The organism is Anaeroglomus insulsum (genome assembly GCF_050689095.1).
GTDB classification, from domain to species: Bacteria; Planctomycetota; Phycisphaerae; order Sedimentisphaerales; family Anaerohalosphaeraceae; genus Anaeroglomus; species Anaeroglomus insulsum.
In genome coordinates this window covers 230,685-288,355 of record NZ_JBOGCL010000003.1, presented here as the reverse complement: position 1 = coordinate 288,355, position 57,671 = coordinate 230,685, and the positions used below count along the sequence as shown (strand labels likewise).

The 57,671-nt window shown below is 51.2% G+C and carries 55 protein-coding genes and 1 CRISPR repeat array (2 of these 56 cut by a window edge); of the genes, 22 read left to right on the top strand and 33 right to left on the bottom strand.

Annotation, left to right across the window (positions count from 1 at the left end; all coding sequences use genetic code 11):
• The 15 genes from ACQ9LF_RS04820 to ACQ9LF_RS04750 form a co-directional block, all read right to left on the bottom strand.
• On the bottom strand, window positions 1-770 hold the 5' portion of the coding sequence (locus ACQ9LF_RS04820; protein WP_462488241.1) for a choice-of-anchor Q domain-containing protein. It extends 130 nt beyond the left edge of the window; the window shows 770 of its 900 coding nt (coding positions 1-770); its start codon is at window positions 768-770; its stop codon lies off the left edge, out of view.
• Between the two features lie 53 nt (window positions 771-823).
• The gene (locus ACQ9LF_RS04815) at window positions 824-1,441 is read right to left on the bottom strand and encodes a PEP-CTERM sorting domain-containing protein (RefSeq protein ID WP_462488240.1); all 618 of its coding nucleotides are present in this window, start codon (window positions 1,439-1,441) and stop codon (window positions 824-826) included.
• 98 nt (window positions 1,442-1,539) lie between these two features.
• Window positions 1,540-4,248 carry a right-handed parallel beta-helix repeat-containing protein gene (locus tag ACQ9LF_RS04810; RefSeq protein ID WP_462488239.1) on the bottom strand — a complete coding sequence of 903 codons (2,709 nt, stop codon included), beginning with the start codon at window positions 4,246-4,248 and terminating at the stop codon, window positions 1,540-1,542.
• 1,228 nt (window positions 4,249-5,476) lie between these two features.
• Window positions 5,477-6,751 carry a TIGR02710 family CRISPR-associated CARF protein gene (locus ACQ9LF_RS04805; protein ID WP_462488238.1) on the bottom strand — a complete coding sequence of 425 codons (1,275 nt, stop codon included), beginning with the start codon at window positions 6,749-6,751 and terminating at the stop codon, window positions 5,477-5,479.
• A 229-nt stretch (window positions 6,752-6,980) separates the two neighbouring features.
• Window positions 6,981-7,172 carry a hypothetical protein gene (locus ACQ9LF_RS04800; RefSeq protein ID WP_462488237.1) on the bottom strand — a complete coding sequence of 64 codons (192 nt, stop codon included), beginning with the start codon at window positions 7,170-7,172 and terminating at the stop codon, window positions 6,981-6,983.
• Window positions 7,173-7,258: 86 nt separating this feature from the next.
• Window positions 7,259-8,788: direct repeats of the CRISPR family, unit length 36 nt; unit sequence TTTTCAATCCCTTATTCATCAGGGGAAGATTTCAAC.
• Window positions 8,789-8,963: 175 nt separating this feature from the next.
• A complete protein-coding gene (gene cas2 / locus ACQ9LF_RS04795) occupies window positions 8,964-9,239 on the bottom strand; it encodes a CRISPR-associated endonuclease Cas2 (RefSeq protein WP_462488236.1) in 276 nt (91 codons plus the stop codon).
• A gap of 4 nt (window positions 9,240-9,243) precedes the next feature.
• On the bottom strand, window positions 9,244-10,251 hold the full coding sequence (gene cas1, locus ACQ9LF_RS04790; RefSeq protein ID WP_462488235.1) for a CRISPR-associated endonuclease Cas1: 1,008 nt from the start codon (window positions 10,249-10,251) through the stop codon (window positions 9,244-9,246).
• 139 nt (window positions 10,252-10,390) lie between these two features.
• On the bottom strand, window positions 10,391-11,527 hold the full coding sequence (csm5, locus tag ACQ9LF_RS04785) for a type III-A CRISPR-associated RAMP protein Csm5 (RefSeq protein ID WP_462488234.1): 1,137 nt from the start codon (window positions 11,525-11,527) through the stop codon (window positions 10,391-10,393).
• Window positions 11,524-12,498, bottom strand: coding sequence for a type III-A CRISPR-associated RAMP protein Csm4 (gene csm4 / locus ACQ9LF_RS04780; RefSeq protein ID WP_462488233.1), 975 nt, complete (start codon window positions 12,496-12,498; stop codon window positions 11,524-11,526). Before csm4 ends, csm5 begins: the two co-directional genes overlap by 4 nt.
• On the bottom strand, window positions 12,495-13,190 hold the full coding sequence (gene csm3 / locus ACQ9LF_RS04775; RefSeq protein ID WP_462488232.1) for a type III-A CRISPR-associated RAMP protein Csm3: 696 nt from the start codon (window positions 13,188-13,190) through the stop codon (window positions 12,495-12,497). The genes csm4 and csm3 overlap by 4 nt, the downstream gene beginning before the upstream one ends.
• A complete protein-coding gene (gene csm2 / locus ACQ9LF_RS04770) occupies window positions 13,190-13,657 on the bottom strand; it encodes a type III-A CRISPR-associated protein Csm2 (protein WP_462488231.1) in 468 nt (155 codons plus the stop codon). Before csm2 ends, csm3 begins: the two co-directional genes overlap by 1 nt.
• 20 nt (window positions 13,658-13,677) lie before the next feature.
• Complete coding sequence (gene cas10 / locus ACQ9LF_RS04765) at window positions 13,678-16,041, bottom strand: type III-A CRISPR-associated protein Cas10/Csm1 (RefSeq protein WP_462488230.1); 2,364 nt, start codon at window positions 16,039-16,041, stop codon at window positions 13,678-13,680.
• A gap of 8 nt (window positions 16,042-16,049) precedes the next feature.
• On the bottom strand, window positions 16,050-17,078 hold the full coding sequence (gene cas6, locus ACQ9LF_RS04760; protein ID WP_462488229.1) for a CRISPR system precrRNA processing endoribonuclease RAMP protein Cas6: 1,029 nt from the start codon (window positions 17,076-17,078) through the stop codon (window positions 16,050-16,052).
• Between the two features lie 818 nt (window positions 17,079-17,896).
• Window positions 17,897-19,294 (bottom strand): hypothetical protein, encoded by a 1,398-nt coding sequence (locus ACQ9LF_RS04755; protein ID WP_462488228.1) that lies wholly within the window; start codon window positions 19,292-19,294, stop codon window positions 17,897-17,899.
• 45 nt (window positions 19,295-19,339) lie between these two features.
• Window positions 19,340-19,534: a hypothetical protein gene (locus tag ACQ9LF_RS04750; RefSeq protein WP_462488227.1), complete on the bottom strand. Its 195-nt coding sequence runs from the start codon at window positions 19,532-19,534 to the stop codon at window positions 19,340-19,342.
• An 870-nt stretch (window positions 19,535-20,404) separates the two neighbouring features.
• Between ACQ9LF_RS04750 and murC the strand changes: the two genes are divergently transcribed.
• From murC to ACQ9LF_RS04730, 4 genes are all read left to right on the top strand, one after another.
• Window positions 20,405-21,799, top strand: coding sequence for a UDP-N-acetylmuramate--L-alanine ligase (murC, locus tag ACQ9LF_RS04745; RefSeq protein WP_462488226.1), 1,395 nt, complete (start codon window positions 20,405-20,407; stop codon window positions 21,797-21,799).
• Entirely contained in the window at window positions 21,765-22,643 is an 879-nt protein-coding gene (gene murB, locus ACQ9LF_RS04740; RefSeq protein WP_462488225.1) for a UDP-N-acetylmuramate dehydrogenase, read from the top strand. The genes murC and murB overlap by 35 nt, the downstream gene beginning before the upstream one ends.
• Before the next feature lie 211 nt (window positions 22,644-22,854).
• A complete protein-coding gene (locus ACQ9LF_RS04735) occupies window positions 22,855-23,805 on the top strand; it encodes a D-alanine--D-alanine ligase (protein ID WP_462488224.1) in 951 nt (316 codons plus the stop codon).
• An 8-nt stretch (window positions 23,806-23,813) separates the two neighbouring features.
• Window positions 23,814-24,812, top strand: coding sequence for a cell division protein FtsQ/DivIB (locus tag ACQ9LF_RS04730; protein ID WP_462488223.1), 999 nt, complete (start codon window positions 23,814-23,816; stop codon window positions 24,810-24,812).
• A gap of 47 nt (window positions 24,813-24,859) precedes the next feature.
• On the opposite strand, the gene ACQ9LF_RS04725 is transcribed toward ACQ9LF_RS04730, so the two are convergent.
• The 4 genes from ACQ9LF_RS04725 to ilvD form a co-directional block, all read right to left on the bottom strand.
• A complete protein-coding gene (locus tag ACQ9LF_RS04725; RefSeq protein WP_462488222.1) occupies window positions 24,860-25,309 on the bottom strand; it encodes a YkgJ family cysteine cluster protein in 450 nt (149 codons plus the stop codon).
• 5 nt (window positions 25,310-25,314) lie between these two features.
• Window positions 25,315-25,749 (bottom strand): YkgJ family cysteine cluster protein, encoded by a 435-nt coding sequence (locus tag ACQ9LF_RS04720; RefSeq protein WP_462488221.1) that lies wholly within the window; start codon window positions 25,747-25,749, stop codon window positions 25,315-25,317.
• A 91-nt stretch (window positions 25,750-25,840) separates the two neighbouring features.
• Window positions 25,841-26,227: a hypothetical protein gene (locus ACQ9LF_RS04715; RefSeq protein WP_462488220.1), complete on the bottom strand. Its 387-nt coding sequence runs from the start codon at window positions 26,225-26,227 to the stop codon at window positions 25,841-25,843.
• A gap of 133 nt (window positions 26,228-26,360) precedes the next feature.
• Window positions 26,361-28,028, bottom strand: coding sequence for a dihydroxy-acid dehydratase (ilvD, locus tag ACQ9LF_RS04710; RefSeq protein ID WP_462488219.1), 1,668 nt, complete (start codon window positions 28,026-28,028; stop codon window positions 26,361-26,363).
• A 340-nt stretch (window positions 28,029-28,368) separates the two neighbouring features.
• Between ilvD and ACQ9LF_RS04705 the strand changes: the two genes are divergently transcribed.
• The 16 genes from ACQ9LF_RS04705 (at window position 28,369) to recO (ending at window position 43,597) form a co-directional block, all read left to right on the top strand.
• The gene (locus ACQ9LF_RS04705; RefSeq protein WP_462488218.1) at window positions 28,369-29,316 is read left to right on the top strand and encodes a hypothetical protein; all 948 of its coding nucleotides are present in this window, start codon (window positions 28,369-28,371) and stop codon (window positions 29,314-29,316) included.
• Between the two features lie 30 nt (window positions 29,317-29,346).
• Window positions 29,347-30,357, top strand: a complete 1,011-nt coding sequence (locus ACQ9LF_RS04700; RefSeq protein WP_462488217.1) for a hypothetical protein — start codon at window positions 29,347-29,349, stop codon at window positions 30,355-30,357.
• A gap of 15 nt (window positions 30,358-30,372) precedes the next feature.
• A complete protein-coding gene (locus tag ACQ9LF_RS04695; RefSeq protein ID WP_462488216.1) occupies window positions 30,373-30,885 on the top strand; it encodes an HIT family protein in 513 nt (170 codons plus the stop codon).
• Window position 30,886: 1 nt separating this feature from the next.
• On the top strand, window positions 30,887-31,966 hold the full coding sequence (locus ACQ9LF_RS04690) for a deoxyguanosinetriphosphate triphosphohydrolase (protein ID WP_462488215.1): 1,080 nt from the start codon (window positions 30,887-30,889) through the stop codon (window positions 31,964-31,966).
• An 8-nt stretch (window positions 31,967-31,974) separates the two neighbouring features.
• Window positions 31,975-32,730, top strand: a complete 756-nt coding sequence (locus ACQ9LF_RS04685) for a hypothetical protein (protein WP_462488214.1) — start codon at window positions 31,975-31,977, stop codon at window positions 32,728-32,730.
• Window positions 32,730-34,058 carry a phosphatidylglycerophosphatase A gene (locus tag ACQ9LF_RS04680; RefSeq protein WP_462488213.1) on the top strand — a complete coding sequence of 443 codons (1,329 nt, stop codon included), beginning with the start codon at window positions 32,730-32,732 and terminating at the stop codon, window positions 34,056-34,058. The genes ACQ9LF_RS04685 and ACQ9LF_RS04680 overlap by 1 nt, the downstream gene beginning before the upstream one ends.
• Before the next feature lie 137 nt (window positions 34,059-34,195).
• The gene (locus ACQ9LF_RS04675; protein ID WP_462488212.1) at window positions 34,196-34,948 is read left to right on the top strand and encodes a hypothetical protein; all 753 of its coding nucleotides are present in this window, start codon (window positions 34,196-34,198) and stop codon (window positions 34,946-34,948) included.
• Window positions 34,949-34,973: 25 nt separating this feature from the next.
• Window positions 34,974-35,432, top strand: a complete 459-nt coding sequence (locus tag ACQ9LF_RS04670; RefSeq protein WP_462488211.1) for a hypothetical protein — start codon at window positions 34,974-34,976, stop codon at window positions 35,430-35,432.
• Between the two features lie 182 nt (window positions 35,433-35,614).
• Window positions 35,615-36,889 (top strand): adenylosuccinate synthase, encoded by a 1,275-nt coding sequence (locus ACQ9LF_RS04665; RefSeq protein WP_462488210.1) that lies wholly within the window; start codon window positions 35,615-35,617, stop codon window positions 36,887-36,889.
• 5 nt (window positions 36,890-36,894) lie between these two features.
• Window positions 36,895-37,671 (top strand): isoprenyl transferase, encoded by a 777-nt coding sequence (locus tag ACQ9LF_RS04660; protein WP_462488209.1) that lies wholly within the window; start codon window positions 36,895-36,897, stop codon window positions 37,669-37,671.
• 45 nt (window positions 37,672-37,716) lie between these two features.
• Window positions 37,717-38,553 (top strand): phosphatidate cytidylyltransferase, encoded by an 837-nt coding sequence (locus tag ACQ9LF_RS04655; RefSeq protein ID WP_462488208.1) that lies wholly within the window; start codon window positions 37,717-37,719, stop codon window positions 38,551-38,553.
• 9 nt (window positions 38,554-38,562) lie between these two features.
• Window positions 38,563-39,507 carry a PhoH family protein gene (locus ACQ9LF_RS04650; protein ID WP_462488207.1) on the top strand — a complete coding sequence of 315 codons (945 nt, stop codon included), beginning with the start codon at window positions 38,563-38,565 and terminating at the stop codon, window positions 39,505-39,507.
• Window positions 39,508-39,518: 11 nt separating this feature from the next.
• Window positions 39,519-41,111: an HD family phosphohydrolase gene (locus tag ACQ9LF_RS04645; protein ID WP_462488206.1), complete on the top strand. Its 1,593-nt coding sequence runs from the start codon at window positions 39,519-39,521 to the stop codon at window positions 41,109-41,111.
• Window positions 41,108-41,581 (top strand): rRNA maturation RNase YbeY, encoded by a 474-nt coding sequence (gene ybeY, locus ACQ9LF_RS04640; RefSeq protein WP_462488205.1) that lies wholly within the window; start codon window positions 41,108-41,110, stop codon window positions 41,579-41,581. Before ACQ9LF_RS04645 ends, ybeY begins: the two co-directional genes overlap by 4 nt.
• 6 nt (window positions 41,582-41,587) lie before the next feature.
• The gene (locus ACQ9LF_RS04635; protein WP_462488204.1) at window positions 41,588-42,847 is read left to right on the top strand and encodes a hemolysin family protein; all 1,260 of its coding nucleotides are present in this window, start codon (window positions 41,588-41,590) and stop codon (window positions 42,845-42,847) included.
• Window positions 42,848-42,859: 12 nt separating this feature from the next.
• Window positions 42,860-43,597, top strand: a complete 738-nt coding sequence (gene recO / locus ACQ9LF_RS04630; RefSeq protein WP_462488203.1) for a DNA repair protein RecO — start codon at window positions 42,860-42,862, stop codon at window positions 43,595-43,597.
• Between the two features lie 2 nt (window positions 43,598-43,599).
• On the opposite strand, the gene ruvB is transcribed toward recO, so the two are convergent.
• The 8 genes from ruvB to hisC are packed head-to-tail and all read right to left on the bottom strand — an operon-like array spanning window position 43,600 to window position 49,741.
• Window positions 43,600-44,652: a Holliday junction branch migration DNA helicase RuvB gene (ruvB, locus tag ACQ9LF_RS04625; RefSeq protein WP_462488202.1), complete on the bottom strand. Its 1,053-nt coding sequence runs from the start codon at window positions 44,650-44,652 to the stop codon at window positions 43,600-43,602.
• Between the two features lie 32 nt (window positions 44,653-44,684).
• Window positions 44,685-45,314, bottom strand: a complete 630-nt coding sequence (gene ruvA, locus ACQ9LF_RS04620) for a Holliday junction branch migration protein RuvA (protein WP_462488201.1) — start codon at window positions 45,312-45,314, stop codon at window positions 44,685-44,687.
• Entirely contained in the window at window positions 45,311-45,790 is a 480-nt protein-coding gene (locus ACQ9LF_RS04615) for a crossover junction endodeoxyribonuclease RuvC (RefSeq protein ID WP_462488200.1), read from the bottom strand. Before ACQ9LF_RS04615 ends, ruvA begins: the two co-directional genes overlap by 4 nt.
• A 36-nt stretch (window positions 45,791-45,826) precedes the next feature.
• Window positions 45,827-47,308 carry a cysteine--tRNA ligase gene (gene cysS, locus ACQ9LF_RS04610; RefSeq protein ID WP_462488199.1) on the bottom strand — a complete coding sequence of 494 codons (1,482 nt, stop codon included), beginning with the start codon at window positions 47,306-47,308 and terminating at the stop codon, window positions 45,827-45,829.
• A gap of 44 nt (window positions 47,309-47,352) precedes the next feature.
• Entirely contained in the window at window positions 47,353-47,853 is a 501-nt protein-coding gene (gene ispF, locus ACQ9LF_RS04605; protein WP_462488198.1) for a 2-C-methyl-D-erythritol 2,4-cyclodiphosphate synthase, read from the bottom strand.
• A complete protein-coding gene (hisB, locus tag ACQ9LF_RS04600; protein ID WP_462488197.1) occupies window positions 47,850-48,431 on the bottom strand; it encodes an imidazoleglycerol-phosphate dehydratase HisB in 582 nt (193 codons plus the stop codon). The genes ispF and hisB overlap by 4 nt, the downstream gene beginning before the upstream one ends.
• Window positions 48,432-48,490: 59 nt before the next feature.
• Entirely contained in the window at window positions 48,491-48,670 is a 180-nt protein-coding gene (locus ACQ9LF_RS04595) for a hypothetical protein (RefSeq protein ID WP_462488196.1), read from the bottom strand.
• A 27-nt stretch (window positions 48,671-48,697) separates the two neighbouring features.
• On the bottom strand, window positions 48,698-49,741 hold the full coding sequence (gene hisC, locus ACQ9LF_RS04590; RefSeq protein WP_462488195.1) for a histidinol-phosphate transaminase: 1,044 nt from the start codon (window positions 49,739-49,741) through the stop codon (window positions 48,698-48,700).
• 284 nt (window positions 49,742-50,025) lie between these two features.
• Between hisC and ACQ9LF_RS04585 the strand changes: the two genes are divergently transcribed.
• Window positions 50,026-50,814, top strand: a complete 789-nt coding sequence (locus ACQ9LF_RS04585) for a tetratricopeptide repeat protein (protein ID WP_462488194.1) — start codon at window positions 50,026-50,028, stop codon at window positions 50,812-50,814.
• Between the two features lie 34 nt (window positions 50,815-50,848).
• Here ACQ9LF_RS04585 and accD read toward each other — a convergent pair whose 3' ends face one another.
• The 4 genes from accD to gap all read right to left on the bottom strand — a co-directional run bounded on the left by accD (window position 50,849) and on the right by gap (window position 54,902).
• The gene (accD, locus tag ACQ9LF_RS04580; protein WP_462488193.1) at window positions 50,849-51,694 is read right to left on the bottom strand and encodes an acetyl-CoA carboxylase, carboxyltransferase subunit beta; all 846 of its coding nucleotides are present in this window, start codon (window positions 51,692-51,694) and stop codon (window positions 50,849-50,851) included.
• Window positions 51,695-51,711: 17 nt separating this feature from the next.
• Window positions 51,712-52,395 carry a ribulose-phosphate 3-epimerase gene (gene rpe / locus ACQ9LF_RS04575; RefSeq protein ID WP_462488192.1) on the bottom strand — a complete coding sequence of 228 codons (684 nt, stop codon included), beginning with the start codon at window positions 52,393-52,395 and terminating at the stop codon, window positions 51,712-51,714.
• A 152-nt stretch (window positions 52,396-52,547) separates the two neighbouring features.
• A complete protein-coding gene (locus ACQ9LF_RS04570) occupies window positions 52,548-53,786 on the bottom strand; it encodes a phosphoglycerate kinase (protein WP_462488191.1) in 1,239 nt (412 codons plus the stop codon).
• 75 nt (window positions 53,787-53,861) lie between these two features.
• Window positions 53,862-54,902, bottom strand: a complete 1,041-nt coding sequence (gap, locus tag ACQ9LF_RS04565) for a type I glyceraldehyde-3-phosphate dehydrogenase (protein WP_462488190.1) — start codon at window positions 54,900-54,902, stop codon at window positions 53,862-53,864.
• A 683-nt stretch (window positions 54,903-55,585) separates the two neighbouring features.
• On the opposite strand from gap, the gene ACQ9LF_RS04560 reads away from it, so the two are divergent.
• A complete protein-coding gene (locus ACQ9LF_RS04560) occupies window positions 55,586-55,996 on the top strand; it encodes an Hsp20/alpha crystallin family protein (RefSeq protein WP_462488189.1) in 411 nt (136 codons plus the stop codon).
• A gap of 180 nt (window positions 55,997-56,176) precedes the next feature.
• On the opposite strand, the gene ACQ9LF_RS04555 is transcribed toward ACQ9LF_RS04560, so the two are convergent.
• Window positions 56,177-57,364 carry a multidrug effflux MFS transporter gene (locus ACQ9LF_RS04555; RefSeq protein ID WP_462488188.1) on the bottom strand — a complete coding sequence of 396 codons (1,188 nt, stop codon included), beginning with the start codon at window positions 57,362-57,364 and terminating at the stop codon, window positions 56,177-56,179.
• A protein-coding gene (locus ACQ9LF_RS04550; protein ID WP_462488187.1) for a bile acid:sodium symporter family protein crosses the window boundary here: on the bottom strand, window positions 57,361-57,671 show its final stretch. 643 nt of this gene lie beyond the right edge of the window; 311 of the gene's 954 nt are visible here — the last part of the coding sequence; its start codon lies beyond the right edge, outside the window — the gene reads right to left on this strand; its stop codon occupies window positions 57,361-57,363. The genes ACQ9LF_RS04555 and ACQ9LF_RS04550 overlap by 4 nt, the downstream gene beginning before the upstream one ends.

Genomic DNA, 57,671 nt, shown 5'->3' with positions numbered 1-57,671 from the left:
AGAGATGCAATCTGTTCACGCTCCGCCACAGGGTCAAATTCTTCAACAGAAGATTCTTCTTCTGGGGACTGAGTCGCACTTAACGCAGAGATTGTCCCTGCCGATGATACAGATTTCGTTTCATACAATTCAGAAGACACTTGAGATTCCAAGGAGGCAGATAACATCATCATACTCTGCTGATTTGCAAGCTGCTCCTGATATTCCCGAATATCCGTTCGCCAGCAGGCCACCCACAGCCACGGTGCATCTTCCACCAATACCATCAGGTCGGCAACGTCAATGGAGTAAATACTATCGCCGGCAGTCGATAGATTGTACCGATATGCCGAGGAATACCAGTGTTCACACCGACTCGGGTCGATATAACCGGGGCTATTCGGGTCGGTCACATAATCATGGTTGGGATTGTTGGGGTCGACGATAGCCGGGTCGTTGGGGTCGTGGGCCAGCCAGTTTTGAGAAAAGCCGTTAAATTCATACATGTTGACCAGCCCATCAGCATTCCAGTCATACGCATTATACACATCACTGCAATCGGGGTCGATTTCATCGGCTCCCATATCCACATAATTGCCCATCAGACGGGTTTGGCCATCAAGGTCATTCTGGTTTGCACACGATGTTGCCGGGTCGCCCCTGTCAATACACGGCGACGTAGGGAGCAAATGATAAATCGCCACATTGGGATCGCCATCATAAGCAAACTGCGGATTGCAGCTGATATTTCCGTTACTGTCCGGTGTTATATTGTTTATCTGCTGTTCCATGACGGATTGTACAAATAGGGCTTTCGGAGAACCGAAAGCCCCTTGAGATGATTTTAGCTTCTACGACGCAATAACAAACCACCGAGACCCAACAGAAGCATAGTTGCGGGTTCTGGAGTGATGACATTAATGTTAGTCCAAGTGAGATCATAAGTACTGTCGTTAATGAATTCTATCGCGAAAGAAGAGCCATCCATCCACTTGCCCTGAATACCAAGCAGAGGATCGTTGTTTAACCACGACCAACCGGGCTGACAATAGAGGTCTATGTGTGGATCAGCACCGGTCTTTTCCGTAAACTGCATACTTTTAATAAGATTGATGCTTCCACCATGAAGCTCTGCCGTAGCACTGCTGCCAATCGTAATCAATTCGGTTAAACCACCTGTATAAAGCAGATGGCTGGTATTATAAAGTTTAATATCATAAACTCCTCCAACAAGCATTCCTAGCGGAGTTGAGGTTGATTGTATAATTAAGCGGCCATTATCCCGAATAGAAATTTCTAAAGCTCCTCCTCCATCGACAACAAGTGGAGGATTATAAGACCTCCAAGTAATATACCCTTGATATCCATCATCTGCCGTAAGAAATCCATCACTGATACCACCAAATGCTATCGAAAAACTAAAGGCAAAAAACAACAATGCTGCTGTTCTTTTCATCTTCATCACTGTCTCCATCTTAAGTTATTATAGGCCGTGTACAGGAATAGTAAAACCTGTACACGGCAATAATTATACACTTTTTATGTCGTCAAGTCAAGCATTTATTCTATCTGGACAGATTCTGTCTGTAAATCGTACAGACTCTGATAAACTGCTTTCATGAATTCCTGCCAGTCTTCCGCATTGATTCCCTGCTGTATATCTGGTTCTTCAAGCCAGATTTGCTCCAGGAACCTGATGCTGTCCTTCAAGTCCAAAACTTGCTGCTCAATCGAAACTGGAACCGGGGTGGTGGCTGTTGAATCAAGTACAAGGGAAGATTCCTGTGAAGAAACAGCAAACGATTGACTATCCATCAGCGTCTGCTCTGTGATGCTGGTTGTCAGAACTTCTTCACCACCAAAGGTCATCTGCTGCATTTGCAGTTCTTCCAAGTCGAGCCAGCAGGCCTTCCATAACCAGGAAGCATCTTCCAAAAAGGCTGTCAAATCTGCTAAATCAATCAAATACTGGCTGCTTCCGGTTGGCTCAAAATTGTACTTGTACTTCCACTCATACCAGCCCTCTGAAAGGTTTGGATCAGCCAAATTCGGGTCTGCCAGCCATACCGGATCATTGGGATCGTGCCCAAGCCATGCCCTTGAGAGGCCGCTGAACTCAACCATGTTGACCAGCCCGTCTGCATTCAAGTCATAGCTGTTTGATGTATCCTCACACTCGATTTCATAGGCACCCCGGTCAACTGCAGTCCCCAAAACTCTGTCTCTGTTGTCCATATCAACCTGGGAGTAATTTTCCTGAAGGGTAAGCCCTGAATCATGGCACGGGCTGTCAGCCATAATTCTGACATTATTGGGGTCAAAATAGGCAAACTTTGGATCTAAGCTGAGGTTATTATTGACGGAGTTGCAGTCTTCAATACAACTATAAGATGCCGTCTGATCTGCTGAAAAACCTGCAAGTGCAGGGCCGCCGTTATGGTAGACGATACAGTTTTTTATTTCTGGCAATGTGCTTCCCATCAAACCAACGCCCATAGTCTTATTGTGGGCAACGGTAACATTCTGAAGATGCGGCGTGCTGGTCGGATTAAAAAGCATAATGCCTGCTCGTCCTTCATTCGATAGGTCGCTTTCTGTGACAACCGAATTGATTACAAAAGGTGTTGAATCTTGGCAGGCAATCCCGTTTTGCATGTTCTGCCTGATCCAGCAATTTTCCACAGTAAGCGTATAACCTGAGCCGATGTGGCGGATTCCGTCAGATTTATTGTTTCGTATAGTACACCATTCAAGGGTCACATTGCCTTCTTCTACATACACGCCATAGGCTTCATTTTTTTCAACGATGCAGTTTTCTAAGGCAAAGTCAGCGCCTGAACCGTAAATTCCATAGCCATCAATTGAGGCCTCTGAGACCGTTAAGCCATTCAGAAGCGTATTACTGCCCATAGATACGACGTTGTCGTTGCGATGCGTATCATCAATTTTGCCAGAAAGGGTAGTTTGATACCTCTTAGGATTTCGCAAGCTGAAATCGCATCCGCCCGTCGGGAATCCGCCGTAAAGAGAGATATTTGGAGGCAGGACAAAGCTGTCATTTTCATTATCGCCGGGGGAATAAGTCCCTTGGGCGCAGTAGATGGATTGTACCTCGCCGCAGACGGCAGACCGTGCATACTCCAACGCATCCTGAAGTCTGGTGAACGCATTTTGCCAGTCCAGACCGTTATTGGCGCCATTGACGGCGTTTTTGTCCACATACAACACCTCCGGCATATCCCGCCAGCAGCAGACAGGGGTATCCTTTATGGCCCTGGCTACCATGCGGTTTTCAGGATAAACAATATTCGGGTCATTGGGGTCATTGACCATAACAGTCCCCCACAATTCGGCCACATTATGCAGATAACCGCCTGGTGCAGCGTTGTAATTGACGGTTACGACCAGTTCCACGCAGGATGAATCATTGGGATCGATGTCGTCCAAATCCCAGCGATAGTAATGTTCTTCCGGATTGTAATTGTCGTCGATGATCAGCGGGTCAATACTCAGAATACTATTGTAATCAACACCTTCAGGCAGCCAGTCAATAATGAAAGGGTTATCAATTGTTCTGCCGAATGGATTGTCAAAACAAATGTGATATGTTATTGCCTGCTCCGGACTTGCGCATTGATCATCCGCAAGGTTATCGTCTTTGGTAAACTGAATTGCAGTTCCTACAGAAATATTGTCAACAATCCAATAATTACCGCTGTCATGGATAGTCACGTAGCTGATAAAATTCCCGGACGGGGCATCTACCCGAAGCGTTCCAGGACCATTCGCATTGGCTTCTTCGATTCGACGGTTTGCCGGTCCGGTGTCGGTGTCCAATACGTTACCGCTTGTGTCATAAGCGGTAAGAGTCAGTTGAGTTGCACAACAGTAACCCAACTCAACAAACACCACATCCGTATCGCCAAAAGTAATCTTGCCGCCGTCGCCCGGTGTGCCCGTCCAAGCGGCCACATAATCGTATATCCAATAATTCGAAGAACCCCAGGATTGTCCAGATGGCCACGAGGACGCATTATAGTTGCCGGTTGTTACATCACTGACCAGCCAATCGTTTCCACTGGTAAGAGCCTGAAAGTGAACACGAGGATAAAATGATCCGATCGGCGTGCCATCCCGTCCGAGGAATTCCTCAAAAGTCATGGTCATAACATTCGCCATCGTATGATGGCTGGACAATAAAATCAACATCAATGAAATGAAAAACACACAAGAATTGACGCCTTTCACCACCGCTCGTTGAGTCTCCATAGTTTTCTCCTTATCCTGATCTACCTGTCTTGACGGAAGTCAAACACGATATTCGACCCCGAATCAAAAGATTGTTATACGATTTATTTCATGCGGCAGGAAAAAAGATATAGGGGATACTGCCGCACGTAATCAACCGAGGCTTGGCCAGCCCGCAAAGAATACGAGAGCAGCACCCCCTGTATCTTTTATGCATACAAGGGGGCGCCGTCCTACGTAACGCTTCTTTGCGGAAATTTGGCCAATTTCGGTTGAAGCGTCCTATCGTAAAACGACAAGAACTATTCAATTTTGATTAACATTTTATTCAAACTCACCCTCCTCTGGCAAGAAAATAATCTCTCTGCTTCCGACGCAATAATCAAACCAGAATCCACTCTTATCATGCAGCCATTTCTCAGCCTCATAATGTTGACAAAAAAATTATCATTTTTTTGAAAAATCTGAATATATTTCCTCAAATCAAGCTGTGCGTATAATTAATCTGGATAATATTTGGAAGCAATAGGATAAATTAAAGTGACAATCATGTCCCATTATCTGGACACCGCAGGTCGAGAGTACTCTACTCTCGAAACCGGTATACTACGCGCAATAACTGCAATGGCACGCAATCGGGTGCAATAATTGCAACGATTTTTGTATTTCCCTTGTATTATTAAGTGAATTATAGCTCATTATATAGCAATAGGTTACGGATTTTTGACCCCTTTTGTGAAGGGGCAAAACGGAATTGCTCGACACGCTGGGGGTCACAGGTTCAAGTCCTGTACCGCCCACTGGTTTTTTGTCCGGTTTTCACAAGGCTTCGAAATGCCTTGCAACCCCTGGCAATCACAAGGTTTTACGTCCGATTCGTCAAGATTGGTTTTTACTTCATTTCGGCCCCCTTCCGGTCGCAGACGGTCCCTGATTATGTCCCTTGTTCCCTCGGTTTGGTCTTGTTTCTAAAACGTATTCCAGACCATTATGTTTTAAGTTTTTTTCCTCAAACACGGAGGTTTGAGCTACTATTGTAGGGCAAGCCTCTGTGCTTGCTGCTTCCAGCCTCGCCGCAAGCGCATCCATTTTTATTTAATCGGAATGCCTCCGGCATAGATATTACCTCAAGCTCAGAGGCCAAAGCGATACATCCAGCCCGCCACAGGCGGGCTTCTGTCTGCCTGCCGCGATGGGCCCTTGCCCTGCGTTTCTCTTCAACCTTGATGGATTGGTACGTGACTGTGATTTACAGGGTTATAAAAGTTCCATTTGCCTTCATCTGTTCATACTCCTGAGGGGGGATATATTGGGCCAACAGCTCCTGGTAGGTATTCAGAAGGCCCTTGACCGTCGGCTCTTCAATGGGTACTGTGCCGTGAGCCAGCCAGGAGTTGTTTCGGGCCTCCAGCCAGTTTTTCAGGGGACCGCTGCATTTATTGTCTTTTGGCGGATTGTTCGGATCGTAGGGACAATTCCAATAAAGCCTTATCAAGTGCAGTCCCACCTCATCCTTGAGCTCGGCTAACAATTCGATGGCTTCCTTAAGCCCCAACTTCACACAGCCGCCGGACTGTTTGGGTTTGACGGCAAGTCGTTCCAGCGTCATCGCTGAAATCCCCATTTTTTTCAGCTCTTCTAGTTTTATTTTAGACGTATTCAGACCCCGTTTGTTCAGATAGACCTGAGCCAGGTATTCATAGGCTCGATACATTCGTGACAGGGCATCATCCAGACGTCCCTGGATAAACCGTCTTTGAGCATTGAGCAGCAATTCGACCAATCGCGGGGTGCCCCATTCTTCCTGGAGCAGCCTCTGAAGAAACTCGGTCTGATGGGCCAGGCGGGATAAGTCAACTCCGACCAGGTTTTCGTAGGGATTGGCGGCTTTATTGAGGACATGTGCGGCCTGTTCCCACCGGAACCGTTCCCACAAATCATAGGCCTGGCTGATCATCCAGATGGTTTTGGCCTGCTGTTTGAGCGGACCATCCGGCAGGACGCGGCGCAAGGTGTCGGTCAGCTCCATCGCGGCGACAAAATCCAGCTTGTTGAACAGCAGCCGTGCCCGTTCAAGCTGCCGTTCGGCATAGACGCAGATCGGATAAAAGGCCTCCAGTCCCGTCGATTCCACGACGCGTCCGGTTTCGTCCCGGGGACCGGTGATATAGCTGACCTGTCCTGCCTCCACGGCAACCGCTGCGGCAAACAGCGCAGCCGACATCGCCTTGGTGCCGCTGGTAAAATCGACAATCAGATCCTGCGGGGCAAAGGCCCGGAGCCGCTGCAGATAGCTGTGGTATAAGCTCTGCACATTATTCTCATCTTGAGCGACGACCGAGTCCCAGCTCAGATCCATGGTGCGCAGGGAATCTTCCAGCTGAGGCAGTGTTTCCCTGGCGGTCTTTTCCGAGCAGAGGAAAACCACGCGTTGGGGCTTATGCCGTTGTATCGAAAACAACAGTGCGTTGGCGATGTCCTGCCGATCGCGGCCGGTCCCGACAGTCATAATCAGAATACACATATCCAGTCCTTTCCAAAAAAGAGAATAACAGGGTCCATTGCTTGGGTTACTCATTGCAGCCTGTCCAGGGGCAATCACCTATACGCCACCGAAGACCTTTGCAGTTGTGCCCACCCCACACACATCAGACGTCCAATCTAAAACCCCCTTACTCATCAGGGCAAGGCTGCAACGTGCCACAACCTCATTCCATGTGGCAGGAGGGTATTTTACTAATGGTTTTATATTATTACACCGTCCTTGCATCGTCGCCGGTTAATGACAACCACAAAGGCGACTCCATCAATGCCTGCTGCAAAACCGACGGTATCCGTACCCATGCCAATACGTCAGATTCGATTTCATTTAAGTATCGCTCACAGAGTGTTTTTCCTGTTTTGGCCTTATACAAGGCCATAATTGCTTGTCTTAATTCGTTCATAATTTCACCTTGTTTGTAATGTTGTCGGTTTCTGTTTTGATGCATCCCGGATCCACGATCAGATAGCCCAGCATCATCCGCCCACCGTTTCAATCCCTTATTCATCAGGGGAAGGTTTCAACCGGAGCACCGGCTGTCGTCGATGCTCTCAACGGCATAATAACTGTTTCAATCCCTTATTCATCAGGGGAAGGTTTCAACTGAAAAGCTGAACGACGAAAACGGCGGGGCGCAGAATTGTTTCAATCCCTTATTCATCAGGGGAAGGTTTCAACAAAGATATTGTTCCTTGGGTGCCAGCAAAGAAACATCTGTTTCAATCCCTTATTCATCAGGGGAAGATTTCAACTAAGCTAAGCATTACAAAGGATTTATGCTTGGCAACTTTTCAATCCCTTATTCATCAGGGGAAGATTTCAACATAATAACAATTAGACAAGTAAGAAAGGGGAAGACGATTTTTCAATCCCTTATTCATCAGGGGAAGATTTCAACGTCGAGCCTAAAAACGCAGGAAGATTTCCGGAATACCATTTTCAATCCCTTATTCATCAGGGGAAGATTTCAACCAAACGAACTCTTTCAAGGAAAGGAATAAACATGTCAAATTTTCAATCCCTTATTCATCAGGGGAAGATTTCAACTTAAAAACGGCTTTTGGTATCGACGGAGACCCTCTGGAGATTTTTTCAATCCCTTATTCATCAGGGGAAGATTTCAACTGAACGCAGGAACACCGGCGCAAACAAAGGCCATAAATTTTCAATCCCTTATTCATCAGGGGAAGATTTCAACGGCTATATCAGGCCATCCGCAAGAACCGTGCAGTCTTAGGTTTTCAATCCCTTATTCATCAGGGGAAGATTTCAACTCTTGAGGGGCACCTGAAAACGCAAATCGACGAACAGAATTTTCAATCCCTTATTCATCAGGGGAAGATTTCAACCTATCAAGGAAGTCTTTGGTGGGACTATCAAGGAAGTCTTTTTTCAATCCCTTATTCATCAGGGGAAGATTTCAACGAAAAAAAATGTTGCTGACGCTGAAACAAATCAAAAATTTTCAATCCCTTATTCATCAGGGGAAGATTTCAACCCGCCCATTTATACGTTCCATCCCACGCGGACTCCATTTTTCAATCCCTTATTCATCAGGGGAAGATTTCAACAGGAATTATTCCTCGTGTTACTATGGAAGATGCGGGTTTTCAATCCCTTATTCATCAGGGGAAGATTTCAACGGAAGAAGGCGGTAGGTGCGTTTACTGCGGACAGTACTTTTTCAATCCCTTATTCATCAGGGGAAGATTTCAACCAGGCAAACTACACAGGCAGGGAGGCTCTTCTAATCAGTTTTCAATCCCTTATTCATCAGGGGAAGATTTCAACGGGGCTACGTAATATTCAGCAGGATTGTGCCGAGATCGGTGTTTTCAATCCCTTATTCATCAGGGGAAGATTTCAACATTGATAAGATTCAATCGATTGTCAAGCAATTTGTTGAGTTTTCAATCCCTTATTCATCAGGGGAAGATTTCAACTATACCCGCCAAAAAATGATTTTTCTGCTCCTCTCGACGATTTTCAATCCCTTATTCATCAGGGGAAGATTTCAACCGCAGCTTATGTAACTACTTTAATTCGGACAGGTTAAAAAGTCAAGCGTCATAGAGGCCTTAAAATACTTATTTGGAAGCATTATGGTCTGGGCGAAACGCCGGCCTAAAATGCGTTATCTTCTGTGCCGCCAAAGGGTTACATTTTTGTTGTTAAGCCGGCCCCCAAAAACGGCTCATACAATAAAAAATGTTTCCTGATTGGTTAGCTTGGCATCCCCAAATAATTGTGTCTGGTCCAGACATCGCTGGCATATATGGTAGATGCGGATGGAGTCCTCATCAGGATCGATGATTTTCCGGAGTCTGTCGACCATTTCTGTCAACAATTCATTGTCCAAATCCGCCTCAAAGACGCTGTATTGTACACGGTATCCATAGTCCAAAAGAATTTTGGAAATTTTTAATCTTCGCCGGTCATCTGTACAGTCATATCCGATAACTATGAACATGGGGTTACCTCACTGACAGTCTGTAGTGGACATAAGGAGTCTTGTTCATGATGGCAGTCTCCAGTTTTTCTGCCTGCTGAAAGATCAATTCCCGTGCATTGGTAAACGTCTGCCTGTCGGCCAGACGCTGGGGGGCATCGAGAAAGCGTTCCCATTCTGCCAGAAGCCGCTTTTTAGGGTCTTCTTTTAATAGAACTGCATATTGGGGTCCGTTCCCGAAATCCTCGGCTTTGAGGATCTTTTTATTGAACATCAGCATGACAAATCGGTCCGCCAGGGGCTGGCGAAACTGTTCGACAAAATCCAGGGCCAGAGCCGGAGCATTGCGATTTGGAGCATGCATCAGCCCGCAGAAGACATCCAAACGTGTAATTTGCAGAGCTGAAGAGCACAGTTCGGTCAAGAGGACATACACAAACGACAAGACCGCATTGACCGGATCGGTAGGCGGTCGTCGGATACGTCCGGAAAAATGCATCTGCAGAGAGCTGAAAATCCGCACCAGGGCCGCGACATAATCCCGCGAGCAAATACCTTCGATCCCGCGAACGGATTCGATGGTTTGACAGGTATTCAGCTGGCTGCGATAGGTCTGGATTTGAGCGGCCAGACGATCCAGCTCCGGATCCGGATGATTATAGGCATAGCGTTTAATAATACTGATACAGCAGACGGCACGGGCATCGACCAGATCTTTGCAGAACTCCAGACTATAGGCCGGGTCGCGAGCGAGGGCGTATTGATTTTGCCGAAGTTCAACATGGGGGGTATCCGGCGGGCACAGCACGCCGCGAAGACGCCCGGTGTGTGTGGTCAAAACCAAAGGAATACGCCGATCCAGCAGCAATGCCAGTGCACTTTCGGTAATCTGAATCCGCCCGAGAAAAACCAGCCGGGTCAGCCGATGCAGGGGAATAGACATGATCTCCTGTTGGTCTTTGGACACGACCAGACGACGCCCCTGACGGCTGACCTTGGCACCCTGTTCTCTGAGATATAACGTTCCCATCATAAGCCTCCCGTTCCCTGTGCGCATAGCCTCTATAACGGCAAAACAAAGACGGCAGATAACTCATCCCACCTGTCCGAAAACCCTATGAACTTGTCAAAGAACGATAGCCTTTTCGCCCCACTACGGCCTCTGGGCAAGGCTATTTGAGCTCCTCGAGCCGGACTTTGGCCCAGCCCAGGGGGCCAAATAAAGAGCTCTCATTTCTCAAAAGGCTTCGTGTCGTTCCCCAGGGCAAAGGGGTTTTGTTTTTGCCTTTTCGTGTTTTGGGATTTCTAAGCGGCTTGCCGTTTTCGAGGGTTACATCTACTGTAACCGACTCACAATGGCTGAATCGACCCAGCCGGATTGGAAATTCCAAGGGGCCATATTTTTCCTGCTGCAGCCGTTCAGAGGCTTTTTCCATATCTTCAAAGTATAAAACCATATCAGGCCGGTATTTATAAAAGTCGCGATGCTCATCAGCCATTCTTTTCTGATAAAACCTCCTGCACGCCTCAGCAATAACTTCGGCCGAAAGCGGCATAGAGACAGCATTGCGGATATGCAATCCTGAATAAAGGGTGAATACGCCATGCCCTTTTATATTTGTTGAGCCATCCAATATTGAGTAGGTCATTTCATAAAACTGCTGTATGCTTTGTGTCTTTTTATGGGGATTGTAGACCATTATTTCTTCAATTTTGGTGGCATCGTAGGGTAAGGTTATGTCTTCTATCGATATCGCCCGGAATGGATCTCGTTTTGCATCACCATTGTATCCCAAGGATTCACCCTCCCAATTGGGTTTAGATTCATCCGGAAGCTGGCGGCTTTTTTCATATGTTGTCTTTACTTTTGCAGAGACAATCGCTGTGCGGATGGCCCCCTTGATGGACGAGCCGGGGATAACAGGCTGCCATTTTTTTGTATTTCGATAAAACAGATTGACAATCAATTGATTTTCTTGGCTGTCCAGTTTATTTTGATAAATATTCCATATATTCTGACAGACCGGCAGGGTATGAAGACTGAATCGTTTAAGATCCGTATTGTCACGAATAAACTTCCGCAGATAACGCACCGTATCCTTCCCTTTGTTGACGGCATCGTAGAACCGCATCTTCTGCTGCTGATTTAATCCTGAAACCATCCCGGGCAAGTCGATGATATGGAGTTCAGGTTCGCCATTTGTGTCTTGAGTGATTACATACTCAAACGGCGACAGTTCGTCGCCAGTACCGATATGAATAGGCGATAGCGCCTGAATCGTCATTTTGTATTTTTTTGCGTAATTCATGCTGCCTCCACAGAGTCCCGGCTCAGCCGAATAGGTAGTGCTAAAGATAATCCATAATGTACAACCTGTTTTAGTGTATCATGTACATCGTGAATCATCCTGCCATAGAATGGTCTGGGAATATCCGTCAAAAGAACTGACCCGGCCTGAAGCATCATAATGGTCTTTTTAAACGGAAATTCTGAAATCGCCCAATGGCCTCCCAGTCTGCCGGTTTTGGCTTTAATAGACCAGAAGCCTTTGACCGGATCAGATTGTGCCGGAGCGCACGGCCCCAGCAGCATAACGGCATTGGGATGTTTCACATCCGGCAGACTAACTGGTTCTACTCGTTCTACTTTGATTGCTCCACGTCCGATACTTTTATCCCTGCCATATCCCCATGCCAATGCCTCTTCAAGAATACCTTTCAAATCGCCGGCATTGTACTCATCGGATGCAATATAGAGATCATAGAGAGAACCATATTGTGCCGTAAAGATATCCTCAGTAAAGAAAACTCCACCCTGGACCGTACCACCACCTAAACGACTGACAAAATTATGGGGTGAAAGTGAGATTTTCATCTCTCTTTTTCGCGGATCATCATCTGAGAGGTCGGATTCTTGCTGTTGCTGGCATCGCAGGCTCTCCATAAGCGATTTACCGTTCAAATCCTGCAAGCAGTTCGCCAAGCGGTCACTGTCAATGTAGCGGATTTTCCTGAGGCCTTTTTCATCTACGGAAACATTAGTTGTCTGCTCCGTGGCCCGATAAGTCGGCAGTATCGGTACAGGCAGGCGACCCGCTGGAAACGGATCAGATAAAAGCAAAGGCGGTTTGTCTGAATCCATCCGGGAAAGAAATTCGCCCAATTTCTCATCACCTTCACCATACGCCTTCGACCAGCAGATATGACCAAAGAGGGTATCTGCCGCCAGTGGTGTTCCCAGCGGGGACAAGAGTGTAAGTTGAGCTTTGTACTGTTTCATCGTGTGGATTTCTCCCGAATTAATGGCAGCTTTATTTCATTTTCATTTTCATCTTTAAGCTCAATGAATTGAATTCGGCCATTGCCTCTGGAGCCCCCTCCACCCAGATAGTCATCCTGGACAAGAGCAAGCCCTAACAGAACGACCTGGCTGAAGTTTTCCTCATCTTTTACACCGCCGTCTCCCATATCGAGAATCTTGAAACTGATGTTCAGATCAAAAGTCACATCAGGGACGACACGCTCAATAGGACGTGGAGTTGCTTTGGCCGTGATGCGATTGATTGTATTTTCACTTTTATCTTCGATAATAGGATATCCTTTTTTGAACTTCTGCGAAAACATTTCAGATAAAGGGCAATCCCTTATAATCAAGCGTGTAGGACCGATTTCGGTCTTTTCACTCGCCGAAATACCGAATACCCGGCAAATCGGGCAATCTAAAGCCGTTATTGTATCGTTGCAATGGTGAACGTTTTCTTTTAAATCTACTTTGTCTTTATACCATTCGAGCAATGAACGCATCTTGCCTTTAAGAGAAGAACCTGGAATATAGGGCTCCTTAGTGGCAGGATTACGGATAATGGGGTTGTCCATCCCGCCGATTTCCATGGCGGCGTCTCCACCGCCGATATGCAGCCCTGTTTTGACCAATACTTTACCGGTAATCTTTTTTGTTTTTATCAGTTTCATTAGCTCACCAATCCTTTCCCATACATAAATCCGACGACAGCTTCGAAATGTTTGGCCGCCGCTTTGAATGTGAGTACTTCATTTTCTTTAACTTGGTCGATTAAGCCGACAAAAAAATTTGCAAATTGGAGAGGTATTTTATTTCGATCATAAGCATAATAAGCCAGACTTTTGAGCATCTTTATCATAGGATACAGTTTTGCGTAATCATCATCTGTAATCAATTGATTGCTATAGTCTTTCACTGCTCCGTAAAATCTCCTTAATTGGGCAGAACTGATTTTATTTCCAGAACTAAGATCTTCGATGACTTTCTCAGCGACATCTGTAACAAGTCTGGGATTAATATTCCCGCCGACTACAAAAGGTACACCCTCGTATTTTCTTGGATTGATTGGATTCTGCTGGCGGCTGCCGCCACGGCTATGTTGGCCACCAGTTTTCTGGTTTTGAGAATATTGTGCCATATTGACTCCTTTAACTAATTCTATTTACGGTTTTTATACAATGCATAAATCGTAGAGACTTTCATCCGTGGCATCACTTCATCGCTGGTCATTTCAACTAATTTGTTCCTGATTACCGAAGTGGTTTTATCCTTTTCTACATTTCGAGCAAGGTCATAACGAAGCTGGGATTTCCATGCAATGTCTTCTATGGGTATTTTGTGATTTTTCTTGTCTGAAACTCGTCGGAACATGTGATAATATTTCAGAAGACGGTAATTCAGACTGCCAGTGATTATTCCAGACGAAACCCACTCAGCTAAAATGGTACCGTTATGAAGAGCTTTTTCGTAATCTGGCCAGGGCAATGTAAGTCCGAATATCCCAATGCGGTTACGCCCACTTTTTTTGGCATTATCAAGTAATTCCTCCGCTTGCCTGATAGCGTCTGAAATGGGTGTTCTAGGATGACACAATACAATGGCGGCGGATAAGTGGATATCCAAATTATGACAAGTATAGGCTGAAAATTGTTTGTGAATTTTCAATGCCAATTCCATCATTTGGTCCCACGGGCCAATTAATAAGAGGTCGTCGCCGCCGGCATATTCGGTATAAACCTCTTGGTATTGACTGGAAATAAGATGTTCCAGGTAGCCACTGAAAAAATTGTCCATCATTCTGGACAGAGCTGAAAGTCGGCTGATAGAGTATTTCCTGTATTTGCCTCCTGCTTTCTGCCCTGTCAAGTCCATCAGACCTCTTGAAAAGATTTTACCTAAATAATCCACGTCGCCTTTAAGGACAGCCAGAAGTTTCGCTCCTGATGCGGATTCGGCAATCATCTCAAATGGCTTGACTTGTCCACACTGCCAGTCGCCCTCCGGGTCTTCATTGTTAAGCCGGCCAGCCTCTGCTTCTGTAAGCCGGGGAACAGAATGTGCCAAATGTTTACCCGCAAATCCGGATTGCTCATGCCGGGGATTGATGGATAAGGCAGCCAGGGTTGTGTCAGTCAATGTCGGTATGTCCGTTTTGGTTATTAATTTAAGTTGGCCAAATAGAGTCATGGGGTCCTTATCTCTGTCTGTCCGCTCTAGGAGTATATAGTGAGTCGAAGTCAATTTGCCCCCAAGGTCTATCATAGCTTGACACAGTGGATTTTTTTCAGGATCGATTACCGGCTGTATAGCAGCAGAGATATCCCAACCCTGTTGATTTTGCATTGAGCAGGCAAATCGCCGTTTTTTTGTCTTGTCAATTTGCAATGCCATTTCTTCAAGACATTCGTGATAATTTCCGTCCTTGAAATCTCTGCCGCTCACGGCCACCGGCTCTGAAAGATTCAATGCTAGTTTGCCGCCAAAAGTACCCAACATCCAGTCCTCAAATTGTTTACGGACTTCGCCAAGTATTATTTTGGCTTTGTTGGTGTTCTGGATTAGCAGAGTAAACTGTCCGCCGGCGTCCTTGATACAATTGCACGATGGTAATCCCAGGCGTTCCAGTAAAATAAATACCGCCGCCCGGGTCAGCATCGAAATATAAAACGAACGTGCTCTAAGCATTTTGGCCGTCCCGGCCTGGGCCTCATTGGGCAGATCAAGAATGAAATCCTGGATGCCGCTGACATCACCGCAGACCATAAGCATATTTTGAATATCCTGATTTTGTTCATAATGTGTCAATGACGACAGCGTTCCTTTCTCTTTGTACCAAGCATACATAGCGCAAGTAATGGCAGCGGTGGTATAACTGTGGTCGAATAAAGGAATATCCGGCAATTCATCCCGGGTGGCAGAGGAAGTAATCAGGGACATGTATGTTCTGCACAGGCCTATAATATGATCAACCAATAGATGCCGTGGGCAGTGGACAGAATTAATAATATCCATTTTAAAATTATCATAAAGTTGTATATATTGCTGTGGATTGACCGGAATGTCGCATTTTCCGTATTGCTGAGGGAATATTGCATCACTGGATGTTTTCCACCGCTCCACGGGATATGCCCAAAGGGGATTTTCGGAAATGTGACTATTAAGCCTAATCTCATTGAAAATACTGATTAAGGGCCGTGAGGATTTGCCTGTTTTGATAAATTGCTCACCTTTATCCTGTCGTTCAGAAGCCGCAGAGTAAATGTCGGCCTGCTGGACAAGGATTTCTTCGGGGGTCGATGGATTATGATGTTTACTGGCCAGATTGGCAATGCGGCAATTATCTAAATGTTTCCAGAGATTCCCAATTTCATTAAAAAACTGACCGGTGTAAGCTGCATGCGAATATTTGAATAGGTGAGTATTTTGTTGGGGTAATTGAATACCTGTTCGTTCATAAATTTTCCCAATATCGTGAAACAATGTCCCAATTGCCATTTCAATCATATCTTTCTCTATCGCCATAGTCTCTCCTAGTCTTGAATGGTAAGTTTAATCCTTCCAAATCCAAAGCTGGTTGCCTTGCCAACATGACAAATCTCTGCCAATTTTAAAATCGGTATATACGGAGCGACCTTTCCTTCAAATGTGATCCGCCCCAGCAGGCCTCTGAGAGTCATTTTCTGCTGCTGCCGTCCGGAGAACCGATTGACCTCATAAAGCCGGGTTTGATCTGATTTCACCCGGACCGATTCAACGCCCGTCCAATCATCAGAAAAGGCATCCGATGGCTCAAATGGGATGCCATAGAAGTAGGATAAAATGGAAAGCCTGCGGTTGACTGCCTTTATCAGATCAAGAAAAGAGATTTTTCGTGCTTGAGCGCCGCCCACCTGCAATTTAGTGGGGGTATGAAACTCAATCGTAAGTCGGGAATCCAAATGCTGTGGAACCTGGCCAACGGATTCTTTCTGCAGCCCTCCCAGGCAATGGTTGCCGTCCTTGTAAACAACGGAGGAACATGCAGGCTGAGTAATACTATCAATTCGGTAGGGAATACGATCTTTGCCAAGACCTTCTTTGCCAATCTCGAGAAGACTATATACGATATAGGGGAATAGCTCGATTGCACGCCCGAAAAGCCTCATTCCAAACTGAAATTCCATCCCTGCTGTGATCTGAGAGGGAGCCCCCATACTCGTCAGGATTACAAAAGGTTGAGGGATATTGGGATACAGCCGCATAAACGCTCGGTCGTCAGGAGCAACACCTTCAAAAATATAACTGTAGGCACAGGATTTTTGGACAATGCAGCCCGAGCAGTTCTTCTGTTTGACATGGCAGACCGTCTTTTTCAGGTGATACCCAAGCCCACCGCGCAAAGTGGGTCCCCAAAATGGTGGCAAGCTACCCTGGGACAAGAATATCCCACTGACTTGAAATTCAGCAAAAGGAGGAAAATTCTGCAATAAAACAGAATGAAACGATGTTTTACCAGACAATTTTACTCCATCTTGTAGACGTTGCCTCCTCAATGGATGAAAATCATCATCATTTATCATTGCTCCAACTGATCTCCTTCATTAGTGTTTAAGCAAATCAAGATGATATTTTTTTACCGGAACATGAAAAATTGTCAAGTATTTTTATTTGCAGTTCAATTGGGAGAATTGAACAAGGAACACAATCTTTTATGTATTGATATAGATGTAATATATCTATTGTCAAAAAAATGATGCCCATCATACAAGGTAAGTATTGGTGGGCAGCTATTGAGGGATAGGGGTGTGGCAAAGATTCCGAACTGGCCTCGGAAATAACAATCTTTTTTTTGTACAGGGGGCCGGGCCTGCCTGTTTGTTTGGGCCTTGTTTATGGCCTGTTTGTCCCTGTTTTAGAACAATGATTCAGAGGGGATAGCGTTGGCAGGAAATGTCAAGTTGTGTTTCCAGGCTTATCGCGAATGTGTACTCGACGGAATGTGTTCTGTAATGAAGGCGTCCACATGTTGCCGCAAGTGGATGCAATTTACTTGATTCGGGTCATCACAAACCTCTGCGTTCTGGTCACTCTTTGCCGGTTAATAACTCTGTTCAATGCTTTACTACACGTGCTGGTGACAAATCGCGTAACATTTTTCGTGTTGAATTCGCTATTTTTTCTGTCTGGACAATCCGGCCAGTTCGAGGATCTGCTTACGGGTTGGTTCAGGCAGGGTATTCCAGACCTTGACCAATGTTGCCAATTCTGGCGAAATTTCGGGAAAGTGTCCCAGATTGTGTCCCTGTGTGGTTTTGCCATTTTCGCTAAGTGTATTATCTGGCTTGCTTTGTGATTTTTTGTTCAAGTCCTGTACCGCCCACTGGATTTTTGTCCGGTCTCATGCACAAGAACTCGCGGGGTAACACCATTCTACACAAGCACGACAATCTAAATTGGGTTCGTTTGGCCGGACGAGGTCTGGTTTTGTGCTGCGAGAATTCACGGGGTCCTGCTGTTCGACACCGGTGCGACGAGCCAAATGGGGTTCGGCCACAGAAGGCACCGTGGGCAAAGAGGAATCATTCTTGTTGGCAGAATCAACACGATCAACGGGGTTGGAAGTGGAATCCACCTGCGGCGGGATGGAATTCCTCTCAAGCACGGAGGCTTGAGCTACACTGCTGGAATTGGGTCCTTCCTGGCCATAGGGGGTGATGGCGCGGATGTCGAGGAGGAACTGCTCAGGGTTTTTAAAGGTCTGCAGGATACACTCGGCATGCTTTTCTAAATCTCTATTGGTCATTGTCTTGCGTTTCTTCGGGGAAAAATGCACGGCGTCGAGAACGCGGCGGTACCAGTCAGGCGTATAATCGTAGTTCCATTTTTGTTTGTTGGGATTGTTGCGGATACGCTGGTTTTCGGTCTTATAGATTTTGTTTTCGACGGGAATCCACGGGAGGTCGGGGTTGGTCAGGCCGTCGAGGCAGAGGGCATTGGGTTCGTTTGGCCGGACGAGGTCTGGTTTTGTGCTGCGAGAATCCACGGGGTCTTGCTGTTCGACACCGGCGCGACGATCCAAATGGGGTTCGGTTACAGAAGGCACCGTGGGCAAAGAGGAATCATTCTTGTTGGCGGGATCAACACGATCAACGGGGTTGGAAGTGGAATCCGCCTGCGGCGGAATAGAATTCCTCTCAAGCACGGAGGCTTGAGCTACACTGCTGGAATCGGGTCCTTCCTGGCCATAGGGGGTGATGAGGTCTTTGTAGTCCCCGCGGGGCTGGCCGTCGCGGAGGTAATAAGCCACGTCGGTATAGTTGACATCGCCGGCCTTGCGGCTGTCACGCAATTCCTTCATACAGCGGAGAATAGACCGTTCCAGCTGGCTTTCGTACCTTTGCAGCTTGGCGAGGGTCTGGTGGCTGCGGAAGTCGTCGAGCAGAAGCTGGCTGAAGACCTCCTGGTCGGTACGGACGTCGTCTTCGGGGATGGAACAACAGAGGTTATCGAGGACCAATGTCTCGTAACACTGGGCACGCTGGATCCGCCAGGCCAGGCAGGCAATGCGGCGGACAAGAAAGATTTCGCTGGGCTCGAGCGGCTCGTACTGGTCCATAAATTTGTTGGCAAAGGCGTTGAACTCGGCGGGATTTTCAATGGTAACAATGGGCCGCTGGGAGGACAGGCCGTGAATGAAGGCATTGCGGGAGGAACGGGCCTTGCCTGCGGGGGTTTTGGGGCCGGTGGATTTTTGGGCGTTGCGACGGTTGGCTTCGATTTGTTTGATTGTTGCCATGATTTGCTCCTTTCGTGAACCTAAAAAAAAGAAGAACACAAGAACTCAAGAACACAAGAACTCAAGAATTGGGGAAGCTGCCGGGAACGGCAGCCATTTTATCAATATGCCACGGCCAAGCAGAGCTTGACCGATGCCACCGTGGCATAACGCTGTGGCCAGATCAGGGGTGGCATAGTCTGATGGAGTCAGGCTGTGGGCGTTGCGACGGTTGGCTTCGATTTGTTTGATTGTTGCCATGATTTGCTCCTTTCGTGAACCTAAAAAAAGAAGAACACAAGAACTCAAGAACACAAGAACTCAAGAATTGGGGAGGCTGTCGGGAACGGCAGCCTTTTTATCAATATACCACGGCCAGCCTTCGCTTGACCGATGCCACTGTGGCATAACGCTGTGCCCAGATCAGGGGTGGCATAGTCTGATGGAGTCAGGCTGTGGGCGTTGCGACGGTTGCTCCCCATAAAACACGGGCAGGCACGGGGGCCAGCCCCTACGGCACGTATGACAGGTTGATTTTGGTTGTCTTTGCGTGTTATTCATTTTTATATGCCTCCATATAGGGGATGAAATTGCAGTTTTTGTTCGAAAAATCGAAATAGCACAGGGCGTGAGTTTTTATAAGTGCAGGCCGGAGAAGGAGAAGAAATTTTTCATTTTTTTGCAGAATAGCAAGATCGTGTTAGCGTAATTTGTGCGATGTGGACATCAAGGATACAGAATACAAGGATGTAAGGATACAAGAAGAATTGGTAATTTTGTATGCTCGATTTTCGGTTGGGGAGATGAGAAGTATAAGATTTTTGATTTTTAAGTGTTGATTAAGGAGTTCGTAGAAAATTAGAGATTTGAAATTTCACATGGAGACGCTGTTCGTAGGAAGGATGGGGCAAATACGGCTATGGTGGGAAGGGGAAATTTGAGATTTCAAAAAAATCCCGTAGCTTGCGCTGGGGGCTGATGTTGGATAAACCTGACCACCAAAATTACAGTTTTGGGGTTGAAATAACCGACTTTTAGTATTGGAAATCAAAGTTGCTGGCCCATTGGCCGGCCGGGTTGGGCGAACCAGATCGGCCGGGATGGGCATTTTGTCGTTATGATGAGGACACCATGGAATCCGTATTGGATAAGAAATATCATTTTATCGGGATTGGCGGAATCGGCACCAGCGGTCTGGCAAAGCTGTTAATCCGCCATGGCGCCAAGATTAGCGGCTCGGACATGTCCGACAGTGCGGTGATGCAAGAACTTGCGGGCAAAGGGGTGGCGGTTTCGGTCGGTCACAAGGCCGAAAATGTTCCCGACGACGCCGATGCGGTCATTATCAGTGCTGCTATCCCGGCTACCAACCCGGAACTGACGCGGGCCGGAGAAAAAGGTAAAAAGATATACAAATATGCCGAAATGCTCGGCAAGGTCTTTGACCAGTTTGCGGGAATTGCGGTCTGCGGCACCCACGGCAAGAGCACGACGAGTGCCTGGACGGCCTATATTCTGGAAAAAGCGGGTCTGAATCCGAGCTTTATCATCGGGGCGGACATCCCCCAGCTTGGCGGGTCCAGCGGGGTCGGTGCGAGCAACTGGTTTGTGGCTGAGGCATGCGAATACGACCGCAGCTTTCTGAATCTGCACCCGCAGATCGCCTGTATGCTGAATATTGAGGCGGACCATTTGGATTATTACCGGGATGAAGATGAGATTGTGGATGCGTTTGCGGACTTTTCGCGGAATATCCGGCCCAGCGGGGTTCTGGTGGCCAACGGTCGGGATCGGAATGTGGCTCGGGTGCTGCGTCGGCCAGGCTTGCATGCCAAAGTGGTAACCTACGGACTCGATTTGGGATGCCAATATACGGCGATTAATCCAGACTTAGTGGATGGACTTTATCATTTTGATATTTATTATCATGGCAAGCTACTGGGCAAGACGCATATCTCGCTGCCGGGGCTGCACAATGTGGAAAATGCCCTTGCGGTGACGGCAATTCTGGCGGAGGCTGGTCTTCCGCCGCAACGTATCTGTGAGCTTTTACCGGGGTTTACGGGCACGGACCGGCGGCTGATGTTGAAGGGCAAAGTGCGGGAGATTACGGTGATGGACGACTATGCCCACCACCCCACCGAGATTCGGGCGTCGCTGGCTGGGATTCGTCAGCGATACCAGCCCAAGCGGCTGTGGTGTGTATTTCAGCCGCATCAATACAGCCGAACCCGTTTTTTACTTGATGATTTCGCGGAAAGCTTTAAGCTGGCAGACATTACCATCGTCCCGGAGATTTACTTTGTCCGTGACACCGCCGAAAGCAAGAGCAAGGTCAATGCCCAGACGCTGGTGGAGCGAATCCAGAAGACCGGCAGTCAGGCCTTGTTTATCAACGACTTTGGCGGTATTCTTGACTATATGAAAGCGAATGTACAGCCCGGCGACCTGGTCGTGACGATGGGTGCGGGCACAATATGGAAGGTTGCAGATGAATATCTTTGCTGGCTTGGACAACATAACTAAGAAAGACTGCCCTCTGGCGGACTATACGTGGTATCGGCTGGGCGGGAAAGCGGACTGGCTGATCAGCCCGACAACGACCGAACAGCTCCAGACGGCCCTGAAGCGGTGCTATGAGCATAATGTGCCGGTGCATATTCTGGGCAATGGGTCGAATCTGCTGATCAGCGATGAAGGCGTTCGGGGGGCCGTGATTCGGCCCTGCGGGGAAGGCTTCAGTCCCTATCGTTTTGAGGGGACCAGGCTGACGGCCGGAGGTGCGTCGGACCTGCAGCGGGTGCTTCAGGACGCCGTCAAACGCGGGCTGGGTGGCCTGGAGGCACTGGCGGGCATTCCCGGGACAATCGGGGGCGCGGTGAAGATGAACGCCGGGGGCCGGTTTGGCGATATCGGGACGTGTGTGGAAAGCGTGCTGGTGATGGACCTGCATGGCAATGTGTTCGAAAAGATCAAGCCGGAGCTGGTGTTTGATTACCGGCATGTGAATATTACAGCGCGGGTGATTCTGGAGGCGCGGATGGAACTGTCCGAAGGCGACCCGGAAGAGCTGCTCAAGACGGTCAAGGAAGTCTGGATTTACAAGAAAAACACGCAGCCGCTGGATATGCGCAATGCCGGGTGTGTGTTTAAGAATCCGCGCGGGATGTCGGCGGGAGCACTGATTGACCGGGCGGGACTGAAGGGGGAAAAAATCGGCGGTGCGATGGTCAGCACCAAACATGCCAACTTCATTACCACGGAAAAAGGATGCACCAGTGCGGATGTCAAGGCATTGATTGAGAAAATCCGCACTGTGGTGCGCGACCAGTTTGATGTGGAGCTGGAGCTGGAAATCGAGATTTGGTAATACCCGGCGGGTATTTTTATGCCGCGCGGCAAGCACAGGGTGACGTTGTTTTACATAGCCGCGACGAAACAGGAATGGTGAGTTCGGAGAATAACTGGATTCCCGCTTTCGCGGGAATGACAAAGGGAGTGGGAATGACAAGCTGGTGTTGTGTGTTTGGCGATCCAACACAGGCTAAAAAAGCGGAAACGTTTTGGAATAGACTTTTTTAATGACGATAAAATCGATTACTGATTTACATATTGCCGTGCTGTGCGGCGGCGTCGGGTCGGAACGGGACGTGAGCCTGCTCAGCGGGGAGAATATTTATAACGCGCTGAGGCGCGGCGGATGCCGGGCGATACTGCATGACCTGAATCCGCAGGATTTGTCAATCCTCGATGACAAGGCGATTGATGTGTTTTTCCTGGCTCTGCACGGGCAGTTCGGGGAAGACGGGCAGTTGCAGGCGATTCTGGAAAACAAGAAGCTGGCGTTTACGGGGTCGGGATCGAAGGCCAGCCGGCTGGCGTTTGACAAGATCGCGGCCAAGCGGGTGTTTGCCGAAGCGGGACTGCCGCTGGCTAAGCAGATTGTCGTCAAGGATACGGATACGGCGGTGCAGCTTGCGGCGGAGCTGGACGGCTGGGCGGCCAAGGTGGTCATCAAGCCGATCCGTCAGGGCAGCAGCGTCGGGGTGGAGATTCATACCGATATGCCGACGGCGGCGGCGGCCGCAATTCGCTGTCGGGACACGTACGGCGACTGCATGATCGAGGAATTCATTGCCGGGCGGGAGATGACCGTGGGGCTGCTGGAAGGCAAGGCCCTGCCGGTGCTGGAAATTCGCCCGAAGGTGACATTTTATGATTATCATGCCAAGTATCAGGACGACTCGACGGAGTATTTGTTCGATACGCTGACCGATGCAGCGGTGGTCAAACGCCTGCAGGCGGCGGGTGAGACGGTATTTGCGTCGCTGGGGTGCCGGCATCTGGGCCGGGCGGATTTCATCGTGACCGAGGATGGGACGCCCTATGTGCTGGAGATGAATACCCTGCCGGGCTTTACGAGTCATTCGCTGCTGCCGATGGCGGCACGGAAGGCCGGAATCGGGATGGAAGAACTGGTGCAGCGGATCGCCCTGGCTGGCTGGACAGATCACAGTAACAATACAAGATAAAGAGTGTTGTGGCTAAAAAGAAGATCAAAAAACCCAAAAGCGGAAAAAGCTGGCGTGACTGGTTCAGTTGGAGCCAGCGCAAGGAAAGCCGTGCCGCCCGCGAGGAAAAACGGGAGCAGTTGTATCGCCGGATCAAGATAGCGGCGCTGAGTCTGTTTCTGCCGCTGCTGCCTGCGGGGCTGGTGGTCGGTTTTTTCTATATGGAAAAATATGTTCATGCCCAGCGGGCCGAGACCCCGATTTATGGGTCGCTGGAGTTTGTCAACGCGCCGGAGTGGGCGTTCACCGAGGGGATGAAAAAGAAACTGTCGGAAGCGGCCGGCGGAGGGCAGTTTGAGCTGAAAGAAGGCATTGCCGAGGCAGTTGGGCAGCGGCTGGCCGAACTGCCGTGGCTGTACCATGTGCGGGTACGAACAACCACGCATAATATCAAGGTTGAGGCCCAGTATCGGGAGCCGCAGGCGATTATCAAGACCGCCAAAGGACAGACCTGTTATGTGGGACTGCCGGCTCCGGGGGATCCGCTGTGCGGGGATAATCCTGATGAGGCCAACACGGTGTTTGTGCTGGACCAGGTGGAGGTGAAGAAACCGCCGCTGATCGAAATCAAGGGGTTTGCCGACAAGCTGGCCCCGGCAGCGGGCAAAACCTGGTATGCATCCGATGTGGCGGCGGCACTGAAGCTGATTGCGGCACTGCGGCAGATGGACGAGAAAGTCTCGAAGGAAAAACCGCTGAGCAATGAAATCAGCGAAATCGATGTCAGTAATTTCAGCGCCAAACAGGGCAGCTCAGCGCCGCGGATTGTACTGCGGCTGCGCGACGGCAAGACGCAGGTCAACTGGGGGGCACCGATGGGAAAATCGGCCAGCCAACTGGAGGCGTCCGATATCGAAAAGCTGACGACGCTTTATACCTTTTACCGGGAAAACAAAAACACGCTGCTGAATATTGTGGCTTTTATTGAGCTGCGTTATCCCAAGTTGGGCATTCCGCGACCGGAGTAAAATCCTGCGACCAGCAATCCGGCAAGAGAGGTCTTATTCAAAAGCCCTTATATTGATCTGGCATTCAATGCCGTCTTTAAATCCAGATAGCGGTAAGGCAAGTCATACTGGCGGCATAAGTTTTTCATCTGGTCGATTATGTCTTCGCTGAGCCGGCTTTGAAGGTCTGCATCGCCGGTGCAGTGAAAGATGCGGCAGCCTGCGAAACGCCAGGGATAGACGGAGCATTTGCTGTCGTTGCGATAAGGGCAGACGCCGGTGGTCATCGGCAGCAGCGGGATGTTGTTTTGGGTCAGGCCAACTTGAAAATAAATCAGTTCCGGCGGCGTCAGGAACAGCCTGTGGCCGAAGGATTCAAAATCGCAGCACTGGCCGCAGGCCTTGCAGGGCATGGGAGCAGAAGCCAGCATCGCTTCGATTTGAGAATAAAGTCTCTCGACTGCGTCGGCTATCTGCCGCGTTTGTTCAATCGAAAATTGAAAATCAAAAATTGACAATCGTCTTACTCCCACCATTTTTTCTGGGTGCGTATTTTTTCGATCTGTTCGAAAGTAAATTCCGGGCCGCGGTTGATGCCGGGACAGCGCTGGGCGGCTTCGTTCCAGTCGTTGGGGGTGGCGAGGTTGTAATTCCAGAACGGCCAGGTGCGGCACTGGTTGGGACGGACCGGATAGATGGCGCAGCCCCGCTGGCCATTGGCGCCCTTTTGCAGGAAGATGCAGTCTTTGGTGGCCTTGTCTTCGATGAGGGTCGTGCGCAGGCCGGAGCGTTTGATGAACCGCTTGCGGACGTCGGCCTCGGACATGCCCAGATATTTGGCCAGCATGGCAATTTCTTCGGCACAAATCCAGATATAACCTTCTTCCGGCCCGGCACAGCAGTTGCCGCAGCCGATACATTCAAAATGCAACCCACAGGAATACCACTTTGATTTCAACGTTTACCTCATTTCTATACTAATATCATTGCTATGCGAGATTGATGCTGCACCATAACGTGCATAAACAACAGGGCGTTTTTTCAGACGATCATTGTTTTGTCGGCTCGGCGTAATAGCTGCTGACTTTCATTGCGTCCATATCGACGGTGATGCGGAAATAATCCGGGAAGCCGCCGAGCATCGTTGTTATCGACTGCCACTGGGGATAGACGGCCGGGTCGAAGAAATGGAAGACGCAGGTGGTGACTTTGGAATATTGATAGCCGCGGGCGCTGGCCACCATGCGATCCAGCTTCTGCTGGGGGATATTCAGCTGCTCGAGGGCGAACTTGCGGGCGATGACTTCGGCTTGCTGCGTTTCTTCTCTGCCGAGCTGGGTGGATTGTACGTTGGGCATCACGGAACTGCAGCCGGACAAGGCCGGTACTGCCAACACTACATAATATATCAGAGTATGAAATACTGTTGTTTTCATTTCAGTTAAGCTTGTTCTGCGTATATCCGCTTCAATTTGCAATATCCTATTTTACCACAGCAGGGTTCGACAGTCTGTGTCAATCCGAATAAAAAAAGGGTGAGCCTTTCGACTCACCCGTATTTGGATTAGCTTACCACTTGAGGACCGCACCTGTATCGGCGCTGGTTGCCATGGCGGCGTATTTGGCCAGGCAGCCTTTGGTAATCCGCGGGGGCCGCGGGGTCCAGTGTTTTTTGCGTTCGGCCAGTTCGGCGTCGGAGATTTTGATATTGATTTTATTGGCGGGGATGTCGATTTCGACGATGTCGCCGTTTTTGAGCAGAGCGATGGGGCCGCCGACTGCGGCTTCGGGGCTGACATGGCCGATGCAGGCGCCGCGTGTGCCGCCGGAGAAGCGACCGTCGGTAATCAGGGCAACGGATTCACCCAGGCCCGCCCCCATGATGTAGCTGGTGGGGCTGAGCATTTCCTGCATGCCGGGGCCGCCTTTGGGGCCTTCGTAGCGGATGATGACCACGTCGCCGGCCTTGACTTTGCCGCCGAGGATGCCGTCGCAGGCTTCTTCCTGGCTGTCGAAGATGACGCAGGGGCCGGAGTGCTTGAGCATACCGGCGGCAACACCGGCGGATTTGACAACACAGCCGTTGGGGGCAAGATTGCCGCGAAGGATAGCCAGGCCGCCGGTTTTGGAATAGGCCTTGTCGAGGGTGTGGATGCAGTCGGGGTTTTTAATCTCGGCGGTTTTAATCCGCTCGCCGAGGGAGACGCCGGAGACGGTCATGCATTCCAGATTCAGCAGGCCCGGAATCTTGCTGATTTCCTTTAATATGGCACTGATTCCGCCGGCAGCATCGACATCTTCAATATGCCAACTGCTGGATGGGGAGACTTTGCAAATGTTGGGGACTTTGGCACTTATGGAATTAATTCTATCCAGATTATATTCAATTCCGGCTTCGTTGGCCAAGGCAAGGGTGTGCAGGACTGTGTTGGTGGAGCCGCCCATGGCCATATCGAGAGCAAAGGCATTGTCGATAGATTTTTGCGAGATTATAGCTGAGGGACGGATATCCTTTTTGACCAGTTCGATGATTTGGCGTCCGGCTTGTTTGTATAATTCCTGACGTTTTGGATCGACAGCCAGGATTGTTCCGTTGCCGGGCAAGGCCATACCGATGGCTTCGCACAGGCAGTTCATGCTGTTGGCAGTAAACATGCCGGAGCAGCTACCGGGAGTTGGGCAACCTGAACATTCGAGGTCTTTTAACTCGTCTTCGCTGATTTTCTTAGCATTATAGGCAGCGACACCCTCAAAAATTGTGATTAAATCGGCGGTTTTGCCGTTTTTGGACTTCCCTGCCGCCATGGGGCCGCCTGAAACGAACAGCGTCGGGATATCGAGGCGGACGGTCGCCATAAGCATACCGGGTATAATCTTGTCACAATTGGGGATACAAACCATACCGTCAAAGCAGTGAGCCCGAACCATGGCTTCTACGGCGTCGGCAATGATTTCCCGGCTTGCAAGGGAATATTTCATGCCGGTGTGGCCCATGGCAATCCCGTCGCAGATGGCAATGGTGTTGAATTCAAAGGGTACGCCGCCGGCGTCGCGGATGGCCTGTTTGACCACTTCGGCAACCTTATTGAGGTGGACATGGCCGGGGACAATCTCGCAAAAGCTGTTGGCTACCGCAATAAACGGCTTATTCATATCTGTATCTTTGAGGCCGCAAGCCCGTAACAAGCCCCGATGGGGCGCCCGCTGAAAACCGCTTTTTACTGTATCGCTGCGCATTGTATTACTCCATAAACGTAGTCTATCTTGCCTTTCGGCCCTGAAATGCCGAAAAGTGCGGGTATTATAACGCGATAGGGGTGTTAAAAAAACCTCTTTTTTGTGTTTTGGTGTTTTACTTCAAGGCGATATTGTGCCGATAGTTACTATACGTATGAATTGAGAATGCCGGTAAAAGAAGCCTTGTCAAGCAGGTCTAATCCAGCTATAATTTTTGGATTATCAGCGACACGGCACATTCAGGATCGGTTTGGGTTACGCTGGTTTGAACCGGTACGCAAAGCTGTATCCTGACCGGCCAAAAAGGCAACACAAGCACAGTCCAGATAAGGAGAAAAGTATGTCCCGGATGATGCAAGTATGTGTAATTTCAGCGGCAGCAGTCCTGATGTCAGGGCTGCATGGATGTTCGTCTTCGGTCAAAATGGCTTATACCCCCACTGTCGGACAGACCGCGGTCTATGAATCCAGCAGTGAGATGATCAAAGATTTTAAATTTGAACAGCCGACTTTGAATAAAAGCCGGGAAGAACAAACCAGTACGACTGTAACCGTCACATATGAGCAGACGATTGCCGAAATCCAGCCGGACGGTTCGGCGGTTGCGGATATTACCCTCAAGGCCGTGGCATGCAAGATGGTCAACAAGAACGAGGTGCGGTATGAGTTCAACAGTGCCGATGAGAAGTACAAAGGGGATGCATTGAATACGATTGTCGGCACCCGTTATCGGATCGCCATCAGCCCGGAGGGCAAGGTGACGGTGGTGGATGCGGCTGCGGCCAGAGCCGTGACTGTCAGCGGCGAGGGGCAGAAGATTGCTCAGAAGATCCTGACGGATGAAAGCATCAAAGAACGGCATCAATTGCCGCTGCCAGCCGGAGACAAGAACGTGATATCCGCCAAGAAGAGCTGGACCAGTGTGCAGCCGTCGCCTCCCGGTCTGCTGGCCCCCAAGACCTTTGAAAAGGTTTATACGGTCAGTGAAGTCAGCAAGGACAAAGTGGTCGTCACGATGACCGCCAAGGAAAGCCTGCAGAAACCGGCAGAGAATTCCTCTGGCGGGGCATCGAGTATGGGCATTTTTGCCAAGATGTTCGACAACCAGGATCAGTACACCGGTACGCTGGTGATGAATCCTGCCAACGGGACCGTATCGGAATACAACGAAACGCTGGTCAGCAGTTATGTTGCGCAGGAAAAGCCGCAAAATGCTCCGGAGGATGCAGCGCCGGATACTCTGCTGATGCAGCTGACCTACCGCATCAGCCTCAAACAAATCAACTAACCCCCAGCCTGTCCAGAGAAAGGATCCGGGATGGTTTTCGGAAGACAGCATGTAACCGGGCCGCTGTATGCGGTGATGGTCTGTATGACGGCAGTATTGACGGGATGTCATGGTCCTGTTCAGCGAGGCGAGAATCTGCTGATTGTGAATTTTGAGGAAGGCAAAGTCCTGCGCTACCAAATGACCTCCAGTCGGGACGTCACGATTGAACTGACCGGCTCGACCAGCGGCAGCAAACAGGGACAGTCGCAGAAAATGACCGAGTCGCTGGAACTGACGATGGCCTACAAGCCGGTCAAGGTCGATCCGTTCGGCCTGACGCGGATTGAATGCACATTTGAGGCCGTCAAGGTCAATCGCAGCTCGTTCAGCGGCCGCGGCACCACCAGCTCGGATGCGATGGAAAGCCTTCAGGGCAAGACCTTTACGCTGGAACTGTCGCCTAGCGGTCAAATCGAGGACTTCAGCCAACTGGAGCAATTACTGCTGGACACCGGCAAGGCGGCGTTTGATAGCGCACGCAATGACTTGCGAGTCAAGAATCCGGATATGATTTATGATTTTGTTGCTCTGCAATGGTATTTGTGGGATTCGATTTCGTCGGTGCCCAATCCGCTGGACGGTGTCAGGCCAGGGATGACCTGGACGAATACGCAGTTGATTGCCTGGCCGGTACCGATTCCGAATCCGCCCTGCCGGGTCACGACATTCAGACTGGATTCGATTGTCGAAGAAGACGGGCAAAAAAAGGCTCTTATCGCCAGCACTTATACACTCAGCAATAAAACCGTGGCGAACTTTCCCAAGCCCTATGAAGGCACATTCCAGATGCGCGGACTGTTTGGGTTTTTGCGGGATTATCAATTCCAGTCGCTGGAAGGGGAAGGCAAGCAGGTGTTTAACCTGAGCACGGGCACCGTGGAAAGCGATAGCCAGAAGTATCTGCTGAAGACCACCGCATCGTTTCTGCTGCCGCTGGGTGATTCCGTGCCGCAGGTGGCCATCGAGCAAACCCTGCGCATCCAGAAACTGGAACCGTAATCGGAGATGGAGGATATGATCGAACGCAACAACCTGTGGGCCCCATGGCGGATCAAATACATTCAGGGGCTGTCCCAGAAAAGTCCATGTTTTTTGTGTGATTATATCGCCTCGCCGCAGGATGATGCTCAGAATTTTGTGCTATGGCGGACCGCGGATGCCGTGGTGGTATTCAACCGCTTTCCGTATAACAACGGGCACCTTCTGATTGCCCCGACACGGCACATCGGGTCCATGGAGCTGGCGACGGAATCGGAACTGCTGTCGATGATGCGGCTGATTCGGGACAGTCAGAAGCTGCTGTCGGCGGCGATTCAGCCGCACGGGTTTAATGTGGGGATGAATTCGGGCCGGTGTGCGGGGGCGGGACTGCCCGACCACATGCACATTCACGTGGTGCCCCGCTGGAACGGAGACACCAATTTCATGCACGTGTGCAGTGATACGGATGTCATCAGCCAGAGCATGACCGATCTGTATGCCCTGCTGCTGGAACAAAGCCGTCAGCATCAATTACCCGTGGTCTAATATGTCATCTACGCTTGCCCCATACGCAGTTACCGAGCACAATAGCCGGGGCAGACAATTCCCGGAAAAGCCTCATCGATATCGTGCCGACTTTGAACGCGATCGGGACCGGATTATCCACTGTGCGGCGTTTCGGAGACTGGAGGGCAAAACACAGGTCTTTACCACCGGTCTGAATGATCAGTACCGGACCCGCATGACGCACAGCATCGAAGTCGCCCAGATCGGACGAACGATTGCGCGGGTGCTGAATCTCAATGAAAGCCTGACGGAGGCAATCTGTCTGGCCCATGATCTGGGACACAGTCCCTTCGGCCATGCGGGAGAAACGGTTCTCAACGAACTGACCGCCGATGTCGGGGGATTTGAGCACAACCGGCAATCGCTTCGGATTGTGGATTTTCTGGAGCATCCGTATCCGGCGTTTGCGGGATTAAATCTGATGCATGAAACCCGGGTGGCACTGGCCAAGCATCAAAGCCCGTATGACAACCCCGAAGGCTCCGCTGAATCGATCTGTCTGGAGGGACAGATTGCCGATGCTGCCGACCGGATCGCCTATAACTGCCATGATCTGGAAGACGGCCTGCGTTCACGGCTGCTGGATGAAAAGCAGCTCAGGGGGATTGTGTTGTATGAGGAAGCCTGCCGAACGGTTGGGGCCGGACAGATTGATGATCTCGTCATCCGGCGGACGCGGATTTCCAAGGCCATTCTGGATTACCTGGTCATTGACGCCATCGAGACCAGCAGTCAGCTGCTGGAAAAGCATCAGATCCAGTCTCTGAAAGACGTCTATGGCTGCCCGGTGCGGCTGATCGATTTGTCGGCGGAAGCGGAAACCAAACTGTGCGAGCTGGAACGGTTTCTCTATCAGAATCTGTATTCTCATCCGCAGATTGCCGGACAGGCACAGTCCATCCGCGTATGGCTGACCCGGCTGTTCGAGAAATACAGCGACAAGCCGGAACTGATGCCGCATTATTATCAGCATATGATTGCTGCGGAAGGATTAAAGCGGATTGTCTGCGATTATGTGTCGGGAATGACGGATCGTTATGCGATGAGTATGCAGGAGTGAACCGCCGAATGATGGATCACCATGAACCCGAATCTACTCTCCAGAGGCTTGCCGCCCGCCTGGAACAATGTTGCGGGTCTGCCGGCCTGAGACAGAGCCTGCAGGCGGTCCTTGTCCGCAGACTGATTGGCTGGCTGCAAACCGGTCGGATCGACCCTGAAACGGCCCGGTTTATTGACCAGCATCCGGGATGGTTTGCGGCCCATTTGCCTCTGCGTCTTCTGCCGGCCCGCTGGCATTGCTTTGTCTGTGATCCACGGCAATTGCCCCGGCATATCGAAAGTCGGCTTCGGCTGCTGGGTCGAGAGGTGATGGCAATGGCCGCATTGGCGTCGCCGCAGCCGAGCGGGTATCTCCATGTCCCTGTTGTCGTGGGACTGGTTTGGGCCTTTCTTATCGGCATGCATCAGATGCATTATCAACGGGTTGGGACAGTGCCCACCAGCAGTAATCTGTGGTACCTGAAAAGTCTGTGGGGGATTTCGGCCCCGCTGTTGTGCGGCGGATTGATCGCGGGATTTGGGGGAAGAATGCGATTCTTCAAGACAATTGGGCTGGGGATGCTGGGGGGCTTTGCTGCAGGAGTGCTTTACAGTATCGGAGCATTTTATCTGGAAAAGACCTGGCGTCAGGATTATATGCCGTCGCTGGCTGTACCGCTGGCAGTCCGGCTGCTTGTCTTTATCCCCCTGTCGGGATTGTCAGCGGCAATGTATGAGTATTTTCTGTTTGTTATGCGTTCCAAAGCGGGAAAGGATTCCTGATGAATCGATTATGGACAAGCTGTTTGGGACTGGGGCTGCTGCCGGGAGCACCGGGGACATGGGGATCGCTGCTGCCGGCGGTGGTTTTTATGGCGGCGGGGATTCTGTTGGGTCCGGCAGCGGCAATGTGGGCGATGGCGATTCTGCTTGCGGCAGGATGTGTCATTTCGGTAGTCTGTTCGCCTTGCGTGATTGCACAAACCGGACGCCCAGATCCGGGGCAGATTGTCAGCGATGAAGTCGCGGGGCAGGCCCTGGCATTGCTGCTGGCGCAGTGGATCGCACCGCTTGATTTCTGCTGGATGTCGGCGTTTCTGTTTGGTTTATTTCGGTTCTTCGATATCGTCAAACCCTGGCCGTGCAAAAAGCTGGAACAACTGCCGGCCGGCTGGGGAATCCTGGCCGATGACCTTGCGGCAGGGCTGTGGGCGGCGGGAGTGTGGATTGCCGGCCGAACCCTGGCTTACTGGAATGGTCTGCCGCAGGACGAAGCTGCGATGACGGTCGGGTCCACTATGCTTTTGGGAGCGGTGCAGGGATTGACAGAGTTCCTGCCGGTGTCATCGGAAGGGCATCTGGTTTTGTTCCAGCATTTGCTGCCGGGTATGGATGCGGAAAATCCACAGATGATTGTATTTGATCTGGCGCTGCATCTGGGAACGGTGCTATCTATTCTGGTGGTGTTCCGTAAAACCATCACCCGTTTTTTTGTCGGGCTTGTATCGTCGTTCACGTCCGGATTAAAGCCGGTAGAACTGGTCCAGAAAAAGGCCCCGGTGCGACTGACAATTCTGGGGATAATAGCGACTCTGGCAACCGGGATATTGTATGTCCTTTTTGATGATTTGCTGGAAGCGGGCCGCGGGATGTTTGGACTTGGATTCTGGTGGGTGGTATCGGCATTATTCCTGTTCGGGGCTGATTATCGTAAAGGCCATATCGGCCTGAAACGGTTTGGATTTGGGGCAGCGGTTCTGATTGGTCTGGCGCAGGGGCTGGCGATTTTGCCCAGCGTGTCCCGCAGCGGCTCGACCATCTGTACGGCCATGCTGCTGGGAATCCGGCCTCGATGGGCGGTGGAATTCAGCTTTTTGATTTCCATTCCGGCAATCCTGGGAGGGGCTGCGATTAAAGCAATTCAAAATATAGACTATCTGAATAGCGGCAATTTTCCGGTCGTGCCCACATTGGCGGGAATGATGGCATCCTGTCTCGTTGGGATATTCGCATTAAAGATATTGATTACCGTGTCACGGAAACGCAACTTAAAAATCTTCGCATTGTATTGCGTGATTCTGGCGATGATGACCTTTATATCGCTGTTGTAATATCCAGCTATTCTATGTCCGAAAATCTTAATAAAAACTAAAAACTTCCCTCTCTCCACGCGAATAAATCTTGTAAAAAAGCTTAATTTGTGAGAAAATGATGTGTTGATTGTGTGATTGTTTTTGGAGATAGAAAAATGACCAATAGTTTTGGGTCGTTTTGTGACGATTTTTATGTTGATTTATGCGTGAATACCCAGCTCGAGTTGCCTACTGAGCGGGATACGATCTTAAGTTTTTTCGAGCAGTTGCGTAAGCGATTTCCGAATATGGTTCACTTTTCCAAGCGGGACAACGGGGAGTTTTTGCTGGAAGAAGAGAGACAAGGTCAGAAATATCGCTGGGTCAGTCTCGAATCGGAACGGATTACCGCCGGGTGCGCCGAGCCAGAAAAGCTGGGGGAAGCCTATGCGCTGCATTGTGAGGTGCTGGAATTGATGCCCTATATGCTGGGGGTGACTGCGCTGGATGTGGATTCGATTGATGTCACCTTCACGATGGATTTTGATTATCAGGGCAACCATGATGAAGTGATTGCCGAGGCCCTGCTGGCAGGGTCGAGTTTTGGGTCGTTGTTTGAGATCGGCGGGGCCAAGACCATCGGCTGCAACCCGTCGGTGATAGTATCGCTCAGCGAGGACTTCCGTACCCAGGCCCGGATCGCCGTGGAATCCCGCACGAGTGTCTATGACATGAAAAACGAGAAATTCAAACAGGATGAGCCCATCAGCCTGTACTTTACCATACGCCGTTATCCCAATCCGGCGATGTCGGCGGAGCTGATTGAATCCTACCGCCAGCAGTGCAGGCTGGCGGAGCAATTGATGTTTGACCGGGTGCTGCCGTATTTTGTACAGCCTCTGGTCAGTGCAATTGCCCAGAGAAGATAACGGTTATTCAAGGAAGGACTGATTGATGGACATTGAAGCCCCTCTGAGCAAGTACCGTAAACACAATCTATTGATCATGATTGCCATTCTGGCAGGGGCGGCAGGGTTGTGTTATTACGACGGTAATTACAATCAGAAATTTATCCAGGAACACACCCTTGAGGATGGCCGTCCGAACAGCACGCTGTATTTCAACCAGAAGAGTCCTCCGTTCATGCTGCTTGCGGCGGCGGTGCTGGGCATTCGCCTGTGGATGATCAAAGACAGAAAAGTCGTCGCCGATGAGCAGGGGCTTCGGTATGAAAAAATATCCATTCGTTACGACCAGATTGAAAGTATTGACAAGACGCACTTTGGCACCAAAGGCTATTTCGTCCTAAATTACACTGACGGCGGCCAGAAAAAACAGCTTCGCCTCAGTGATCGGAGTTTTGATAACCTGCCGGCTGTGCTGGATCACCTTGTGGCAAAAATTACGTCATAATGATTCTTCCGCGGCGGCCCCAGGCCGCTTTGATGCTGTGCGTACTCACGGGGTAACGTTACCCCACGCAGCCGCGATGAGAATGCCTGTCGCTGGAAGCCGGCGGCTGAAAGCAGTTTAGTCGCGACGAACCGGGAAACTTCAAGTAGGAACAGTATAGATAAGGACAGACTGGATAGACAATGAATTTCTGTGTAGTAGGACTTCAGTGGGGAGACGAAGGCAAGGGTAAGGTGGTTGATATCCTTGCCGAGAATGCGGATATTGTGGTACGTTACGGCGGAGGGGCCAATGCGGGCCATACCGTCATCATTGGCGAGACCAAATTTGCCCTGCACCTGATGCCTTCGGGGGCGGTGCGGCCCAATACGACCTGTGTCATCGCCAACGGCGTGGTGGTGGATCCGGCGGTGCTCCTGGAGGAAATCGCAGGGCTTGAGGCGAAAGCTCTGAGCCTGAAAGGCCGACTGTGGATCAGTGCCTGTGCCCATGTGGTACTGGATTATCATAAACTGGAAGACCGTCTGCGGGAAGAAGCTCTGGGGGCCGGAAAAATCGGCACCACGGCCCGCGGCATCGGCCCCTGCTATGCCGACAAGACGGGACGAAGTTTTGCCGTGCGGATGGGGGATTTGCTGGATATGCCCACCCTGAAACACAAGCTTGAGCATATTGTTGCGTACAAAAATAAACTGTTTTCGGCATTGTACAACGCGGCACCGATTTCCTGCGACGAGATTTATCAGAAATGCCTGGACTACAGCACGAAACTCGGGCCTTATATTTGCAATACGACCGAATTGCTGCACAAAGCCCTGGATGAAAAGAAAACCATTCTGTTTGAAGGTGCTCAGGGGTCACTGCTGGATATCGATCATGGCACGTTCCCCTTTGTAACCAGTTCCAATGCCAGCGCACTGGGGCTGGGTCCAGGCTGCGGTGTACCGCCGCAGCAGATTCAGCGATTTATCGGTGTGGTGAAGGCTTATACCACTCGTGTCGGCAGCGGGCCATTTCCGTCCGAGCAGGACAACGCCATCGGCCAGCGTATTCGTGACAAAGGTCATGAATACGGTACCACCACCGGGCGGCCTCGCCGCTGCGGCTGGTTCGACGCGGTTGCGGTACGGTATTCGGCGGCCATCAGCGGGATTACCGAAATCGCCATGATGCATCTGGATACCCTGGCGGGGATTGAAGAACTGAAAATCTGTGATGCCTATGAGATTGACGGCAAGACGACCGACTTTTTTCCGGCGGATTCCAATCAATTAGCCAGGGCGAAGTGCGTCTATCAGACGGTGCCGGGCTGGAAGGAGGATTTAAGCGGCATCAGTCGCTTTGAAGACCTGCCCCAGACAGCACAGAATTACGTCAAAACGGTTGAGAACATTATCCGGGTGCCGATCAAGATGATCGGCGTCGGCCCACGACGGACCCAGGTTATCTATCGGTAAACACTGTGAATCACGACTTTCAAAGCAAAAAAGAACGCGCTGCCAAACGCCTCGGGCTGGAGCCTGCAGGAATTCCACGTCATATCGCCATCATCATGGACGGAAACGGGCGCTGGGCTACCGAGCGTAATCTGCCGCGTTTTCGCGGGCATGAACAGGGCGCCAAAGTAGTGCAAACCATCGCCCAATATTGTGTGGATAATGGGGTGGAGTATCTGACACTGTATTCGTTTAGTATGCAGAACTGGAAACGTCCCAAAGAAGAGGTCGATTTCCTGATGCATCTTTATGTGATTTATCTGGAAGCAATCCGCCCTCAGTTGATGGAAAATAATACCCGGCTGATTCATCTGGGCCGGCGCGATATGCTGCCTCAGAGGGTTCTGGATGCGCTTGATGAAACGATGCGAATCACCGGCACGAACACCGGCCTGACCATCGGGCTGGCACTGAACTATGCCTCACAGACCGAGATTGCAGATGCTGCCGCAAGTCTGGCCCGGGAATGCCTGGCGGGACAATTGAAGCCTGAAGCCATCGATGAAAAGGTGTTTGCCGGACATCTTTATACGGCGGGCTGGCCGGAAGTGGATTTGTGTATTCGGACCAGCGGTGAGATGCGTATCAGCAATTTTCTGCTGTGGCAGATGGCCTATTCGGAATTTTATGTTACCCCGACCTACTGGCCGGATTTTACCGATGAGCTGATGGATAAAGCGATCATTGATTATTCCCGGCGCAGCCGGCGATTCGGCGACATCAAGCCCGCCAAGACTCTGTAGCCCCTCACTGCCATGCTGAAATACCGTCTTATTTTTGGAACATTGATGACCGGCCTGTTTGTCGGGCTGATTCTGTTGGATGCCTGGCTGGATGGCTCCTGGCAGGCGATCGGCTCGCCAGCGCCGGTTCAGGCGACCATTTTATGCGGATTGCTCGCTCTGATTGCCATTCCGGCCCAGCTTGAACTGGGCCAATTAGCTCAACAAAATGGAGCCGTGATATTTACGCCGATCGCCCTGCCGGCGACGATATTGATGGCCTTGACATTTTACCTGAAACAATTTGAAATATTTTCTACCCATATTTATACCTATTATATACTCCTTTTGCTTTCCGCAGTGGTCTTGCTCAGTTTCCTGACCCAGGGGGTCCGTTTTGGGGTCCAGGGAGTACTAAAAAATTGCTCGGCAACCGTGTTTTCGGTCCTCTATCTGGGGTTATTGTGCAGCTTTGTGCCGGCGATCCGCATTCGCTATGGGGTGTGGGCATTCCTGATGTTCATTTTTACCGTAAAGTGTTCTGACATAGGGGCTTACACTTCAGGCAGACTGTTTGGCAAGCACAAAATGGCACCCTCGATTTCGCCGGGCAAGACCTGGGAGGGTCTGGGGGGGGCAATTGTGTTTGCTGCGGCAACAGGCTTCTGTTTTTCGTATTTTTGTGGTATAATGTCATCCTGGGCTGGGCTTTTGTTTGGGTCCCTTTTTGCCGTTCTTGGGCAAATGGGCGATTTGGCTGAATCGATGCTCAAACGAGATGCCACGGTCAAAGATTCCGCAAGCCTGATACCGGGCTTCGGTGGAGTTCTGGACGTGATCGATTCACCGCTGGCGACCGCACCGGCGGCGTTCGTTTATTTCTGGTTATGCTGCGGCATCTAAGGATTCAGGTTGGAAATACATATAGAATTGGAATCGCAGGCACAACGGCTTGAATTGTTCGGGCCGGCGGATATTCATTTGCGTCTGCTGAAAAATAATCTCAATATCCAAATCACTGCCCGCAACGGCAGCATCATCCTGACCGGGGAGCCGGAGAATGTCCGTCGTGCTGCGGAAATTATCGACCGGATGCAGAAACAGATTCTGCAGCGCAGACAGCTGAATGAAAACGATGTCCGGGAATTCCTGGCGCATTCGATTATGACCAAGGCCCGGGCTGAACGCAACGATGTCATCGAAGTGTATTCCCACAAAGGGATTATCGAGCCTTTTACCGCCGGGCAATACCGTTATATTGAAACGATGCTGAAAAACGATATGACCTTCTGCATCGGACCTGCCGGGACGGGCAAGACGTATCTTGCGGTGGCCGTGGCAGTGTCGATGCTCAAGAAAAAACAAATCCGCAAGATCGTTCTGGCTCGCCCTGCGGTCGAAGCGGGGGAACGGCTCGGGTTTCTGCCCGGCGATTTGCAGGCCAAGGTCAATCCGTATCTGCGTCCCCTGTTTGACAGTCTGGAAGACATGATGGAATTCGGCCAGATGCGCAAATTCATGGAAATGGATATTATCGAGGTGATTCCGCTGGCTTTTATGCGGGGCCGCACACTCAATGAGGCGGTCGTGATCTGCGACGAAGCTCAGAACACCACGCCCTCTCAGATGCTGATGTTTCTGACCCGGCTGGGCCGCGGCTCCAAGATGATCATCACCGGCGATACCACCCAGACTGATCTGGAAAAAGGGCAGATCAGCGGCCTGCTTGATGCCACCAGAAAATTGCAGGGTGTTTCGGGAATCGGATTTGTGGAACTGGAACGGGCCGACATTGTACGTCATCATCTGGTACATCGTATTGTCCAGGCCTATGACCAGACCAAAAAAGACTCTTAACAGGCCAAGACGTGTTTTTTCTGAAGAAAAAAATCAGCGCCAGGCGACAGCAGGTTCGCAATACGATAGCGGCCGAGCGTCTCGGACGGTTCAGTGCCTTTGTCAATGGACCCTATCCGGCCGCGATCGGGGTTTTGCTGCTGTTTATGGCGGGATCAGTCTATCTGCTTGGACTGGACACCAAAGACAAGACCGTGTTCACGGTGTTGTTCTCGAGTTTTAAGCCTGTGGGGGAACTGGCGGCACTGGCAGTCATTGTTGTATTGATCTGTCTGGCAGCGGCGGTTTATATCAAGCACTATCAGCCCCGCATCATCGGACGCAAATCCCGCTGTCTGAACCTGGCGATTCTGCTGTGGCTGCTGCTGGCGCTGACGCGCATCGGGTCGATGTATCCGGAATGGGAATATCTGGCCACGGGCACGGTTATCACCGCAGCCATGATTATGACCATCGTCTATAATCAGCGTTTTGCGATGGGCATCAGTCTGTTTTATTCCATTCTGGCCTGTTTTGCCGTGGGACGGATTGCGACCGTGGAATTGTTTTTAACGATGATGTCCGGTGCCACCGTCTGCTGTTTCAGCCTTCGGGAAATCCGCACCCGCATGAAACTGGTCCAGGTGTCTGCGACGGCGGCCTTGATTGTCTTTATTATCGCCGCCGCCATGCAGACCATTCAGGTTCCTCTTGAGGAGATGATCAAGGAGCGAACCACTGGCGAGATTTTGCGGAAAATACTAAAACCCGCCTTTTCGGCTGCCGCAGTGACAATTGCGGTGGGAGTCGTCATTCAGGCCTTTTTGCCGGTGATCGAGCGGGTGTTTAAAATTGCAACCAGCATGACGCTGATGGAATACAGTGATGCCAACCAGCCGCTGCTGAAAAAACTGGCGATGGAAGCGCCGGGGACTTTCAGTCATTGTCTGCTGATCGGGTCGATGGCAGAACATGCTGCCGAGGCCATCGGCGCCAACGGTCTGCTGTGCCGGGTGGGGTCCTATTATCATGATATCGGCAAAATCAACAAGCCCGGCTATTTCGTCGAAAACCAGATCGGTTCGGTCAGCCGGCATGAACAGCTTTCGCCGGCCATGAGCCAACTGGTCATCGTCGGCCATGTCAAAGACGGGATTGAAATCGCCCGCGAATACGGGCTGCCGTCGGTTTTGCGGCAATTTATCGAAAGTCATCACGGCACAACGCTGATGGAATATTTCTATAACGAAGCCAAAAAACGTCAGGATGAAAAGATGTCGCCGGTGTCCGAGGCTGAATTCCGCTACCCCGGTCCCAAGCCCCGGACGCGGGAATCGGCGATTGTGATGCTGGCAGATGCAGCAGAAAGTGCCTGTCGCAGTATGACTGAGCCCACGCCGACGAAGATTGAATCGCTGGTGCATGCGATTGCGATGAAACGACTGCAGGACGGACAGTTCGACGAGTGCGATCTGACGTTGAAAGAGCTCAGCCGAATCGAAGCGGCCCTGGCTAAATCACTGGCAGCTCATCATCACAGCAGGGTCGCCTATCCCAAATCAAACGGCTCCGAGGAGGGTATGCCTCGCCCCGCAGCGGTGACAGGCATTCCGCAGGTACAATGAAAACACAACGCACATCCATTTCAGTACAACTGGACTGTCGGGTTCCCTGTTCGGACTTCAATCCGGCCCGCTTCCGACGGCTGGCCCGAGAGGTATGCAGGCGTTTTGGTGCCGTCCCGGCCCGGGTTTCGGTCAGCATTGTGGACGACGAACAGATTCAATTGCTGCACAAACGGTTTTTTCATACGGCTAAAACCACCGATGTCATCAGCTTTGACTTGACGGATGAGGCGGATTCTATCCGTGATTTTGACATTATTATCAATATTGAGCAGGCCCGCCGCCAGGCTGAGCAACGCAACCATTCGACGGAGGCGGAGCTGTCTTTATATCTGGTCCATGGTCTGCTGCACCAGCTGGGATTTGATGATCTTCAACCCGATCAGGCACGTCGGATGCATCAGGAGGAAGACCGTATCCTGCAGGATGCCGGATATGGCAAGGTCTATGATTCGCCAAGGAAAGGATAAACCATCGTGGACAATACAACACTGACGATTGTTTTAATCAGTCTGCTGACGATGCTGTCGCTGTTTTTTTCGCTGCATTCGCTGGCGTTGCGCGGGATGAGCAAGGTCAAGCTGCACGATGCGTTTCGTGCAGCGGGGAAGGAGGCCCATTTCGAGCGGTTTTATCAGCAAAGCGAGGCGATCAATCTGACCTGTGGTTTTTTCCGGCTGCTGGCCAATACCGGCATCATCCTGGGTCTGACGCATCTGTTTGCTGACCGCCATTATCTGGTCACGCTGATTGTCAGCATGGTGCTGATCGAGACCTTTGCACTGGCAATTCCTCATTCCTGGTCCAAGCACGCAGGCAAATCCATTTTGCCGCGGACATACCCCTTGATGGCCTTTATCCTGATCCTGATGAAGCCGATTCTGCAGATTTTTGTCTGGCATGATCGCCTGGTACGGCGACTGGCGGGGGCACCGGATCGGCCTACCGATGAAATCATGGAAGAACAGCTGCTCAGTGCCGTCGAACAGGGAAAACTCGAAGGCGTCGTGGACGATGAAGAGATGGACATGATTGAAAATGTCCTGGAACTGGACGAAACGACTGCCGAACAGATTATGACACCGCGGACCGACCTGATTGCCCTGCCTTCCAATACGGATTTGCCCACGCTTGTCAAAACCATTTCACGCGCAGGACACTCCCGGATTCCGATTTACGAAGGGACCATCGACAATATCGTCGGGGTGTTGTATGTCCGGGATCTGCTATCGGAAATCGGCAGCAACCCGAGTGACTTCAATCTTCGCAAGAAAATGCGTTCCGTCTATTTTGTGCCGGAGACCAAACCGCTGCGTGATCTGCTGCATGAATTCAAAAAACAGAAACTGCATATCGCAGTGGTCCTGGATGAATACGGCGGCACAGCAGGCATCGTCACCATCGAAGACATTCTTGAACAGCTTGTCGGAGATATCGAGGATGAGTACGATACCGACCAGACCGAAGCCTTCAAGACCATCAGCGACACGATTACCGAGGTCGATGCGCGGATGTATATCGATGATGTCAATAGTCAGCTGCATATCGCCCTGCCGGACGAGGAAGACTATGACACCCTGGGAGGCTTTGTCTTTTCGCATCTGGGCTTCATTCCCAAGACGGGACAGACGTTTGATTATCAGGGACTGCGTTTCACCATTACTGCCGCCGAGCCGCGAAGTGTGCGCCGCGTGCGCATTGAAAAACTCCCCCCTCAGGCTCAGGACAAAACATAAGGAGACCCGGCCATGCTTGAAAAAGATCAGGCCATCTGTCTGCGGGCCGTCAATTATTCCGATACCTCGCAGGTGGTAACCCTGTTGACCCGCGAGCACGGTAAAATTGCCTGTATGGCCAAAGGCTCCAAACGCCCGAAATCGGCCATGGACGGAGCCATTGAGCCTTTTTCATTCGGACCGGCGGTATTTTCAGCTCCCAAAGAAGACGGCCTGACCACCCTGAGTGAATTCTCCCAGCAATTGCGGTTTCGTCCGCTGCGGCAGAATCTGTTTGCCCTGAACTGCGGGCTGCTGGCGGCGGAATTGATCGAGTCGCTAACCGATATGAACGATCCGCATCCACAGCTGTTTGATGCCTTTTTGCATTTTCTGGATTTGGTGCAGAGCGTTTCACAGACTGCGGCTCAATTGGCACATATGATCGCCTTTGAAATGACTCTGCTGCAGGAAATCGGCATCAGCCCGGTGACAGACCGCTGTGCCAATTGTTCAGATGCATTCGGCAGCCGATGGAAATACGCCTATTTTTCCAGCGAAGCCAAGGGCTTACTTTGTCCGGGATGTGAAAATGCGTTTGTGGAAAAAATCCGGCTGGATATTCATGCCGCTGCAGCATTATTCGAACCGCAGCGGCTTTGCAAAACATCCGAGGCACTGCTGCGTCAGATCCAGAATGCCCTGCTGCATCATTTCGCGCAACTGCTTCATCGCCCGCCCAGGCTGGCCCCGTGGTTTTTGTCCTCATGACCTTACTGCTGTTCAAATAATTCCGGCTGGGTGGATGATGTGTCTTTTTTCGATTGCGGCATGGCCAGCCCCAGGTGGTCGCAGGCGGCACGGGTGATTTCCCGTCCGCGTCTGGTTCGACGGACAAAACCAATCTGCAGCAGATACGGCTCAACGACATCTTCCAGCGTGTCGCGTTCTTCACCGAGCGTGGCTGCAATGGCCTCAATTCCGGCCGGCCCGCCGTCATAGACCTGAATCAGTGCCTTCATAAAGGCCCGATCCAGATCGTCGAGTCCCAGATGGTCTATTCGCTCCATCGCCAGTGAATTATCGACAATATCCTGCGTCAATTTGCCGGTCCCTTTGACCTGGGCATAATCCCGCACCCGTTTGAGCAGGCGGTTGGCAATTCGCGGCGTCCCCCGGCTGCGGGCGGCAATCCGCTCAAGCGTGCCATCCTCGAACGCCAGTTCCAGGAGTTTGGCCGACCGCCGCAGAATCGACGTCAATTGATCAATCGAGTAAAACTCCAGATGATACAGCATCCCGAACCGACTGCGCAGGGGAGCGCTGAGCAACCCCGCCCGCGTTGTCGCCCCGATGAGCGTAAATCGCTTCAAGGGAAAATTGATCGTCTTGGCATGCAGACCGCTATCGACGGTAAAATCGACCTTGAAATCCTCCATCGCCGGATAGATGAATTCTTCCACGGGAGCACTGAGCCGATGAATCTCATCGATAAACAGGATGTCCCCGGTGTTGATATTGCTCAACAGCCCCATCACATCACCCTGCTTGGTCAGCGATGGGCCGGAGGAAACACGGATGGCCGCGTTCATCTCGTTGGCAATGACATTGGCCAGCGTGGTTTTGCCCAGACCCGGCGGGCCGTAAAACAGAATATGCTCCAGCGGCTCACCTCGCTGCCGGGCTGCCGCAATGGCAATCGACAGCTTTTCCACAACATTGCTCTGTCCGACAATTTCCGTCAGCCGTTTGGGACGCAAGGCGGTATTGAACTGCTCTTCCCGGTCTCCACCGCTGTTGGCACTGATAACACGATCTATCGCCATGCTGTTCTCTGCAAAATACTGTTGGCCATTATTTATACCTCAATCCCCTGTTTGACCCGGTAGACCAGCGGGACCAACTGCTCGGCGGTCTTGACCTCCGGATGCCGTCGGCAGGTCAGCTCAATGAGTTCCATGGCCTCGGCCCGTTTTTCACCCCAGGCGATCAAAATCTCCAGTGCCTCGGTCTGGAATGTCGCAAATGCCGCGGAGGGACGGCCTTCGGCCTGGGCCTCGACGGCAAACGCGGTCAATTTGCCTTTTAGCTCGGCAATCATCATCTGGGCCATCTTTTTGCCCACGCCGGGCAGTGTAGCCAGCATCTTCTCGTCGCCGGATTCAATCGCGGCGGCAATCCGTTCAATCGGCATCGCCAGGGACTTCAATCCCTTCTTGATGCCCATGCCCTTGACGCTGGTATAGACATCGAAGAAATCCCGGTCTTCTTTCGTCAGAAACCCCACCATCCGCGGCACGAGATTCCCTCCGCCCAGGGTGCCTTCGTAATACTCCATCGTGCACAGCGTCACCGTTGAGCCGACCTGGCCGCTGAGGCGACTGACCGCATAGCCGGGCAGCATCAGCTCATAGCACACCGCCCCGACCTGAACCCAGCAGGAGTCTTCATCCAAACTTATCAACTTGCCTTCAATTTGTACGATCATATTAATTTCTTTTCATTAATACAGCACAGGGCCGCGGCGATGGCATCTGCGACATCAGCAGGTTCGGGCAGGGCCGCCAACCCCAGGACCGACTGGATCGCCCGCTGCATCTGAAGTTTCCCCGCGTGGCCGTTTCCGGTCAGCGATTTTTTAATCCGTGTGGCTGAAAAACTTTGTACCTGGGCCTCCCTTGCACCGGCCTGCTGGAGCAGGACACCACGGGCATGGCCCATCAAAATCGCCGTGCGCGGATGCTGATAATGCGAATACAACTGCTCGACGGCCACGATGGCCGGCCGGTATTTTTCCAGGACTGTCTGCATATCTTCAGCAAGCTGACAGAGCCGCTGTTCCAGGCGTTTTTTACCGTCAGTGCGGAACACCCCCGCTTCCAGCAAGGTCGTCCGCAACAACTCCGCCTTGATGACCGCATAGCCGCACACCTGCAAACCGGGGTCAATTCCTACGACAATCATACATTGAGACCACCTTTGGAGTCCAGGGACCCAAATTTATTTCCGTCGCCAGGTGGTTACGCCGCCGGGCTTGTCTTCCAGAATGATGCCGCGGGCTTCGAGGTCTTTGCGAATCGCATCGGATGTCGCAAAGTCTTTATTCTTTCGGGCTTCCATCCGCTTTTGTATCATCTGGCCAATCAAGAAATCCAGCAGGTCGTTATCCGCCCCTGCCGCCTGCGGATATTGGGCCGGCACAATTCCCAGCACATCCCCGCCCAGACGACGGAACTGGTCGTCCACGGCCTTGAGTGTCGCGGCAGCGACCTTCGGGTTTTCCTGCAGGCGATTGCTGATTTTGACCATCTCAAACAATACCGATATGGCAATGGCCGTATTAAAATCGTCGTTCATCGCGTCTTCAAACTTTGATTTTGCCGCATCCAGCTCCGCCAGCACAGAGGCATCGGCATCTCCGGCCGGGGCGGAATTCATTTTATTGCGAAGTCCCTGCACGGCCGCGGCAATCCGGTCATAACCACTCTGGGCTGCCGACAGTGCCGCATCCGAGAAATCAATCGTCATCCGGTAATGACTGTTCAAAATCAACTGTCGCACCGCCAGCGGCTCATACGCCCGGCTCAGGGCGGGGTGCTGACCCGTAAACAACTGGTCCAGCGTAATAAAATTGCCCAGGCTCTTGCCCATCTTCTGGCCATTGACCGTTACCATATTATTGTGCAGCCAGTATTTGACAAAGGGCACGCCGTTGGCCGCCTCGGACTGGGCGATTTCGCATTCATGATGGGGGAACTGATTTTCCAGTCCGCCGCCGTGAATATCGATGGTGGCACCAAGGTATTTCATGCTCATTACCGAGCATTCCAGATGCCAGCCGGGATAACCTTTTCCCCAGGGACTGTTCCACTGCATGATATGATTGGGTTCGGCCTTCTTCCAGAGGGCAAAATCCGCAGCGTTGCGTTTTTCCTGATTGATCTCAATGCGTGCCCCCGCCTGCATTTGCTCGAGATTGCGGCCGGACAGCTTGCCGTAGCCGGGCCACCTGGTCACATCAAAATAGACCGAGCCGTTGACTTCATACGCGACACCTTTGTCAATCAAGGTCTGGACCAGCTCAATCTGTTCGGGAATATGTCCGGTGGCACGAGGGCTGATATCGGGCCGCAGACAATTGAGCTTATCCATATCGCGAAAATACATCCACGTGTAATATTCCGCAATCGCCATTGGATGTTTGGCTTCTTTTCGGGCCTGCTTGGCAATCTTGTCTTCCCCCGCATCGGCATCGTCGGTCAGATGGCCCACATCGGTGATATTCTGTACATACGTCACCGCGTAGCCCAGATACCGCAGCCAGCGGGCGATGACGTCAAAGCTGACATAACTTTTGCCGTGCCCCAGGTGCGGCGGGCCATACACCGTCGGGCCGCAGACATACATCCCCACCTTACCCGGGGTGAGCGGCACAAATGCTTCGGTCTTTCGCGTCAACGTATTATATACCTGCAATCCCATACTGTTCTTATCCCACTTGAACCCGTAAATCCATCACGGCGATTTTATTTGACTTTTCGTCGGAGCATCGTAATCGCCGTCGCAGCAATCGCCCGGCATTCTCCGACAGCATCCAGGCCCTCGTTGGTCTTGGCCTTGATGTTGACATTGGCAAAATCCATCTCCAGCAGTTCGGCAATGCGGCGCTTCATCTGACCGCGATACGGCCCGAGTTTGGGCAACTGGGCATGGACAATCAAATCCACATTCACGATTTCCCAACCCTGCTGGCTGACCTTCCGGACGACCTGCTTGAGCAGTTCGGCACTGTCGGCGTCTTTCCACTGCGGGTCGGTATCCGGAAACATCATCCCGATATCCCCCAGCCCCGCCGCACCCAGAATTGCATCCGTCACGGCATGCAGTACGGCATCGCCGTCGCTGTGGCCCAGCAGCCCCAGCTCAAACGGAATCTCGATACCGCCCAACACCAGTTTTCGCTCCGGGACCAGCCGATGAATGTCGGTCCCAATCCCACTGCGATAGTCATACTGAGGCTGAATCACAGAATCCCTTTCGTACTCGGAATGTCCTGGCCGACGACTTTGACCGCTGCGGCGAGGGACTGGCCCAGGGCCTTGAAAATGGCTTCGGCGATATGGTGGCTGTTGGTGCCATAGGGCACATCCACATGCAGGTTGAATTTGCCCGCCGTGGAAAAGGCCCGCAGAAATTCTTCCACACACTCCACATCAAAATCGCCAATTTTGTGTGTATGATACGTCACCCGATACACCAGATAAGGCCTGCCGGACAAATCCACCGTCACCTGGGCCTTGGCGTCTTCCATCGGCACGACACTGTCACCAAACCGCACAATGCCTTTTTTGTCGCCCAGTGCATCGCACAGGGCCTGTCCCAGACAGATTGCCACATCTTCGACGGTATGATGTGCATCCACGTGCAGGTCGCCTTTGGCCCGCAGGGTCAAATCCATCTTGCCGTGCTTGGCCAGATGGCTGAGCATATGGTCAAAAAAACCAATCCCCGTATCAACCTGATACTGGCCCCTGCCGTCGAGATTCAGGTTCAGGGCAATATCCGTCTCGGTTGTTTTACGTTCTATTTTGGCATTTCTATTCATTGTCATCGTTCCAATTTATCTGAACGGTCAGCCGTTGCCGTCATCAATCATACACGTCCCTATTCGGCGATACCACGGAACATCGTTTCAACATCCGCACGTGCGGCAGCAGAGGTCATTTTATCGAGTGCTTGCCAACCCTTTTGGGGACTTGCCTTGACCTGCGATTCCAACAGGGCCGGCCCAGCCGTGCAACCAAAACAAACCAGCCAAAACGCCACCCCGACTAGAATACGCACAGGCCATCCCCTCAGGCTGCTCATGGATTACTCCCTGCTCAGAATCTCCCTGAGTGCTCCCAGCAATTGATCGTTTTGCTCCGGTGTACCAATCGTAATCCGCAATTTATCTTCCAGGCCGGGCAGCTTGAAATACCGCACGTAGATATCCCGCTCGGCCAGCAGCTTGAATACCTTTTCCGCCGGCGCCTGAATCGACTGAGCCAGGACAAAATTGGTCGCACTATCCGGCACAGCAAATTCCAGCTTCCGCAATTCTCCAATTACCCGCGCCCGCTCTGCGATCACTTTGGCAACACAATCCTTGTGGTAAGCCTGATCCCGCAGGGCCGCGGCGGCGGCAGTAATCGCAACCGCATCCATATTGTACGAATCCTTGACCTTGACCAGCCCTTCAATCAGAGCCGGCTGAGCAAATCCAAGCCCGGCCCGCATTCCGGCCAGCGAATAGCCCTTGCTCATCGACCGCAACACGATGACATTGGCAAAATCCCGCACCAGCCGCAGGCAATTGTCTTGTGCAAAATCCACATACGCCTCATCGACCAGCAAAATACCTTCCAGCCGGCTGGCCAGTTCGGCAATCTTATCCACCGCTGTAAAATCGCAGGTCGGGGCATTTGGGTTGCAGATGATGGTAAATGGGGCATTAATGCGAGCCAGTTCCTCCAGACTATCTTTATTCCGGTCAATCTGGATCGCCCGGCAATCCTGCAGCTTAGCCAGCACCGGATACAACGAATAGGTCGGCTCGGCCCATGCCGCCGGGCGGTCCGCATCGCAGAACGCCCGAAAGGCATAATTGAGCAACTCGTCACCCCCGTTGACACAGAGGATATGGTCCTCCGGCAGGTCAAAGACCTCAGATGCCGCCTGGCGAAAGGCCCCGCCCATGGGGTCGGGGTAGCGTCGGAGCTGAAAATCGCTGATTCCCCGAATGGCCTCAAGTACTTTGGGGGACGGGGGATATGGATTTTCGTTGGTGTTGAGTTTGACTGCATCCGGATTTTTCGGCTGAAAACCCGGCGTGTAGCCTTCCATCTTCTCGATTGTCTCTCTAAAATATCCCATATTCTATATCCATTTAAACCTCTGAATTATACGCAAAAAACACAGAAAAATAAACCTTTGATTTCCCAGATTTTTCGCAGATTAAAAGCAGGTCTCCCTGTCGCCTGAAACCTTGCCAACAGGTCAAACAAATCGGCATATTGTCGATTCGGGTTGACAAAAGCGGCCGGAAACGGGTATAGTTTCTATTATTGTAGGGGCAAGATGTGTAAAATGAAGGGGTTGCTGTTCTAAAATGGTTCAGCAGCAATTCCGATTTATTCATTTGGATGAAGGAGTATTTTATGGACACTGCATTAGCATCACGGAAAATTCCGGTTTGGGTGAAACTCTGTGAGTGGATTGGTCTGGCATGTCTGGGGCAGTTTTTGATCGTTGCGATTATCGGCGTTCTCCGCGGGTATTCGGTTCAAAGTCATACTCCATTGTATGTGATGCTGGGCGGATCCATCCTAATGATGATTGGACATGTAGTAAGAAACTTTTCGTTTAGTGAAGAAATACCCCAGATGACATGGAAGCAGGTTCTATTTTCTTACTGGACGTTCTATCTCGTTTTCTTTTGCTTTTGGGTCAACATCATGCCGGGGCTCACGCAGGGCCGCTATCGGAACCAGGGGGATGAATTTTACAAGCAGAAAAACTATCCGGCCGCGATTGCCCTGTATCAAAAAGAAGTGGATGCCTGGTATCTGCGGCTGCGGTATAATTCTCACGAGGATAACTGTCTATTTGGGATTGCCCAGTCGTATTGTCAATTGGAGAATTTTGAACAAGCTCGTCAAACGTATCAGCGGCTGTATAAAATGGCCCGAGGTTATTACAAAGAGCGAAGCCAAACCGAACTGGCTGAACTGGACAGCGAGCTGAAAAATATCGCCGAACTGGAAAAACAACTGGCCGATGCGGCGGATGATAATCAAAAAGCCCAAATCCTGTTTGACATGGCATTTGCCTATCGCAGGATTGAATGCAGCCAAAAAGCAAACGAGCTATGCGCCCTAATCCAGACGCTGAACACCACCGAAATCTGGAAACAAACAGCCCAAAAACTCGCCACCACTTGCCTTTAGAAATAAACTGAATCGCGGCAGGTCAGGCTCAGGCTTACTTGCCGCAATAATCTATCAGGCGGGCGATTTCGCTGCGCAAATCGTGCCGCTTGACAATCATATCGATAAATCCATGTTCCAGAAGAAATTCCGAACGCTGGAAGCCTTCGGGAAGCTCGATTTTAATGGTCTGCTGAATCACCCGCGGCCCGGCAAAGCCAATCAGGGCATTGGGTTCGGCAATGATAATATCCCCCAGCATCGCAAAGCTGGCCGCCACGCCGCCGGTGGTCGGGTCGCTGAGCAGTGAAATATACAGACCGCCCTTTTCATCCAGCCGGGCCAGTGCGGCACTGGTTTTGGCCATCTGCGACAGCGAGACCAGCCCTTCGTGCATTCGCGCCCCGCCCGAACACGATACCACGACAAACGGGAGGCCTTCTTCAATGGCGATATCCACCCCGCGGCAGAATTTCTCGCCGACGACCATGCCCATCGAGCCGCCCAGAAAATTAAAATCCATCACCGCCAGCACCACCCCGCGGCCTTTGATAAAGGTCTTGCCCACCAGGATCGCCTCATGTGTGGCGGTTTTGGACGGATCAAACCCGATGCGGTCTTTATAGGATTTATCGCCCCAGGTAAAGCCCAGCGGGTCGCTGCTGCCCAGGTTGGCTCCAATCTCTTCAAAGGTTCCCTCGTCGGCAAGCTGGCGTACCCGGGTCGGTCCATCCACACGGAAATGACAGCCGCAATCCGGACACACGTTGAGATTTTCCTCCACGGTCTTGCGGTACAGCATCTGCTGACAGGAGGAGCAGGCCATCCAGAGGCCGGCCGGCATCTCTTTACGCGGTTTCAGTGAAAATCCATTCCACCCTGCTTTTTTATTTTTTGCCATACTCGTTTTACTATGAACTATGATTTTCTATTTACTGCGCTTAGCAGTGAGTTCATCGCTGCCGCACGGTCGGGCTGTCCAAAAATGGCGTTGCCCGCCACAAACGTATCAGCGCCGTAATCGCGTGCCTTGACAATCGTATCGGCATAAATGCCGCCATCGACTTCAATTCGCACATTCGGCCCGACAACCTCCCGCACACGCCGGCATTTCTGAGCCGCCTCGTCCATGAATGCCTGTGCTCCGAAGCCGGGATTGACCGTCATCACCAGCACCATATCGCATAGCGGGGCGACTTTTTCAATCGCCCTGACCTCGGTCGCCGGGTTCAGCGTGATGCCAACCTGGGCACCCAGGCCGCGAAGGGTCTTAACAAACTCTTCGGGCTGCTTGACGGTTTCAATATGAAACGTAATCAAATCCGCACCCGCCTTGATAAAGGCCTCGGCATAACGCTGGGGCTCGCTAATCATCAGGTGCGTATCGAGAAAAGCATCGGTACACTTGCGAATCCACTTGACCACAACCGGCCCCAGTGTGATATTGGGCACAAAATGGCCGTCCATCACATCCAGATGCACCATCTTTGCCCCGGCCTGTGTGACCTGGGCAATCTCGGAGGCCAGATTTGCAAAGTCTGCACTCAGGATCGACGGGGACAGCTCATAGGTTCCGGGCTTTGGTAATTTTCTTGTGTCCATGACTGCTGGTTTTGCTACACCCTGCGGATATAAAAATCACCCAGCGAGAAACCATGAAGCCCATGAAGACCATCAAGGTTACGGCTTCATGTTCTTCACGCTCTTCATGGTTTTATCACGCTGTACAATCCGCACCACGGGAGGCGGGATGATTACTTCTCATCCAGAATGTCGATGGCTTTGAACTTCTTGCCTTCCATGAACTCCAGGCTGGCACCGCCGCCGGTGGAGACATGCGTCACCTTATCCGACAGCTTCATCTTTTTGATGGCACTGGCACTGTCGCCGCCGCCGATGACGCTTTTGGCTCCCCTGCTGGTTGCATCCGCAACCGCCTGAGCGACAGCCTTGGTGCCTTCATCAAACGGCTTCATTTCGAACACACCCATCGGGCCGTTCCAGACGACGGTTTTGGCATCGGCCAGCTTTTCAACAAACAGCTTGCGCGTCGCAGGACCGATGTCCATCCCCTGCCATTCATCCGGAATATCGCCGGAAACAACTGTGTTTTCAGCGTTTTCCTTGAATTCTTTGGCAATCACAGTATCAACCGGCAACACCAGTTCGCATCCAGCAGCCTTGGCCTTGCCATATAATTCCTTGGCTGATTCGATGAAATCATCTTCACACAGACTCTTGCCGACCTTTTTGCCATTGGCCTTGAAGAAGGTATAGGCCATGGCCCCGCCAATGAGAATACGATCCACTTTGTTCAGCAGGTTTTCAATCACGGCCAGCTTATCGGACACCTTGGCACCACCGAGAATCGCCACGAACGGCCGTACCGGATGATTGATGGTGTCGCCGAGGAACTTCAGTTCTTTTTCGACCAGGAACCCAACGACTTTGGGTTTGTTGCCCATCATCTGCGGCACCGTCAGCATTGAGGCGTTATCGCGGTGAGCCGTACCAAAGGCATCGTCCACATAGACATCGCCCAGCTCGGCAAGCTGTCTGGCAAAATCATCCTTTTCCTTGCGGAGTGCCGGATCGTCCTTGGCCTTTTTATCCTTAATCTCTTCGGCCTTATAAAAGCGAACATTTTCCAGCAGCATCACCTCGCCATCCTTGAGCGCCATCGCCTTGGCCTTGACATCCGGCCCAATGCAATCCTCGGCAAAAATAACGGGCTTGCCCAGAAGCTCCGACAGACGCTTGGCCACCGGCTTCATCGTAAACTCGAGTTTCTTTTCACCATCGGGCCGACCCAGATGGCTCATTAATATCACCCGGCCGCCCTTTTCAATAATCGTCTTGATTGTCGGCAGCGCCATGACAATGCGATTGTCCGAGGTAATGTTTCCCTGGGCATCGATGGGCACATTGAAATCCACCCGCATCAGGACACGTTTTCCTTTGACATCAATATCTGCAACAGTTTTCTTTGCCATATTTGTCTTTCCTATCAATCAGTAATCCGTAATAAAAAAAAGCCTGTCATTCAACAGGCTTTCTTAACCCTTTTTTTATTTTGCCATCTTCTTGAGCAGGTCAACCGTACGATTGGAATATCCCCACTCGTTGTCATACCAGCTGACCAGTTTGAAGAAATTCTTGTTCAGTTCAACGGCAGAACCGGCATCGAAGATCGACGAACGGGCATCATGAATGAAATCGCTGGATACCACTTCGTCTTCGGTATAGCCGAGAATCCCGTTCAGATAGGTTTCGCTGGCCTTTTTCATCGCCGCTTTGATCTCGGCCAGCGAAGTGTCTTTGACAGTCCTGAACGTCAGGTCCACCACCGACACCGTCGGAACCGGAACACGGAATGCCATGCCGGTCAGTTTGCCTTTGACTTCGGGCAAAACCAGCCCAACGGCCTTGGCGGCACCGGTAGTCGAAGGAATAATGTTCTGAGCTGCGGTACGGCCGCCTTTCCAGTCCTTTTTGGACGGACCATCAACAGTCTTCTGAGTGGCGGTATAGGCGTGAACGGTGGTCATCAGACCTTCAGCCAGGCCAAAGCCTTCTTTGAGCAGCACGTGCACAACCGGAGCCAGGCAGTTGGTGGTGCAGGAGGCATTGGATACGATATGGTGCTTGGAACCATCATATTTGTCATCATTGACGCCCATCACGATGGTGATGTCTTCACCTTTGGCCGGTGCGGTAATCAGGACTTTCTTGGCGCCGGCATCGATATGGCCTTTAGCCTTTTCCGCCGCAGTGAACAGGCCGGTGGATTCAATCACCAGCTGTACACCCAGTTTGGCCCAGGGCAGCTCGGCCGGAGTCTTGGCACTGACGACAAGAATGTCTTTGCCGTTAACCACCAGCACATCGTCGGCCTCTTTATCGGGCGTGGACTTCTTGGAGCTGACGGTACCATTGAATTTACCCTGTACGGAATCATACTTCAACAGATAAGCCAGATTGTCAGCCGGAACAATATCACCCACCGCTACCACGTCAAACTGGGTGCCCAGCAATCCCTGCTCGACCAGAGCACGGAAAACAAGCCGGCCAATACGGCCAAAACCGTTAATCGCAATCTTTGTCGCCATAAAATGTCTCCTTTAATATAGAGGTTTCAGTTTATCAGTATCACCAGACCATCAGGTTTTGGTTTTATCAGAATTTTGTTTTTAACTTTGGCATCAAGGCGTACTCTCTCCGCCGTTGCTGTGCTCAAAGAGTCCACAATGTAAGGATAATCCGCCGCGTTGTCAAGAATCTTTCACTGGGGAATTCATAATAAACGACATATATAGATATCCCCTGTACAGTACAAGGTATATACACCAGAGCGAATACCGACACGTGGGTGTCCCCCCCCCCTGGTCGTTCCTGTTAACATCGCCAGTAGGCCCTTCTGAGCCGCCACGACAGAGCATTTGTCATTATATGCTTTTCTAATTGCGACTCATCTTTGTCGCTTTGCCAGTCGATACCTCGTATCCGGGCCCGTTTCAGGGTGTCAAATTGGCAGGATAAAAACCTCCCTGGAACACTGCCGCGTTTTTTAAGTCATTGACAGACAGAGTCTTACAGACACTCATAGTGCCTGGCACGCCATTTGTATTTAGTCTGGTGTGGCTTAAACTAAGCCGAACCGTTTGATTAACCCTAATCAAAGAAAGGTAGGTGGATTATGGTATTAGGTAATTTGATACCTTTCAAAAAAGCAAACCGAACAATTCAGGTCCGACCCTCTGATGAATTGTCACTGACAGGACTCCAGAGACGTATGAACCGGCTGTTCGAGGATTTCTTTAGTGACTGGGGATTCGAACCGTCCGGCGGATTGAGTCTGTCTGAGCAGGACTACGTCCCGGCTGTGGATGTGGCTGAAACCGATAAGGACATTACGGTCACTGCCGAACTGCCGGGAATGGATCAAAAAGACATCGAGGTGACGCTCAACGAAGACGTGCTGACAATTCGGGGGGAAAAGAAACAGGAAAAGGAGCACAAAGATGCTCGCTGCTACCATCGGGAATGCAGCTATGGTGCTTTTGTCCGATCGATCCAATTGCCCAGCCAGGTCAATCAGGATCAGGTCAAAGCCAGTTTCAAGAAAGGGGTTTTGAAAATCCAGATGCCCAAGCTGGAATCGGAGACCTCAAAGAGCAAAAAAATCACGATTCAGGGAGATTAATTGCCTTGGCAGAGCAAAAGAGGCACAATCTCCTCTATCAAAAAGGCCTGTTAAGACAACAGGCCTTTTTGATTTCATCGATAGCGTCAGCGAAACGATACCATGGAGGTTTGCCACCCAAGTCGAATCGTTTCGACTTGTGTTTCAAACAGCGGAACTCTCCGTCCCATGGGGTGAAATTCAGGCTGAGGATTTTACGCGATATGTTCGCCGGATGAGTAACGGCCACAACATCAGCACAACCACCGGCACCACAAAAGCAAGCACCCCGAACACCAGAATTGGCCTGCTCCAGCCCGCCGTGGTAATCGCCATAGAGATTGCCCCGACCAGAAACTGATAAAACACAATAAACGATGACGCCGAGCCGATGTCTGTCTGAACCTGCTCCAGAATCAGGTGATTGCTCAGCGGCCGGCTGATACCCAGGCAATAGGAAATCCCCGCCATAAACACCGCAAAATAAAGATAATGCAGCGAGCCCAGCAGCAGCATTCCCAGTCCGCAGGCCGCATAACCAAACAGCGACGCTGTAATCAGTCGCACATCGGAAATAGATCGCGTCAGGCGAGTGCAGGTAAACGCCCCCAGCATCGACACCATCGCGTTAAGACCAAAAAACAGACTGAACATCTGCTCCGACAGCCCGAAAATCGAGATATACACCATCGAGGAAAACCCCAGATACCCGAAAAACGGCCCCGCCAGAAGCCCCATCGCGTTATTGCACAGCAGATAATTCGTATTGCCCAGCAGCTTGAGATACCGCCCCAGAAGCTTATAAAACGGCTCGGAAAGCGGCGAACGCAGGGTCTCATCAAACACCACTGCCAGCGACAGCGTCCCCAGCGTCAGTATCCCTTGCACCACAAAGATCGCCCGCCAGTGCACATATTTGAGCAGCATCGCCCCGATCATCGGAGCCAGCATCGGCGTAATCGACAGGATAATACTGATATACGCCAGGACATGTTTTCGACGATCGCCCTCGTAGCGGTCGCGGCAGATTGCCATGCACATCGACCCGGGCGCCGCGGCACTGGCCCCCTGCAGCATCCGAAACAGAATCAGCTGCACGACATTACCCGCCGAGGCACACAGAAAACTGGACAGCGTAAACAGCGACAAGCCCGTCAGCAGCACCGGGCGTCGCCCGTACTTGTCGGAAATCGGACCACACAGCAGCAGACAGATACTGAAGCTGATAAACCACATCACCATCGACAGTCCCACCCGGCTCTGAGACACACTCCACTGTTCGGCGATCAGCGGCATCGCCGCCAGGTACATATCCGTGGACAGCGCCGGCACCGCTGCAATCAGCCCCAGAAAACCCACCAGCCATTTTTCGTTGAGCAGCTTTTTCATCGCGTTGTCCCGGTCTCACCATGGCTGGCATTCTCCCGGCTGCGTTTCCAGAACTCGCACAGGATCGCGGCGGTAAAGATGCACACATACACAAACAGCGCCGTTGGCACCGCCGCACGCGGCCCAAAATTCTGAATCGCCAGAACACTGCCCAGACCCGCATTCTGCATCCCGATTTCAATACTCAGTGTCCGCCGCTGGGGAATGCCGAGCTTGAACAGGGCTCCCAGCAGATAGCCGCTTGTCAGCCCGCCAACGTTCAAAATCACCACCACCAGCAGAATCAAGCAGGTCATCTCCGCAATCC

Bases quoted from the DNA above. Each gene is read 5' to 3' on its own strand.
- ACQ9LF_RS04750 (WP_462488227.1), bottom strand. From the start codon at position 19,534: ATGGCAACAATCAAACAAATCGAAGCCAACCGTCGCAACGCCCACAGC.
- ACQ9LF_RS04570 (WP_462488191.1), bottom strand. From the start codon at position 53,786: ATGGCAAAGAAAACTGTTGCAGATATTGATGTCAAAGGAAAACGTGTC.
- rpe (WP_462488192.1), bottom strand. From the start codon at position 52,395: ATGGACACAAGAAAATTACCAAAGCCCGGAACCTATGAGCTGTCCCCG.
- cas6 (WP_462488229.1), bottom strand. From the start codon at position 17,078: ATGATAAATGATGATGATTTTCATCCATTGAGGAGGCAACGTCTACAA.
- ACQ9LF_RS04555 (WP_462488188.1), bottom strand. From the start codon at position 57,364: ATGAAAAAGCTGCTCAACGAAAAATGGCTGGTGGGTTTTCTGGGGCTG.
- ACQ9LF_RS04680 (WP_462488213.1), top strand. From the start codon at position 32,730: ATGAATCGATTATGGACAAGCTGTTTGGGACTGGGGCTGCTGCCGGGA.
- ACQ9LF_RS04675 (WP_462488212.1), top strand. From the start codon at position 34,196: ATGACCAATAGTTTTGGGTCGTTTTGTGACGATTTTTATGTTGATTTA.
- accD (WP_462488193.1), bottom strand. From the start codon at position 51,694: ATGGCAAAAAATAAAAAAGCAGGGTGGAATGGATTTTCACTGAAACCG.
- csm3 (WP_462488232.1), bottom strand. From the start codon at position 13,190: ATGAAACTGATAAAAACAAAAAAGATTACCGGTAAAGTATTGGTCAAA.
- ruvB (WP_462488202.1), bottom strand. From the start codon at position 44,652: ATGGCGATAGATCGTGTTATCAGTGCCAACAGCGGTGGAGACCGGGAA.
- ACQ9LF_RS04700 (WP_462488217.1), top strand. From the start codon at position 29,347: ATGGTTTTCGGAAGACAGCATGTAACCGGGCCGCTGTATGCGGTGATG.
- cas10 (WP_462488230.1), bottom strand. From the start codon at position 16,041: ATGGCGATAGAGAAAGATATGATTGAAATGGCAATTGGGACATTGTTT.
- csm5 (WP_462488234.1), bottom strand. From the start codon at position 11,527: ATGAATTACGCAAAAAAATACAAAATGACGATTCAGGCGCTATCGCCT.
- ACQ9LF_RS04755 (WP_462488228.1), bottom strand. From the start codon at position 19,294: ATGGCAACAATCAAACAAATCGAAGCCAACCGTCGCAACGCCCAAAAA.
- murB (WP_462488225.1), top strand. From the start codon at position 21,765: ATGAATATCTTTGCTGGCTTGGACAACATAACTAAGAAAGACTGCCCT.
- ACQ9LF_RS04735 (WP_462488224.1), top strand. From the start codon at position 22,855: ATGACGATAAAATCGATTACTGATTTACATATTGCCGTGCTGTGCGGC.
- ybeY (WP_462488205.1), top strand. From the start codon at position 41,108: ATGAAAACACAACGCACATCCATTTCAGTACAACTGGACTGTCGGGTT.
- ACQ9LF_RS04800 (WP_462488237.1), bottom strand. From the start codon at position 7,172: ATGAACGAATTAAGACAAGCAATTATGGCCTTGTATAAGGCCAAAACA.
- ilvD (WP_462488219.1), bottom strand. From the start codon at position 28,028: ATGCGCAGCGATACAGTAAAAAGCGGTTTTCAGCGGGCGCCCCATCGG.
- hisB (WP_462488197.1), bottom strand. From the start codon at position 48,431: ATGAATAGAAATGCCAAAATAGAACGTAAAACAACCGAGACGGATATT.
- ACQ9LF_RS04655 (WP_462488208.1), top strand. From the start codon at position 37,717: ATGACCGGCCTGTTTGTCGGGCTGATTCTGTTGGATGCCTGGCTGGAT.
- ACQ9LF_RS04615 (WP_462488200.1), bottom strand. From the start codon at position 45,790: ATGATTGTCGTAGGAATTGACCCCGGTTTGCAGGTGTGCGGCTATGCG.
- ACQ9LF_RS04670 (WP_462488211.1), top strand. From the start codon at position 34,974: ATGGACATTGAAGCCCCTCTGAGCAAGTACCGTAAACACAATCTATTG.
- ACQ9LF_RS04585 (WP_462488194.1), top strand. From the start codon at position 50,026: ATGGACACTGCATTAGCATCACGGAAAATTCCGGTTTGGGTGAAACTC.
- ACQ9LF_RS04705 (WP_462488218.1), top strand. From the start codon at position 28,369: ATGTCCCGGATGATGCAAGTATGTGTAATTTCAGCGGCAGCAGTCCTG.
- ACQ9LF_RS04690 (WP_462488215.1), top strand. From the start codon at position 30,887: ATGTCATCTACGCTTGCCCCATACGCAGTTACCGAGCACAATAGCCGG.
- csm4 (WP_462488233.1), bottom strand. From the start codon at position 12,498: ATGAAACAGTACAAAGCTCAACTTACACTCTTGTCCCCGCTGGGAACA.
- ACQ9LF_RS04810 (WP_462488239.1), bottom strand. From the start codon at position 4,248: ATGGAGACTCAACGAGCGGTGGTGAAAGGCGTCAATTCTTGTGTGTTT.
- murC (WP_462488226.1), top strand. From the start codon at position 20,405: ATGGAATCCGTATTGGATAAGAAATATCATTTTATCGGGATTGGCGGA.
- ACQ9LF_RS04665 (WP_462488210.1), top strand. From the start codon at position 35,615: ATGAATTTCTGTGTAGTAGGACTTCAGTGGGGAGACGAAGGCAAGGGT.
- gap (WP_462488190.1), bottom strand. From the start codon at position 54,902: ATGGCGACAAAGATTGCGATTAACGGTTTTGGCCGTATTGGCCGGCTT.
- ACQ9LF_RS04815 (WP_462488240.1), bottom strand. From the start codon at position 1,441: ATGAAGATGAAAAGAACAGCAGCATTGTTGTTTTTTGCCTTTAGTTTT.
- ACQ9LF_RS04560 (WP_462488189.1), top strand. From the start codon at position 55,586: ATGAACCGGCTGTTCGAGGATTTCTTTAGTGACTGGGGATTCGAACCG.
- ACQ9LF_RS04685 (WP_462488214.1), top strand. From the start codon at position 31,975: ATGATGGATCACCATGAACCCGAATCTACTCTCCAGAGGCTTGCCGCC.
- ACQ9LF_RS04805 (WP_462488238.1), bottom strand. From the start codon at position 6,751: ATGTGTATTCTGATTATGACTGTCGGGACCGGCCGCGATCGGCAGGAC.
- cysS (WP_462488199.1), bottom strand. From the start codon at position 47,308: ATGGGATTGCAGGTATATAATACGTTGACGCGAAAGACCGAAGCATTT.
- ACQ9LF_RS04695 (WP_462488216.1), top strand. From the start codon at position 30,373: ATGATCGAACGCAACAACCTGTGGGCCCCATGGCGGATCAAATACATT.
- ruvA (WP_462488201.1), bottom strand. From the start codon at position 45,314: ATGATCGTACAAATTGAAGGCAAGTTGATAAGTTTGGATGAAGACTCC.
- recO (WP_462488203.1), top strand. From the start codon at position 42,860: ATGCTTGAAAAAGATCAGGCCATCTGTCTGCGGGCCGTCAATTATTCC.
- hisC (WP_462488195.1), bottom strand. From the start codon at position 49,741: ATGGGATATTTTAGAGAGACAATCGAGAAGATGGAAGGCTACACGCCG.
- ACQ9LF_RS04715 (WP_462488220.1), bottom strand. From the start codon at position 26,227: ATGAAAACAACAGTATTTCATACTCTGATATATTATGTAGTGTTGGCA.
- cas2 (WP_462488236.1), bottom strand. From the start codon at position 9,239: ATGTTCATAGTTATCGGATATGACTGTACAGATGACCGGCGAAGATTA.
- cas1 (WP_462488235.1), bottom strand. From the start codon at position 10,251: ATGATGGGAACGTTATATCTCAGAGAACAGGGTGCCAAGGTCAGCCGT.
- csm2 (WP_462488231.1), bottom strand. From the start codon at position 13,657: ATGGCACAATATTCTCAAAACCAGAAAACTGGTGGCCAACATAGCCGT.